At 57.4% G+C, this 53,066-nt stretch carries 67 protein-coding genes and 2 pseudogenes (1 of these 69 running past the window's edge); 19 read left to right on the top strand and 50 right to left on the bottom strand.

The genetic code is table 11. The features are described from left to right. From IAI51_RS00345 to IAI51_RS00275, 15 genes are all read right to left on the bottom strand, one after another. Nucleotides 1-305: the 5' portion of a phage tail protein I gene (locus tag IAI51_RS00345; protein WP_187676674.1), read on the bottom strand. Its footprint begins 304 nt before the window's first position; only the first 305 of its 609 coding nucleotides appear in the window; it begins with the start codon at nucleotides 303-305; its stop codon lies off the left edge, out of view. A 1-nt stretch (nucleotide 306) separates the two neighbouring features. Continuing rightward, nucleotides 307-1,194 carry a baseplate J/gp47 family protein gene (locus tag IAI51_RS00340; protein ID WP_187676673.1) on the bottom strand — a complete coding sequence of 296 codons (888 nt, stop codon included), beginning with the start codon at nucleotides 1,192-1,194 and terminating at the stop codon, nucleotides 307-309. Continuing rightward, complete coding sequence (locus IAI51_RS00335; protein ID WP_187676672.1) at nucleotides 1,191-1,517, bottom strand: GPW/gp25 family protein; 327 nt, start codon at nucleotides 1,515-1,517, stop codon at nucleotides 1,191-1,193. Before IAI51_RS00335 ends, IAI51_RS00340 begins: the two co-directional genes overlap by 4 nt. Before the next feature lie 5 nt (nucleotides 1,518-1,522). After that, entirely contained in the window at nucleotides 1,523-1,774 is a 252-nt protein-coding gene (locus IAI51_RS00330; RefSeq protein WP_187676671.1) for a hypothetical protein, read from the bottom strand. A 55-nt stretch (nucleotides 1,775-1,829) separates the two neighbouring features. Then, on the bottom strand, nucleotides 1,830-2,414 hold the full coding sequence (locus IAI51_RS00325) for a phage baseplate assembly protein V (RefSeq protein WP_187676670.1): 585 nt from the start codon (nucleotides 2,412-2,414) through the stop codon (nucleotides 1,830-1,832). After that, the gene (locus IAI51_RS00320) at nucleotides 2,411-2,923 is read right to left on the bottom strand and encodes a hypothetical protein (RefSeq protein WP_187676669.1); all 513 of its coding nucleotides are present in this window, start codon (nucleotides 2,921-2,923) and stop codon (nucleotides 2,411-2,413) included. Before IAI51_RS00320 ends, IAI51_RS00325 begins: the two co-directional genes overlap by 4 nt. Beyond that, nucleotides 2,916-3,581, bottom strand: a complete 666-nt coding sequence (locus tag IAI51_RS00315; protein WP_187676668.1) for a hypothetical protein — start codon at nucleotides 3,579-3,581, stop codon at nucleotides 2,916-2,918. The genes IAI51_RS00320 and IAI51_RS00315 overlap by 8 nt, the downstream gene beginning before the upstream one ends. Then, entirely contained in the window at nucleotides 3,578-3,898 is a 321-nt protein-coding gene (locus IAI51_RS00310; protein ID WP_102902293.1) for a hypothetical protein, read from the bottom strand. Before IAI51_RS00310 ends, IAI51_RS00315 begins: the two co-directional genes overlap by 4 nt. Before the next feature lie 2 nt (nucleotides 3,899-3,900). Beyond that, complete coding sequence (locus IAI51_RS00305; RefSeq protein ID WP_187676667.1) at nucleotides 3,901-4,896, bottom strand: major capsid protein; 996 nt, start codon at nucleotides 4,894-4,896, stop codon at nucleotides 3,901-3,903. Between the two features lie 62 nt (nucleotides 4,897-4,958). Further along, nucleotides 4,959-5,303 (bottom strand): head decoration protein, encoded by a 345-nt coding sequence (locus IAI51_RS00300; protein WP_187676666.1) that lies wholly within the window; start codon nucleotides 5,301-5,303, stop codon nucleotides 4,959-4,961. Next, entirely contained in the window at nucleotides 5,300-6,454 is a 1,155-nt protein-coding gene (locus IAI51_RS00295; RefSeq protein ID WP_187676665.1) for a head maturation protease, ClpP-related, read from the bottom strand. Before IAI51_RS00295 ends, IAI51_RS00300 begins: the two co-directional genes overlap by 4 nt. Continuing rightward, nucleotides 6,451-7,932, bottom strand: a complete 1,482-nt coding sequence (locus tag IAI51_RS00290; protein WP_187676664.1) for a phage portal protein — start codon at nucleotides 7,930-7,932, stop codon at nucleotides 6,451-6,453. The genes IAI51_RS00295 and IAI51_RS00290 overlap by 4 nt, the downstream gene beginning before the upstream one ends. After that, nucleotides 7,932-8,138 carry a phage head-tail joining protein gene (locus IAI51_RS00285; protein WP_034155909.1) on the bottom strand — a complete coding sequence of 69 codons (207 nt, stop codon included), beginning with the start codon at nucleotides 8,136-8,138 and terminating at the stop codon, nucleotides 7,932-7,934. The genes IAI51_RS00290 and IAI51_RS00285 overlap by 1 nt, the downstream gene beginning before the upstream one ends. A 1-nt stretch (nucleotide 8,139) precedes the next feature. Then, complete coding sequence (locus IAI51_RS00280) at nucleotides 8,140-10,134, bottom strand: phage terminase large subunit family protein (protein WP_187676663.1); 1,995 nt, start codon at nucleotides 10,132-10,134, stop codon at nucleotides 8,140-8,142. A gap of 4 nt (nucleotides 10,135-10,138) precedes the next feature. Continuing rightward, a complete protein-coding gene (locus tag IAI51_RS00275) occupies nucleotides 10,139-10,708 on the bottom strand; it encodes a terminase small subunit (protein WP_187676662.1) in 570 nt (189 codons plus the stop codon). Between the two features lie 456 nt (nucleotides 10,709-11,164). Between IAI51_RS00275 and IAI51_RS00270 the strand changes: the two genes are divergently transcribed. Continuing rightward, complete coding sequence (locus IAI51_RS00270) at nucleotides 11,165-11,392, top strand: hypothetical protein (protein ID WP_187676661.1); 228 nt, start codon at nucleotides 11,165-11,167, stop codon at nucleotides 11,390-11,392. On the opposite strand, the gene IAI51_RS00265 is transcribed toward IAI51_RS00270, so the two are convergent. From IAI51_RS00265 to IAI51_RS00180, 17 genes are all read right to left on the bottom strand, one after another. Next, on the bottom strand, nucleotides 11,361-11,741 hold the full coding sequence (locus tag IAI51_RS00265; RefSeq protein WP_187676660.1) for a hypothetical protein: 381 nt from the start codon (nucleotides 11,739-11,741) through the stop codon (nucleotides 11,361-11,363). The genes IAI51_RS00270 and IAI51_RS00265 overlap by 32 nt on opposite strands. 9 nt (nucleotides 11,742-11,750) lie before the next feature. Continuing rightward, nucleotides 11,751-12,149, bottom strand: a complete 399-nt coding sequence (locus IAI51_RS00260; RefSeq protein WP_187676659.1) for a hypothetical protein — start codon at nucleotides 12,147-12,149, stop codon at nucleotides 11,751-11,753. 169 nt (nucleotides 12,150-12,318) lie between these two features. After that, nucleotides 12,319-12,783, bottom strand: a complete 465-nt coding sequence (gene gvpU / locus IAI51_RS00255; protein WP_187676658.1) for a gas vesicle accessory protein GvpU — start codon at nucleotides 12,781-12,783, stop codon at nucleotides 12,319-12,321. Nucleotides 12,784-12,872: 89 nt separating this feature from the next. Continuing rightward, nucleotides 12,873-13,238, bottom strand: coding sequence for a hypothetical protein (locus IAI51_RS00250; RefSeq protein ID WP_187676657.1), 366 nt, complete (start codon nucleotides 13,236-13,238; stop codon nucleotides 12,873-12,875). 279 nt (nucleotides 13,239-13,517) lie between these two features. Continuing rightward, nucleotides 13,518-13,985, bottom strand: a complete 468-nt coding sequence (locus tag IAI51_RS00245; RefSeq protein ID WP_187676656.1) for a hypothetical protein — start codon at nucleotides 13,983-13,985, stop codon at nucleotides 13,518-13,520. Between the two features lie 159 nt (nucleotides 13,986-14,144). Then, a complete protein-coding gene (locus tag IAI51_RS00240) occupies nucleotides 14,145-14,531 on the bottom strand; it encodes an antiterminator Q family protein (RefSeq protein WP_187676655.1) in 387 nt (128 codons plus the stop codon). Then, complete coding sequence (locus IAI51_RS00235) at nucleotides 14,528-14,812, bottom strand: hypothetical protein (protein WP_187676654.1); 285 nt, start codon at nucleotides 14,810-14,812, stop codon at nucleotides 14,528-14,530. The genes IAI51_RS00240 and IAI51_RS00235 overlap by 4 nt, the downstream gene beginning before the upstream one ends. Beyond that, nucleotides 14,809-16,182 (bottom strand): replicative DNA helicase, encoded by a 1,374-nt coding sequence (locus tag IAI51_RS00230; protein WP_187676653.1) that lies wholly within the window; start codon nucleotides 16,180-16,182, stop codon nucleotides 14,809-14,811. The genes IAI51_RS00235 and IAI51_RS00230 overlap by 4 nt, the downstream gene beginning before the upstream one ends. Continuing rightward, nucleotides 16,179-16,979, bottom strand: coding sequence for an ATP-binding protein (locus IAI51_RS00225; protein ID WP_187676652.1), 801 nt, complete (start codon nucleotides 16,977-16,979; stop codon nucleotides 16,179-16,181). The genes IAI51_RS00230 and IAI51_RS00225 overlap by 4 nt, the downstream gene beginning before the upstream one ends. After that, nucleotides 16,960-17,751: a hypothetical protein gene (locus IAI51_RS27845; protein WP_262410274.1), complete on the bottom strand. Its 792-nt coding sequence runs from the start codon at nucleotides 17,749-17,751 to the stop codon at nucleotides 16,960-16,962. Before IAI51_RS27845 ends, IAI51_RS00225 begins: the two co-directional genes overlap by 20 nt. Then, on the bottom strand, nucleotides 17,748-18,113 hold the full coding sequence (locus IAI51_RS00210; protein WP_187676651.1) for an HNH endonuclease: 366 nt from the start codon (nucleotides 18,111-18,113) through the stop codon (nucleotides 17,748-17,750). Before IAI51_RS00210 ends, IAI51_RS27845 begins: the two co-directional genes overlap by 4 nt. Before the next feature lie 2 nt (nucleotides 18,114-18,115). Then, nucleotides 18,116-18,340 (bottom strand): hypothetical protein, encoded by a 225-nt coding sequence (locus tag IAI51_RS00205; protein ID WP_187676650.1) that lies wholly within the window; start codon nucleotides 18,338-18,340, stop codon nucleotides 18,116-18,118. Continuing rightward, nucleotides 18,337-18,627: a hypothetical protein gene (locus IAI51_RS00200; protein WP_187676649.1), complete on the bottom strand. Its 291-nt coding sequence runs from the start codon at nucleotides 18,625-18,627 to the stop codon at nucleotides 18,337-18,339. The genes IAI51_RS00205 and IAI51_RS00200 overlap by 4 nt, the downstream gene beginning before the upstream one ends. Then, nucleotides 18,624-18,956 carry a hypothetical protein gene (locus IAI51_RS00195; RefSeq protein WP_187676648.1) on the bottom strand — a complete coding sequence of 111 codons (333 nt, stop codon included), beginning with the start codon at nucleotides 18,954-18,956 and terminating at the stop codon, nucleotides 18,624-18,626. Before IAI51_RS00195 ends, IAI51_RS00200 begins: the two co-directional genes overlap by 4 nt. After that, nucleotides 18,953-19,696 carry a Rha family transcriptional regulator gene (locus IAI51_RS00190; protein WP_187676647.1) on the bottom strand — a complete coding sequence of 248 codons (744 nt, stop codon included), beginning with the start codon at nucleotides 19,694-19,696 and terminating at the stop codon, nucleotides 18,953-18,955. Before IAI51_RS00190 ends, IAI51_RS00195 begins: the two co-directional genes overlap by 4 nt. Further along, entirely contained in the window at nucleotides 19,693-19,983 is a 291-nt protein-coding gene (locus IAI51_RS00185) for a hypothetical protein (RefSeq protein ID WP_187676646.1), read from the bottom strand. Before IAI51_RS00185 ends, IAI51_RS00190 begins: the two co-directional genes overlap by 4 nt. Continuing rightward, a complete protein-coding gene (locus IAI51_RS00180) occupies nucleotides 19,980-20,318 on the bottom strand; it encodes a hypothetical protein (RefSeq protein WP_187676645.1) in 339 nt (112 codons plus the stop codon). The genes IAI51_RS00185 and IAI51_RS00180 overlap by 4 nt, the downstream gene beginning before the upstream one ends. On the opposite strand from IAI51_RS00180, the gene IAI51_RS00175 reads away from it, so the two are divergent. Continuing rightward, nucleotides 20,318-20,566, top strand: a complete 249-nt coding sequence (locus tag IAI51_RS00175) for a hypothetical protein (RefSeq protein WP_187676644.1) — start codon at nucleotides 20,318-20,320, stop codon at nucleotides 20,564-20,566. The two genes, IAI51_RS00180 and IAI51_RS00175, sit on opposite strands and share 1 nt — an antisense overlap. Nucleotides 20,567-21,236: 670 nt before the next feature. Here the strand turns inward: IAI51_RS00175 and IAI51_RS28050 are convergent. Beyond that, nucleotides 21,237-21,530, bottom strand: coding sequence for a transcriptional regulator (locus IAI51_RS28050; RefSeq protein WP_187676643.1), 294 nt, complete (start codon nucleotides 21,528-21,530; stop codon nucleotides 21,237-21,239). Nucleotides 21,531-21,616: 86 nt separating this feature from the next. Between IAI51_RS28050 and IAI51_RS00165 the strand changes: the two genes are divergently transcribed. The 7 genes from IAI51_RS00165 to IAI51_RS00135 all read left to right on the top strand — a co-directional run bounded on the left by IAI51_RS00165 (nucleotide 21,617) and on the right by IAI51_RS00135 (nucleotide 27,029). Next, complete coding sequence (locus tag IAI51_RS00165) at nucleotides 21,617-22,396, top strand: XRE family transcriptional regulator (protein WP_187676642.1); 780 nt, start codon at nucleotides 21,617-21,619, stop codon at nucleotides 22,394-22,396. A gap of 134 nt (nucleotides 22,397-22,530) precedes the next feature. Then, on the top strand, nucleotides 22,531-22,851 hold the full coding sequence (locus IAI51_RS00160; RefSeq protein ID WP_262410273.1) for a response regulator transcription factor: 321 nt from the start codon (nucleotides 22,531-22,533) through the stop codon (nucleotides 22,849-22,851). 127 nt (nucleotides 22,852-22,978) lie between these two features. Further along, nucleotides 22,979-23,164, top strand: a complete 186-nt coding sequence (gene csrA, locus IAI51_RS00155) for a carbon storage regulator CsrA (protein WP_187676641.1) — start codon at nucleotides 22,979-22,981, stop codon at nucleotides 23,162-23,164. Between the two features lie 262 nt (nucleotides 23,165-23,426). Then, a complete protein-coding gene (locus IAI51_RS00150; protein WP_187676640.1) occupies nucleotides 23,427-23,624 on the top strand; it encodes a hypothetical protein in 198 nt (65 codons plus the stop codon). Next, nucleotides 23,617-23,967: a hypothetical protein gene (locus IAI51_RS00145; RefSeq protein ID WP_187676639.1), complete on the top strand. Its 351-nt coding sequence runs from the start codon at nucleotides 23,617-23,619 to the stop codon at nucleotides 23,965-23,967. The genes IAI51_RS00150 and IAI51_RS00145 overlap by 8 nt, the downstream gene beginning before the upstream one ends. Before the next feature lie 186 nt (nucleotides 23,968-24,153). Beyond that, nucleotides 24,154-25,332 carry an Arm DNA-binding domain-containing protein gene (locus tag IAI51_RS00140; RefSeq protein WP_187676638.1) on the top strand — a complete coding sequence of 393 codons (1,179 nt, stop codon included), beginning with the start codon at nucleotides 24,154-24,156 and terminating at the stop codon, nucleotides 25,330-25,332. 20 nt (nucleotides 25,333-25,352) lie between these two features. After that, complete coding sequence (locus tag IAI51_RS00135) at nucleotides 25,353-27,029, top strand: DUF262 domain-containing protein (RefSeq protein ID WP_187676637.1); 1,677 nt, start codon at nucleotides 25,353-25,355, stop codon at nucleotides 27,027-27,029. A 388-nt stretch (nucleotides 27,030-27,417) separates the two neighbouring features. Here IAI51_RS00135 and IAI51_RS00130 read toward each other — a convergent pair whose 3' ends face one another. The 4 genes from IAI51_RS00130 to IAI51_RS00115 all read right to left on the bottom strand — a co-directional run bounded on the left by IAI51_RS00130 (nucleotide 27,418) and on the right by IAI51_RS00115 (nucleotide 32,439). Further along, nucleotides 27,418-29,043, bottom strand: a complete 1,626-nt coding sequence (locus IAI51_RS00130; RefSeq protein ID WP_187676636.1) for a diguanylate cyclase domain-containing protein — start codon at nucleotides 29,041-29,043, stop codon at nucleotides 27,418-27,420. After that, complete coding sequence (locus IAI51_RS00125) at nucleotides 29,040-30,545, bottom strand: ATPase domain-containing protein (RefSeq protein ID WP_187676635.1); 1,506 nt, start codon at nucleotides 30,543-30,545, stop codon at nucleotides 29,040-29,042. The genes IAI51_RS00130 and IAI51_RS00125 overlap by 4 nt, the downstream gene beginning before the upstream one ends. After that, nucleotides 30,542-30,964 (bottom strand): hypothetical protein, encoded by a 423-nt coding sequence (locus IAI51_RS00120; RefSeq protein WP_222943980.1) that lies wholly within the window; start codon nucleotides 30,962-30,964, stop codon nucleotides 30,542-30,544. Before IAI51_RS00120 ends, IAI51_RS00125 begins: the two co-directional genes overlap by 4 nt. Nucleotides 30,965-31,398: 434 nt before the next feature. Beyond that, nucleotides 31,399-32,439 carry a DMT family transporter gene (locus IAI51_RS00115; RefSeq protein WP_187676875.1) on the bottom strand — a complete coding sequence of 347 codons (1,041 nt, stop codon included), beginning with the start codon at nucleotides 32,437-32,439 and terminating at the stop codon, nucleotides 31,399-31,401. 241 nt (nucleotides 32,440-32,680) lie between these two features. Between IAI51_RS00115 and IAI51_RS00110 the strand changes: the two genes are divergently transcribed. The 4 genes and pseudogenes from IAI51_RS00110 (at nucleotide 32,681) to IAI51_RS00095 (ending at nucleotide 36,518) form a co-directional block, all read left to right on the top strand. Further along, nucleotides 32,681-33,607: a hypothetical protein gene (locus tag IAI51_RS00110; RefSeq protein WP_187676634.1), complete on the top strand. Its 927-nt coding sequence runs from the start codon at nucleotides 32,681-32,683 to the stop codon at nucleotides 33,605-33,607. 197 nt (nucleotides 33,608-33,804) lie between these two features. Next, nucleotides 33,805-34,176 (top strand): DUF6124 family protein, encoded by a 372-nt coding sequence (locus IAI51_RS00105; protein WP_187676633.1) that lies wholly within the window; start codon nucleotides 33,805-33,807, stop codon nucleotides 34,174-34,176. Between the two features lie 246 nt (nucleotides 34,177-34,422). After that, a complete protein-coding gene (rimJ, locus tag IAI51_RS00100) occupies nucleotides 34,423-35,010 on the top strand; it encodes a ribosomal protein S5-alanine N-acetyltransferase (RefSeq protein ID WP_187676632.1) in 588 nt (195 codons plus the stop codon). A 30-nt stretch (nucleotides 35,011-35,040) separates the two neighbouring features. After that, nucleotides 35,041-36,518 (top strand): annotated as a pseudogene (locus tag IAI51_RS00095) (ArnT family glycosyltransferase). Here the strand turns inward: IAI51_RS00095 and IAI51_RS00090 are convergent. Next, a complete protein-coding gene (locus IAI51_RS00090) occupies nucleotides 36,500-37,339 on the bottom strand; it encodes a phosphatase PAP2 family protein (RefSeq protein WP_187676631.1) in 840 nt (279 codons plus the stop codon). The pseudogene IAI51_RS00095 and the gene IAI51_RS00090 sit on opposite strands and share 19 nt — an antisense overlap. Beyond that, on the bottom strand, nucleotides 37,336-38,007 hold the full coding sequence (locus tag IAI51_RS00085) for a histidine phosphatase family protein (protein WP_187676630.1): 672 nt from the start codon (nucleotides 38,005-38,007) through the stop codon (nucleotides 37,336-37,338). The genes IAI51_RS00090 and IAI51_RS00085 overlap by 4 nt, the downstream gene beginning before the upstream one ends. A gap of 244 nt (nucleotides 38,008-38,251) precedes the next feature. On the opposite strand from IAI51_RS00085, the pseudogene IAI51_RS28090 reads away from it, so the two are divergent. Both IAI51_RS28090 and IAI51_RS28085 read left to right on the top strand, forming a co-directional pair. Continuing rightward, nucleotides 38,252-39,313, top strand: a pseudogene (locus tag IAI51_RS28090) (methyl-accepting chemotaxis protein); the annotation flags it as partial. After that, nucleotides 39,308-40,171 (top strand): methyl-accepting chemotaxis protein, encoded by an 864-nt coding sequence (locus tag IAI51_RS28085; protein ID WP_401270513.1) that lies wholly within the window; start codon nucleotides 39,308-39,310, stop codon nucleotides 40,169-40,171. The pseudogene IAI51_RS28090 and the gene IAI51_RS28085, both read left to right, overlap by 6 nt. Before the next feature lie 86 nt (nucleotides 40,172-40,257). Here the strand turns inward: IAI51_RS28085 and IAI51_RS00075 are convergent, their stop codons facing one another. The 3 genes from IAI51_RS00075 to IAI51_RS00065 all read right to left on the bottom strand — a co-directional run bounded on the left by IAI51_RS00075 (nucleotide 40,258) and on the right by IAI51_RS00065 (nucleotide 41,501). Next, nucleotides 40,258-40,539, bottom strand: a complete 282-nt coding sequence (locus IAI51_RS00075; protein ID WP_187676628.1) for an RNA recognition motif domain-containing protein — start codon at nucleotides 40,537-40,539, stop codon at nucleotides 40,258-40,260. A gap of 300 nt (nucleotides 40,540-40,839) precedes the next feature. Continuing rightward, nucleotides 40,840-41,259: a type II toxin-antitoxin system VapC family toxin gene (locus tag IAI51_RS00070; RefSeq protein ID WP_187676627.1), complete on the bottom strand. Its 420-nt coding sequence runs from the start codon at nucleotides 41,257-41,259 to the stop codon at nucleotides 40,840-40,842. Then, on the bottom strand, nucleotides 41,256-41,501 hold the full coding sequence (locus IAI51_RS00065; protein WP_187676626.1) for a FitA-like ribbon-helix-helix domain-containing protein: 246 nt from the start codon (nucleotides 41,499-41,501) through the stop codon (nucleotides 41,256-41,258). Before IAI51_RS00065 ends, IAI51_RS00070 begins: the two co-directional genes overlap by 4 nt. Before the next feature lie 193 nt (nucleotides 41,502-41,694). Between IAI51_RS00065 and IAI51_RS00060 the strand changes: the two genes are divergently transcribed. Continuing rightward, nucleotides 41,695-42,711, top strand: a complete 1,017-nt coding sequence (locus tag IAI51_RS00060) for an AraC family transcriptional regulator (RefSeq protein WP_187676625.1) — start codon at nucleotides 41,695-41,697, stop codon at nucleotides 42,709-42,711. 432 nt (nucleotides 42,712-43,143) lie between these two features. Beyond that, on the top strand, nucleotides 43,144-43,509 hold the full coding sequence (locus tag IAI51_RS00055; protein WP_187676624.1) for a DUF6124 family protein: 366 nt from the start codon (nucleotides 43,144-43,146) through the stop codon (nucleotides 43,507-43,509). A gap of 227 nt (nucleotides 43,510-43,736) precedes the next feature. Here the strand turns inward: IAI51_RS00055 and IAI51_RS00050 are convergent, their stop codons facing one another. The 4 genes from IAI51_RS00050 to IAI51_RS00035 all read right to left on the bottom strand — a co-directional run bounded on the left by IAI51_RS00050 (nucleotide 43,737) and on the right by IAI51_RS00035 (nucleotide 47,908). Then, on the bottom strand, nucleotides 43,737-44,105 hold the full coding sequence (locus IAI51_RS00050; RefSeq protein ID WP_187676623.1) for a glyoxalase superfamily protein: 369 nt from the start codon (nucleotides 44,103-44,105) through the stop codon (nucleotides 43,737-43,739). 118 nt (nucleotides 44,106-44,223) lie between these two features. Then, a complete protein-coding gene (locus tag IAI51_RS00045; protein ID WP_187676622.1) occupies nucleotides 44,224-45,681 on the bottom strand; it encodes an N-acyl-D-amino-acid deacylase family protein in 1,458 nt (485 codons plus the stop codon). 1 nt (nucleotide 45,682) lies between these two features. Next, complete coding sequence (locus tag IAI51_RS00040; protein ID WP_187676621.1) at nucleotides 45,683-46,543, bottom strand: MurR/RpiR family transcriptional regulator; 861 nt, start codon at nucleotides 46,541-46,543, stop codon at nucleotides 45,683-45,685. A 15-nt stretch (nucleotides 46,544-46,558) separates the two neighbouring features. Beyond that, nucleotides 46,559-47,908, bottom strand: coding sequence for a GntP family permease (locus tag IAI51_RS00035; protein WP_187676620.1), 1,350 nt, complete (start codon nucleotides 47,906-47,908; stop codon nucleotides 46,559-46,561). A gap of 476 nt (nucleotides 47,909-48,384) precedes the next feature. Here IAI51_RS00035 and IAI51_RS00030 point away from each other — a divergent pair, with 476 nt between their 5' ends. Beyond that, the gene (locus IAI51_RS00030) at nucleotides 48,385-48,546 is read left to right on the top strand and encodes a hypothetical protein (protein WP_187676619.1); all 162 of its coding nucleotides are present in this window, start codon (nucleotides 48,385-48,387) and stop codon (nucleotides 48,544-48,546) included. 386 nt (nucleotides 48,547-48,932) lie between these two features. Here the strand turns inward: IAI51_RS00030 and IAI51_RS00025 are convergent, their stop codons facing one another. From IAI51_RS00025 to IAI51_RS00015, 3 genes are all read right to left on the bottom strand, one after another. After that, entirely contained in the window at nucleotides 48,933-49,826 is an 894-nt protein-coding gene (locus IAI51_RS00025) for an NAD-dependent epimerase/dehydratase family protein (RefSeq protein ID WP_187676618.1), read from the bottom strand. A gap of 103 nt (nucleotides 49,827-49,929) precedes the next feature. Next, entirely contained in the window at nucleotides 49,930-50,841 is a 912-nt protein-coding gene (locus tag IAI51_RS00020) for a LysR substrate-binding domain-containing protein (RefSeq protein WP_187676617.1), read from the bottom strand. A gap of 60 nt (nucleotides 50,842-50,901) precedes the next feature. After that, the gene (locus tag IAI51_RS00015) at nucleotides 50,902-51,492 is read right to left on the bottom strand and encodes an NAD(P)H-dependent oxidoreductase (protein ID WP_187676616.1); all 591 of its coding nucleotides are present in this window, start codon (nucleotides 51,490-51,492) and stop codon (nucleotides 50,902-50,904) included. Nucleotides 51,493-51,674: 182 nt separating this feature from the next. Between IAI51_RS00015 and IAI51_RS00010 the strand changes: the two genes are divergently transcribed. Continuing rightward, nucleotides 51,675-51,989 carry a putative quinol monooxygenase gene (locus tag IAI51_RS00010; protein WP_187676615.1) on the top strand — a complete coding sequence of 105 codons (315 nt, stop codon included), beginning with the start codon at nucleotides 51,675-51,677 and terminating at the stop codon, nucleotides 51,987-51,989. Here IAI51_RS00010 and IAI51_RS00005 read toward each other — a convergent pair. Further along, entirely contained in the window at nucleotides 51,979-52,743 is a 765-nt protein-coding gene (locus tag IAI51_RS00005) for a sulfite exporter TauE/SafE family protein (protein ID WP_187676614.1), read from the bottom strand. The two genes, IAI51_RS00010 and IAI51_RS00005, sit on opposite strands and share 11 nt — an antisense overlap. Nucleotides 52,744-53,066: the final 323 nt, after the last annotated feature.

The following is a 53,066-nucleotide window of genomic DNA, read 5'->3' as shown; positions in this document are numbered from 1 at the left end:
GTCTGGAACCACTCGACAATCTCAATGAGATAGCCCAGCGGCTCGACCACCCGGCGCAGCGCGCCGATCGTGCCCTTGTGCTTGTGGATGTAGAAAGACGCTTTGATGGCTGCGCGCTTGGTCGCTTCAGACCACCGATAATCCCAGCGATCGACCGACCACGCCCACGCCAGATGCGGCAGCAGATGCACCGGGCAGGTATCGGCGTTGTAAAGGTCGCGCAGCGGGACAATTGTTTTTTCGAAGAACGCGGCCTCCATGGCCCGCTCCAGTTGCGTGCTATTGATCGGCAGTAGGCTCTTCATGTCAGCCCGCCATCGTCACGGTGTAATCCATGCAGTACGCCGCCTGCTCCTTGGTCGGGGCCAAGTCGACCCAGCCGGGCAGCTCCACCCGGGAAACGCCGGCAACGTGCAATTGAGCATCAATCGCCGAACGGGCCACCTCAACCCCCAGCCGCTTGCGTGGATTGATCCACGCCGCCAATCGACTTTTCGCTTCGGCCAAACTGGCATCGTTTTCCGGCCCGGCACCGCTCATGTGCAGGATGGCGTCAATCCGGTAATCAATGATCTCGGCACTCTGTACCGTGACGCGATCACCGACCGGCCGCACATCGTCGTCATTCAGCTCAGTGCGAACAACGGCCAACAGCTCAGGACTGGCCTCGCCGCGCCCATCCCCCTCGGAACTCAGCACCGTTACCGTAACGTAACAAGGCGCTGGGCTTTCAGCGGAGGCGTCAGCGACCAGTCCCGAGGCGCTGCGCGCATGCAGGATGTAACTGTTACGTGGCCCGGCCGTGGTCAGCCCTTCATAGGCCAGCTGGATGCGCTCTCGAAACGGGTCGTCTTCTTCCTTGACCTCAGGCACCGGGGGCACCGCTTGCAGATCCGCAGCCTGAATCACCAGGCGTTTCAGATTGACGTTGGCCCCGAGGTGATCGAGGTCGCCGCCCCTCGCGTACGCCAATAAAAGAGCCTTGCCGGCATCGTTGACCCGGGCGCGGTTGCCGACCTTGTTGTAAGCCCCAACTTCCAGAGTTTTTACCACTGGATCGCTTTCCAGCGCGGCCGTCCAGTTACCACCCATGTACCCGCGAAACACGCCTAACGAGTCCTGATAAACCTCTTCAAAATCCAGAGGCTCCAACACGGTCGGCGCTGGCAACGACGACAAATCCACGATATTCATGCGGCCACCTCCAACGTGACGCTGTCGCCCAGGTACTTCCCGACGATTTGCAGATTGATTTGCCCACCAATGACGGAAATGACACGCACCTGATCGAGCTTCAAACGCGGCTCCCAGCGTCCAAGAGCGCGAGCGACCTCAGCCTGTACGGCGCTTTTCCAGCCTTCGTTAACAGGCAAATCGACAAATCTGCGCAGCTTGCTGCCGTACTCCATGCGGTGGCGGCGACTGCCCAGCGGCGTGCCCAAGATGTCGCCGATGGATTGGCGCAAATGCGCGATGCCCGAAATGGGTTGGCCGGTGTGGCGATCCATTCCGATCATCTATGTCACTCCAGCGGTTCAAGTTCGGGGTGCGTCTTCAGGAAACTGACAGCCTGCTCATCGGATGCCGACACCTCGACCTCGTGCTTGGCCACCGCCAGCGTGCGATCCGTTCCGGGGATGCACAGGGTGCGCGAGGTGTAGAGCTTGTCGCGAAACTTCAACAGCAGATCAGGCGTTCGCTGTTGGGCTGTAATGGGCTGACGATTCGGCGACGGCAATTGCTCGTCGACAGGCTGGTCATTGATCTTGGCCATTGGTTTTCTCCGGACACAAAAAAGCCCGCACGCGGCGGGCCGGATGAATGATGGGTTAGTGCTTGTGATGGTTGTCGCTGTTGCCGGCGGCCATGATGTTGCCAGCGCCGTCGATGTTGCCCGTTACGGATAACGGGCCGTCGATATTGACAGGTCCTTTGATATTCACGGTCGCTTCAAGATCAATCGTTCCCGACTTCACCGTTACCGCGTTATCCGTAACGACGACGTCCGTGCCGCCGACCTTGATCGCCACCGTGCCACTCGGCAAGGTGATGGTGTAAGACTTCGCCTGCCAGTCGTAGATCAGCGAGCCGCCATCATCGAAACGCCAGACCTCGACGTGGTCGCGGTTGTCCGGCGGCGGCCCAGCATTCCCGTACAGGCCCGGGACAAACGTGCCTTGTGACACGTCACCGCTGGGACTGATCAAACTGCCCTGCTCGCCCATGGACGGCGCCCGCCAGTGCCTGGCCTTGCCGGCGGCGATGCTGTGCCAGCGCACCCAGGCGCTGGTCCATTCACTGCCATCCGACACCCGACACACCGGCGGAGATGCGGACAGATCCACCGCGACCACGTAGCAGGCCTTTACCGCCCCCGCGATCATGCGGTCATGCTGGGCGCTTGCGTAACTCACGGCAGATCCTCCGGCCTGAATTGCCCGTCACCCGGATCGACTTCAAACACCAACGTCCCCGGCGGTTCGTCAGGCCACGGCCATTCCTCAAGGCCGAGATAAACTTGCTGAGTCCACTCCACCAGCCACACCGTGTATCCATCCAGGTGCTGCTGGGTCCAGTCCTGCAGCGATTGCACAAACTCGGCGGGTTCAACTGCCAACCCCCACGTCTGCGAACGCAGCAGCACCGCCAACTGGGTCGCCAATTGCACGGCCTGTTGATGATGGTGCGGCTTGATCGGGTCAACAATGATCCGAGCCTCGAACTTGCAGACCAGCGAGGTTTCGCCGGTGCCGATATCGGTACCCGGCTCGATCTCGGCCACCTCCAGAAACACCGCTGGCAGCAACACGCGATCCTTAATGTTTGGCCAAGCGGTGACGGCCTGCACGCCCGGCAAGTGGGTATGCAGATGCTGCTCTACCGCCTGATAAAGCTGGTCCATGCTGAACGGTTCGTCAGACATTGCCGATCCTCTTAAGGTATTTCTGCAGCTCAAAGTTGAGTTCCTGCTTGAGAATCTCCAGCAGACGCTCATCGGCCTTTTTGACCCAACTGTCGAAATGCGGCCGGGCCTGCTCCAGCGACACTTTGGCTTTGGCCAGCGGGAAACGACTGCCGTGTTCGGCGACCCAGCCCGAACTCGGCCCGCGACCAGGTGACACCGTGCTGTCCGGGTAATCGTCCCCGTTGAAATGCTTGCTGGCTGTGCGGATCCAGATGTCGGGTTTGTTGCCGTAGACCTTCTTGAGGAAAGCCCCTTGGTAACGCCGCCCCGCCACCGACACACCGCTGCCGGTTTGCCGCGCCCGGCCGATCCGGCTGGATTCGATGGCGTTCAACCCGAACCACAGTTTGCCGCTCGCGGCACCGCCGGAAACCGGATAGCTGCGCAACCGCTGACGCACCGCTGCAACAGCAATGCGCTCTGACCGACTGACGGCTCGGGCAATGTGCGTGCGCAACCAGCCCAACGTCTTGTTGATCGCGCGCCGATGCGCCGCAGCAGCCGCTTTCGGCACCACCTTGGCAAAGTCTTGGAACGCCTGAAAATCTGCGGCCGAGGACTGGATAGAAATCATCCCGCCACCGGCCGAGGGTTTGAAATAGCTGCCGACACTCATGGCCGCAACCTCAGAATCAGGGCGACCAGTCCGTCGCCGCTCGGTTCGAGCTGGATCAAGTCGTAGTCACCGCCGCCATCCAGAGCAGGCAGGTCAACGCTGACCAGCATGCCCTGTTCCAGACCTTGCGAATCGCTGACGCGAATCTCGAAGCGCGGCTCGCGCAACCCGGTGTTGAGCTTGCCGAACTTGGGTTGCAGCCAGGGCGCGGCAAACATGCCGAACACTGGCTCTTCGCGACCCTCGATCCGCGCCGTATCGCCCAGCGTTTCGAACACCACCGCGTCGACGTCGGCGATCAGATCGCGAAAGCCCACGGTCAGAGTTCCAGCAGGATCTGAGCGCGCGGTCGAGTGCACAGGTGCAACGGGTTGGACTGAGCCTCCCCGGCCATACCTTTGTTGAAGGGCAGCGGCTCGATCATGCTGTAGTACGGGATGCCCTGGGTGTTGACCGTTTCCATGTAGTCGGCCGGCGCAAACACGGAGATGTACAGATCGGGCACGCCTTCGGGAACCAGCAGCGCCTTGTCGTCATGGACGAAGGAAACGCCGGCGACCTTGCCACGGTAACGCTCCCAGATGATGCCGCCGAACTCGAAACTTTCCCGGGCGTCACCACGCAGCGCTGCCGCTTGCTGACTGTTGAGGTAGGTCTCTTTGACCGACTTGTGAACAATCAGCTTGTTCCAGAAGTTCTTGCCGCAGAAGGCGCGAGAACCGGTGCTGGTCACACTGCCGAGCGCGTCTTCCTGCATGTCCAGCGCTTCACCGCACTTAACCCGCAGCTCGGTACCGGCCTCAGTCAGCCCCATGGACAACTTCTGACGCTCCACACCGAAGGCCGCATAGATGTCCAACAGCGGGGTTTGGCCATCGGCATCAAGGATCAGGCCATTGAGGGCACCCATGCGCTGGAACTCATGCGTGGCGTCCAATTGACGACGCGCCTTTGCCAGGCGTGCATTGACCACGTCCTGTACCGCCTGCAGCTCGGTTCGAGTGCCGAAGGCGCGGATGCCTTGGATCTCATCCGCCTTGATGGTGAAACGCTCAGGCAGGTGCACGGTGTTGAACGGGATCAGGTTGCGCTTGCTCGCCGCAACCACCAGGCCAGAACCACCGCGCTCGCCGGCCGGCACCAGTGCCAGGGTGTCACCGTCCTTTTCAATCTGCACGGTCAGGGTGGTAATGCCTTCCTCGCGGAACAGGCCCAGGGCGCTGATGCGGCCCGGCAGGTAGGGTTGATCATTGAGTGCAGCGGTCAGCGAGGTAACGGTAAACGCTTCGTCTTCAAAAATGGCGATATCGGCCATGGGTACTCTCCAGAAACGAAAAATCCCGCACGCGGCGGGATGCATACAAAAAAAGGATCGACTTAGCGGACGATCACGAAATGCGCGGCGAGTGCTTTCTCGGCGGCCAGATCGAGGCCGGTCAAATGCGCTTCACTGACCTCGGCCAACCGCACCACGGCGCGACCGCGACGCACCACATCGGATTCGCCCAGCGGGCCGTAGAGAATGGCGACAGCGTTTTCGGTGCCGTCCTCAGCAGTCGGTTCGTAGGGTGCGAATTCGCCGGAGGCGGTCACCAGTCCGAGGATTTGTCCCGGCCACAACGCTGGACCGGCCGCGACGTTGATCGCTTCACGCGAAATATTGCCGGCGCCTTCGGACAGCAGGAATTCACCCGCGTGCATCGGTTCCTGTTTGATGGTCATGCTCTTGCTCCTTTCGCGCTTTGCGCGGTTCCAGTTTGGGCCACTTGGCGAGCAGCCCAAATCGAGTTGGGGTCAGGTTGTTTGGCCAGCACCTTGGGCGCCAGGTCGTCCGCCAGCGGCAGACTGTTGTCGATTTCGAAGCCCTTACCGCTGGTGACAATCTTGTCGAACAGACGCGCCCGCACCGACGCCTCGTCCAGACCTGCCGCGACATACTCGGCGCTGAATTCCGGCAACCGCGCGGCCACGCAGAGGTCGTTTATCGCCTTGGCGCGTGCCAGACCGGCTAAAACGACCTCTTCGCTTTCAAGCTGGGTGGACTTGAGCAGCGGCTCGATCAGGTTGCTGATGCCCGCCGCCGTGCATCGCTGAGTGACCATCAATGCCAACTTGGCCGAGTCGACTACAGGTGGCACCAGCGGCGGATCGACAGGATCAAGATCCGGATCCGCTTCAGGTGGCTCGTCGAGCTGGGCCAGCAAATCAGCCGGTGCGTGCTGGAATCGTTGCAGCACCGCGCCTTGACCGAGGCACGCTTTGACTTTGATGCCGTCGCCGACTTCGTCAGCCAGACCGAGGGCCAATGCTTCATTGGCAGTCAGCCAGGTTTCTGCATTAACCATTCGCCGCAGTTCTGCGTCGTCGATGTTGGGCGCCTTGGCCTTATAGGCCGCAATGATCGCCTCCAAGGTTTGATCCAGCACATCAGCGACCCGGCGAAAGTCCTCAGCGTCCCCGCCTGTATAGGTGTAGGGGTTATGAATCATCAACATGGCGTTCGCCGCGATGACTACGCGGTGTGCACCGCACACGGCAACGCTGGCCGCACTCGCTGCCAGTGCATCAATGCGACCAGTGCAGCGCTCGCCCAGCCGCGACAGCGCGTTGTGCATGGCCAGACCATCGAACAAATCGCCGCCGATGCTGTTGAACGCGGCCACCACTGGTGAAACGCCGTCATCCATGGCGCGCAGATCCTGCACGAACTGATTAGCAGTGATGCCCCACGCGCCGATCTCGCCATAGACGAAAACTTCGATCACTCGATCGGCCGCTTCGCCGCTGGCATTAACGGCATACCAGGTCTTGTCCTTGACCTCGACGCGTTTGCCGGCGCGGTTGTAAATACGCGGTTTCGCGCTCTTGCTCATGGTTGCTCCTTGTCGTCGGTGTCTTCGACGGCATCCAGGGTGTTGTAGTTGAGGCCCAGCTCTGTGGCCCGCTTCAGATCGGCGGCGTTTTCCAGATCGACCGTTTCGGCGTCGTAGCCGGTACGCAGGACCATCTCGCTGCGCGACGAAAACCCGGCTCTAACCTCCATCGCTCGCGCCTGCACGTCCTGCACCGGCTGGATGTAAGCCCAGCCTTGTGGCACCCAGCGGGTGCGCAGGTATTGGCGGCGCTTCTGTGCGTAATCGTCCAGCACCAAGACACCCGACAGCACCGCCATGTCCATCCACGCAGCCCGTACCGGGCGGCAGAGTTGATGCACGTACACGCTGAACTGCAGTTGTTCCAAGCGACGCCGAAACTCGTTGAGTACCACCCGCAGCGCTCGATCGTTGATGCCGCGCATGTCGCCGGTGAGGATTTCGTAAGGCGTGCCCGATCCCGCTGCTGCAGCCATCAACTGTTGACGCATGAAGTCCGGGTAGTTGTTGCCCGCGTCCGGCGGTTTGGAAAATTCCACCTCTTCGCCCGGACCGAGTTCCTGCATGGTGCCGGGTTCGAGCGCGACCATCGGCGTAAAACCATCGCGATCCGTAACCAGCGGCGCACCGGTAACCGGGTCGCGCGGCATGGGTCCCGATTCCGGCGGGGGGCGAGTGATGAAGCCGGCAAACAGGTTGGCCACCTCCTGACGGAACAGCACCGCGTCGTCGTAGTTGTCCAAACTGCGTAGCCGTTTCAGAACCGGCGACAAGCGCGGCACACCGCGCAACTGGCCAGGTTCGACCGGTTCGAAGATGTGCAGCACCTGCGTGGCCGGGACGCGCACTAGCTGGTTGTAGCCGGCGTTCAACGAGGCCGCATCACGCGGGTGCGACAGGTACATCCAATACGCTACCCGCTTGCCGCCGGGCGTGAACTCGATGCCGGCTCGGATGATGTTGCCGTTCTTGGTGCTCTCGAATTTGTCGTGCGGCACGAACTCCGGCGCCAGGATCTGCAACTGCAGCGGAACCGCCAAACCTTCGTCCCGACTGCGAGGACGCAACCGGACGAAGCACTCGCCCGATGTTTCCACCGTGCGCGCCACTAGCGCCTGCTGGCCGTAAAAGTCGGTGCGGTCATCCGCATCAGACTCATCAACCCAATCGCTCCACAGCTCCTGCAGCAGCTTGCGCAGGGCATCATCATCGGTCGCTGGCCGAGGGGTGATGCCGGTGCCGATCAGGTTGCTGACGCGCTTGTCGATGACGTTGAAGGCATACGGGTCATTGCGAACCGCTGCCCGGGAGCGCGACCGCAAATTGCGCAGTGCCGGGGTGTTGATGCTGTTGATCCCGTTGTCGGGAGCGTCCCAGTTAGCGGATCGGCGCCCTTCACCAGCGCCTTCGTAACTGGCCTTGATGTTGGACGGCAGCACAAAGCCGTTACGGGTCAACGTCGGAAAATGTCGGGCCATTAAAGTCCCCTGCCCCCGTGATAAAGGCGAACCACGCGCGAACGTGGCCCGGCGGCGCTGGCCAGCGACGAGCGTATTTCTTCGCGCGCCTTGAGCAGCTCATCGACCGTGCGGTATTCCACGGTACGGTCGGTGTAGCGCACAGTTTTCTCACCGCGAGCAATGGCCGCCTCAACCGCGTCGAGGTGCTTTTTCGTAAATGACATATCAGCGTCTCTTCAGGTAGCCACTGGTGGAACTGCGGCGTTGTGGGGGAGCGGCTGCCGGACGTGATTTCACGGCTGGTTGCGGCGCCTGCGGTGCTGCCGGTGTTACGACTGGCCGGCTGAGCCGTTCGCTCTGAACGGGTTGGCTGCTATCGCCCGAAACCGACTCGTTGACCGCCTGCCGAATCCGCGCCCAATCGTGATCTTGGTAGCGGTTGATGCCGAGGTAATGGGCCATGGCCAGGTTGTAAACCAACAGATCGAGCGCTTCGTTACGCTCGGATTTGCCCTTGGTCCATTCGATGCGTTTATGCCCCCTGACGTAACGGGTGACTTTGCGCTCAGCCACGCACTGGGAGAAAAAGTCATCCGGCAGGTCGTTGGCAAAGTGCAGCGCTCCCGGGCCGGTGTCGAATACATAGCGGTTATAGATCCAGTCCTTCGCCGTGTCGGTACCGACAATCCAAAGCTCGGCACCATGCCGTTCAGTCAGGCCCTTCCATGTCACGTCGACCATCGAAGGTCGCTGCGCGATCACCGGCCGGCCCCGCTTGCTCGCCCCCTTGATGGCGAACACGCTGCGCCAGCGGCGCATACGACAGAACTGATAGACCTCATCCGTATGGTTACCACCGGAGTCGACCGCAGTCGCCATGATCATCAGCTCAGCACCACAAGGGTGTCTGTAACGGGCCTTGAGTAACTCGTCCAGCGCCGCCCAGGTGCGCTCATCGGCGGGGTCGCCGGAGATCACTTGAAAGTCGACCACCCAGCGCTCCATGCCAGCGCCCCAACCCATCACCATCAGTTCCAGGCGGTTGGCTTGGGTGTCAACAGAAGCAGTCAGCATCAACACGCCGTCGGGCATTGAGCCAAGCCCGTAGTTTTCCAGCCGCGCCCGATCCCTCAGCACATCGGCCGAGGTTTGCTCCTGAGCGCTATCCCAGACCTTGGCCAGCCGAGTGTTATAAAACACCTGCATCGGCTCCAGATCGCCTTTGGCCTGAGCCTTTTTAGCCTTCTCGAATTGCTTGGCCAACGAGGCCCAACCGGTCCAGCCGGGCGGCGAGTACAGCGCATTCAAGTTAAAACCAATGGTTTCGCCATCGCCTTGGGTGTGCGCTCGCCACTCCCCTTTCGCCAGCATCTCGCCCTTATAGCGCTCTTCGATCAGCACGTCGCAGTCGGGGCCGGCGCACTGGTAATGCACAACCTGAAAATCCGCCGAGTAATGCAAACGCTCCCATTCGAGAACCTGCATGTGGTCACAGGTTGGGCACGGCACGTAGTAGTAACGCTGATCGCTGACCTCAAACAGATCAGCGATCCGTGACGCCCCCCTGACCGTCGGCGAACTGGAAAAATAGAATTTGGCGTTACGGCCGAAAGTACTGCCGCGAGTCTCGGCCAGTTCGACCGGGTCGCCCTCTTCGCCCACGTCCACACTCCAGCGATCAACCTCGTCGCCATAGATGTAGCGCGCGGAAAGCTCCGCCAGGTTAGCCGCCGAACCGGCCGTGGTGATGTACAGCGAACCACCCTCGAACTCCTTCGTGTCCATGGTGTTGCGCGCATCCCGCGAGCGGTTGGACGCCACGCGCTCACGCAGCACCGGCGTGGCCTTGATGGTTTTACCAATCCGCGACGATACCCGTTTGGCCAACCCCAGACTGGGCAACAACGTGAGGATGTTGGACGGGGCCATATGGATCAGGCCGCCGATCCAGTTCAAGGCGATCTGCGTTTTCATCAACTGCGAAGCCACCATAGTCACCACGCGTTTGCACGGGTGGGCTGGTGACAGACAGCGCATCGGCTCACGCGCATAAGGGGTACGCGAAGTGTGGTATTGACCAGGCTCGGCCGCACCCGTGTCGCGCGGGATGCGCATGTACTCGTCGGCCCACTGATCAATCCAGACATCTGGCTCTGGTCGCTGCCCACGGAAATACGCTTCGCGGTACACCGTCGCACCGTTCGACATTTCTAAGGACATAGGGTTAGCTCGGGGTAATGGCTTGTTGTAGATCTGCTGCTGACAGCCGCTCAGCATCTTCCAGTGTTTGTCGCAAAGCCGACGTCAGACGCTTTTCGATTTGCCATGGATCAGACAGCGAGGCCAGTTCCGGCGATAGCTGTGGCGCCATTCCCAGCAAAAGATCACGCAGTAAGCGACCGGCGTTATAGGCCGCATCTTCGACCGCTTTACGCTCTACCAAGGTGCCTCGGGCTTTAAGGAAGTTGTCTTTTTCCTGAAGCGACAGGTAGTGCTCACGAAGAGCGCGTGACTTTTGAAAGTCGGGTACCTGGCCAGAGGGGTCATCTACAAAGTCTGCAATGACTATTTCCAGCGGTGGCTGATCACCCCGCTTCGGGCGATTGCGCTCATGTCGAGCGGCGACGGCGGCCTTGCTCGGGTCGCTCGTCATGGCCAGAAGCTTCTCGCTGGCATCCACATCAATCTGCCCGGCAGCATTCAGAACCAGTCGTTCATTCTTGACCAGCTTGCCAACGTACTGCCGAGACCACCCCTTCAGCTCGCAGTACTCCTTGCGAGTTACAAAAGCCATGCGGCCTCCATCGTCGTGGCTTGTTAAGCCTGTCAACTAACCCGGCTTAGTTGACAAGCCCTCTGACCATTGCGCCGGGGCTGCTGTTTAAGAAAATGAACAGGCATGAAAAGGCCTACAGTCCAATAGAACCGGGGGGACTTCACTAAAAACCACTTTTTGGATCATGCGAATTCTGTCGCTGAAAACCCGGCATTCCTTGTCAACCTGTCAACCGCTGTCAACTAACTTTCCAGCCCTGTGGCTAACGCTTTCCCGCGGGTTTCCGACCCCGTACCCTTCGAAAAACCCCAGGGTCCCCGGCGTTTTTCGCGCACGAAAACCGTGCGCGCGCCCTGAAGCCGTATCACCTTGGGCTCGCTGTCCGGAGATCCGGGTGGATCAGGCACTCAGTAGCGGGCGCCGCCTCTAGTGGTTAAGATCGATTTGAGTTAACCAAAACCAAAAAGGACGTTTATGAAAAATTTGAACACAGAAGCTTTTGCCACCCAGCTCGCACTTATCTCGCTAATCAGGGCTCTCAATGAAAACGGCCAACAGAACGTAGTTCGTCACGCGCACACTTTCCTCGAGATGGAACTCAAACACTTTCCTGAAGGTTTTAGAGATGACCTCGAAGAGGTCAAGAAGGCGACAGCCAATATTTTTGCCGTCAACTCCCCATCCTTAGCGCCGCAACAATAAACTGCTCACTACGCAACTGATTGTCAGTAGATGGCTCGCACTTGTGTATCGCGCCAACCATGAAATGAGTTTTCTGCTCAAGGCATCGCTGTTGCGCCTTGAGCAGATCCGTCTCTGCCTCTTTGATTTCATCGTCCCCATGAGCCTCAATCGGTTTATCGCACGGCCGAAAATCTCTTGGTGGTTGAAGGCCATGAACAATAGCCATTGCATATACAGCCGCTTTTGAAATGGAAACGTGCGGATAACTTTCTAGCATCTGCCCGTCATCAACACGTTTGAAACTGACGCAGTCGTCATAAACGACCACCTGCCAAGATGAGATGGCTTGTTTGTCTCCAGTGTTCATACTCAGCTCCTACCCCTTTAGATCTTTGCGTAGATCGGCTACGTCCTGGATAAGTTGACCCAGGTCTTTATCTCGCCGCGCCTCAGCCCACTTGAACCAAGCGCGGACCAGCACCCATGCCGGCAAACCACACACAAAGATCAAACCGCCGATAGCAATGAGTCCCACATCGTCGTTTGCCCAGTCGCCAATACCCAACCAGCGCACGACGAAGGCACCGCCACAAATGCTGGAGACTGTGGTGCTGATCATCGCTACGCAGAACTCACGCACCGTCTTCGGGAGTGTCATCGCCATTACGACAACTGCGGCAAGCCCGGCAATGAAGCCAAAGGCGCCCAGCTTGTACAGTGCAATACCACCAGCGGCGGTGAGTGGACCGGGTTCGGACATATTGGTGACTCTCATAGGCCACTCCCGGCCGAGGCCTGGTGGTGTCGGGAATAGATCCGGCTCCAGCAGCACTCCCAGCTCGGAGCGATGGGTGTGGTAGAACCGAAAACGAAAAAGCCCCGGCGAATGCCGAGGCTTGATATGGGTGCACCCGACCAGCAGCGGTCAGATGCTTATTACATGATCAAACGTTGTTCAGCTCACCGAGTATGAACCCATCTATCGCTGACACTTTCCCGCGCCACAGTGTGCCTTGGCTTGGAAGGATCTGATTTCCTCCAGTGTGCACGCGCGCATTATCGAGGTGAACATACTGGTTGGGAAGATTCTCCACTTCCGGATCAGCCTTACCAAAGCCAATGATTCGCTTATAGAGTGCTTCCTGACCTTCCGGATCGGTGTCTGCAAAGGGCGTGGAAATATCTGTCGCTAACCGTTCGAAGTAAGCCTCATGCGGAATTAACGTCCCGGTGACCATGTTTCCGCCGACGGTGAGCGTTACTCCGATTCTTATGTTCGTATCGTTTATGAAACCGCTGAGCCACTGCAGCAACCAGTCGACTTGCCTGCCGTCCCACTCGCTTTTGACTGTCGGGGCACTTCCAAAGTATTCCTCATGAGAAGGATTTTTTACCGTTTCGTCGCTCATGGATGGCTCCTAGCCACTAAATGAAACTCACATATACATCGAATCCTTTCGACAAAAAAGCCCGACTCAATGGCCGGGCTTCCTCGCATTCAAGATACCTGGCGACTGTTGTGCCAGTAGAGATACGCCAGGCCAACCGGTGCAATGAAGATTGCAAACGACCAGCACATCGCCATCGTGAACCCTTTCACCATCAGCATAAGGATGGCGTTGACGAAGAATACGTTCCCGCCCATCACGTAGCTTACGACGCTCTCATATACGAACCGAGAGTATGGGTAGAGCAGCGTGCTGATGACCGACATCACAATCAGCCCAGGCTTACCCATCAGGCCGGTTGGGCTATTGGCCGCGACCGACAAAATCAGAATCGTAAACAACGACCCAAAAATAAGCTGCCGGATGTAGTAGCTGGGGGTCAGCCCGCCAAAAGTCTTCGACAAAAACGACTGCATAAGATCCCTCTAAAACGCTGATTTGAGTGGTGGCCATCGTAACAGCATCATCCCCCAGAATCAGACCTGGCGATCTGAGAATGGGGCATCCATAGCGCCACGAATTGAAACTCTCAAAAACGTGGCGCGCATCAATCAGGATTACTTATCAAGCTTCCGAACGGAGACACCAGGCACATAGTCGTGGCTTTGCATCGAATGCTCCAGAAACGAAAAAGCCCCGGCGAATGCCGAGGCTTGAGTATTCATAAGCAGCTCCCAAGAGCTGCAGAATCGAATTTAGTGAATAGCTTTGCGCGCCTTTTCCATGGCGCTTTGATACATGGCATCAAACAAAGGAGTCATGTCTTCGAGAGAAATCTTGAGCTCTTCGAAGTCGTTGAGCCAAATCGTGTATCCCTTGTCGATTTGCTCGAGCTGCAAATGAAAAGATATTGAGCCATCCGTCCGCGGTTTTGGCTCAGGATCGTAGGTGAACCATATGACGAACTGAATGCGGTCCGCGGATGATCGTTGGAACTCCTTTTTTGGAATTCCGGTGAAGTTTCCGTTCTTATCAATATCTCCAATTGCGACGTGTGGCGCCTCCCTGCCATTGATCATTACCGGGTTTCCGCTCGGCACGCCTAGATATTCCTCAAACTTCCTGCGCACCTGCTGTGCGACATCGCGCAAATGTTCGAGCTTCTCAGCATCAGCCTCGAGAGCTTGCTTGTATGTATTCGCCACTTCCAAAAACTTTGACATTCCAGACACTCCATTAGTCGGAGTAGCAGAGTGCCATAACGAAAAATCCAATCCAACAAAAAGCCCGACGCAATGGCCGGGCTCTGTCTGATGTGTCGCGCTTGAAAAGCTGAACACGGTGCCATGAAAACAGGTGTTTATCTGTACGGAAAGCTTTTTCTACGCAGCTTCAGTAGTTCGATCAATCGCCCCGTCGATCCAAGCCACTCCCGCCTTGATCAGCTCCCATGCCTTTCGCTCAGATATCCCATGCTCCCGCGCAACGCGGTTTGCTGGCCACTTTGCACCGAAGTAATACCAGACAAAGTCACCCATCTGCTGCTCCCGCTTAATCAATCGAGCGAGCGCGGCATCCACGACCAGCGCAACGTCATCGGTGATTACGTATGACTGCGTGCTGGGCTCAGGATTGAACTGGTTCATCATCGCAGCCACCGGGGAGACGTACCGAGGAACACCCATTCCTGCCATTCGCCACGATCCCCACTGCTCGAGCAGGTACTCGGTGTCGCCCAGCGGTTTGTCAACGTATGTTCTTTTCTTCATGCCGCTTTCCTCGGGTTAGGCTCATCCATGCCGAACAGCTCCCGCAGCAGCTTGTCAGCGATCTTGTTTTTTGCGTTGCCTTCAGCGATCCAGAGTCGGGCGAATGCCTCGAATCCGAGATTGGCGCGCGAGGTGTGCCAGTCGGCGATGATGTCCATGAACGCCGCCGAGCCGATCCGGCCATTTGTCTTTTCCAGCAGCAGACGGTTGCCCTGCTTCAGGAACTTGCACTCGACCGCAGTCAAGCTTTTGCGCGGCAGTGCCGCAGTTACGTTACTCATCGGGATGCTCCCCTGTACTGACTGGCGAAGGAGCGGCCGATCTCCACTTCTTCGTTGGATGGCTCGCGGTTGCCGGCGAAGTTGACGAATCGGGCGTACTGCCCCTGCTGCTGAACGAGACAAGAGCCAACAGGCGCGTGCCTGCACTTGGGCATGATCAACTCGGTGACGCCGTTCTGGCCCGCCTCGTCGTCCATGTCGCGATGAACGAGGATGATGCAGTGAGCGTCCGCTTCGATCTGGCCGGAGTCGCGCAGGTCGGAGGCGATCGGCTTCTTGCCTGGACGCTTGGTCGAGTCGCGATTGAGTTGCGCCAGCAGGATCACCGGCACCTCCAGCTCCTTGGCGATGTTCACGATGCCGGTCGAGATCTTGCCAAGCTCAGAGGTGCGGTTGAACGCTTTGCCGTCCGAGCCGATCAGGCCGATGTAATCGATCACCACCACGTCGAGGCCATGAGTGCGCTGTACTTGGCGGGCGATGCTGCGGATGCGTGCCACCGTCAGACCAGACTTGTCGCAAACGAACAGCGGCATATCGAGGATCTTGCTCACAGCCGAGGTCAGCCGCGGCCAGTCATCGTCCTGCAGCTGTCCGTCATCGAGTTTTCGCAGGTCGATACCGCCGATGGACGCCAGCGAACGATTGCCCAGCTCCTCCTCCGGCATTTCCAACGAGAACACCATGCCGACTCCGGCACCGCTGCACGCGATGTGCTGGGCGATCTGCAGACCGAGCGTGGTTTTACCGCTCCCCGGCAGGCCGGCCACGATGGTGACGGTCTTTTTCCGCAGGCCACGGATCATCTTGTCCAGATCTACCAGCCCGGTCGACAGACCAGATTGCAGCGTGCCGTTGAACTTGGAGTCAATGATGTCTATGTTGCGCGTTACCACCTCGTCCATGCGCTTGTAGTCCGGTTCTCCGGTTTGCAAGTCGCGCAGATCCGCCATTGCCAGCTGAGCGCTGGCGATGATCTCGGCGACCGGCCGATTCTCGGTGGCCAGCTCGCGCACCGTGTCAGCAGCGTCCACCAGACGGCGCAGCACTGCGCGCTCTGTCACCACCTTGGCGTAGGCCTTCCAATTGGCAGTGCTGGGCGTATTGCGCGCCAGCTCGCCGGCGTAGGCCATCGTTCGCGTGCCGCTTGGCAGGTACTCGGCGAAGTCATGCAGCGTTACCGGGTCAACCGGGCTGCCGGCCGCGTGACAGCCGATCATCGTTTGGAACAGTGCAGCATTCTCTGGATCGTGGAAGTCCGCCGCAGAGACCTGACTGGTGATGGCGTCGAACAGCTCGCCATCCAGCAACATTGCCCCAAGCAATGCATGTTCAGCCTCATCGCTGAACAGTTCACGATATTCACTCATGCGGTGGCCCTCATCGACGACCAGCTGAAGCCGACGGCTTGACCACCGTTCTGGCGCAGCCGATCGAGCGCGCGATCGCCGATGAACTGGCCCAGAGTGCTAGCCGGCAGGTTCGACACCACCACGGTGGGGCGCACCAGTTGATACCGGCGATCAATGACTTCGTGCAGCAGGCCAAGCTCGTATTCGCTGCCCTTCTGCGCGCCTATCTCGTCGATCACCAGCAGGTCCAGCCCGGCCAGTTCGTTGATCACGTCGCGCTCGGTGTGTTCGGCGCCGCGCACCATTGCGCCCTTGGCGATACGGATTATTTCAGCGGCCGAGACGATGAGCGCCAAGGCGCCGAACTTCCGGATCACCTGCTGCACGATGCCGCTGGCCAGGTGAGTTTTCCCGGTACCGACATTGCCGGTCAGCAACAGTCCGCGGCCGGCGCGGTAGTTCTCCTCGAACTGATCTGCGTAGGCATGGCACACGATCAGCGCTGAGGCCATATCGGCAGTGCTGGTCCGGTAGTTGTCGAGCGTGCATTCAGCAAAGCGCGGTGTGATGCCCGATCCGATCAGCAGCTCGTTCAACGCCGTAGCCTTGCGGCGAGCCAGTGCCTGCGTGTGAGCCTCGCTGCGGGTGTCGGCTGTGTTCATCGCCTCCCACTGGCACCGACGGCAAGCGCGCACCAGGTACGAGCCGTCGAACTGCTCGACCTCAGCACCGTCGACCGTGCCATGCACCGGGCACTGCGCCTCGAAGAAACGAACATCCGGCACGCGGCTGAACTTAGAAATTGGTTTGGCCATGTGGCACCTCCGGATAAGCGTTTGCTTCGTGTTGCGGCAGGTTGGTGAACGTCGAAGGCTTCCCGTTCTTCGCACCAGCGCCTGGCAATACCGAGTCGGGGTAGATGTCAGACCAGCTGCTGGTGGTGGACTTATCCAGCACTGCGTCCGGCTCTGGATGGTTGGCCAACTTCTTGGCGATCAGCTCACAAGCGCGGAGTGTCAGAGGCGCCCGTTTGGCCTTCCGCATTTCGCAGAAGTCTGCCCACGCTTTTTCGGAAGCGTTGGAGGGTCTGGCTGTCAGAGGATCAAACTTGTGAGCCTTCGATTTCCCCTCTCCAACACCTGAAGGGTTTTCAGTGGTTGCTGGTTTTTTCAGTCCTTGCTTATCTTCAATACTTACTAGTGTCGGATTTGCCGTATGCGGTCGAGCCGTATGCGGTTCAGCCGGATGCGGTAAATCCGGAAGCGGTAAATCCGGAAGCGGTGTTTCAGAGACCACGTAACTCACTTCGCCAAGCACACCAGCCTCACTGCGAGGCTGGTCGCGGCGCACGTAGCCGGCATTGATGAGCTCGTCCAAAAGCCCGTAGATCCCGTCTCGCCCGGTCGGCTTTGCAGACTCTGCTGTCTCACCGCGCAGGTGCGCAGGGGAGACTTTCCAGTGGTCAGGTTTACCCAGCAGAAACACCAGCATCCCGCGAGCCCCCCAACTCAGGCGCCGGTCCTCACTGATGTGCTTGCTCAGCAGGTAGAAATTCCCCTCGGGCCGAGGGGCGCGAATGATGCTCATGCCATCACCTCGAAGTAGAATTTCGTCTCTCTGTCGAAGCCGAGCAGCGGGAAAGCTCCCGCCTCCTTCAGCCAAAGAAGCTGGGACTGACCGAACACGGACGTGCCCGTCACCGCCTTCGCTGATAGGTACATGCGGTAGTGTTCCAGGTCCTTTGGACCCTTTGCCAAGTTGCAGGGGTGGCAAGCCGGCATCAAATTACAGATACGGTTGCTCCCTCCGTTACGACGAGCCCTAACGTGGTCGATCGCAAAGTTTTCGAGAGACAGAGTGGTGCCACAATAGGCGCAGCGGCCGTCGGTCTTCGCCAGGACCTGCTCACGTTTTCCCACCCTGGTCTTAACCATCAAATTCATGCTCATGGTCAGATCTCCAGCTCGGCGCAGACGCGGCGTATAAAAGCGTCGTACCCTTCGGCCATCACCAGTCCCTGATCTTCAAGCGCTTGGCGATAGGCCTTGGCGCTTGAGTACATGACCCAGCGATCGCGATCTGGCAGTCCTTTGAATTGGCTGTAGCTCGGCCACGGGCCGGCGATCACGGACACCGGACCTTTCTCCGCGTTTGTAGTTTGCGATTGGTTGATCATTGCAGCGTCTCCCCCTCCATCAGGTAAACGCCAGCCGCCTGCGCTTCTCCGGAGCTACTGCTCAGTCTCAACACCAGAACGCGAAGCGCCATGTTCGCGTTGGCTATGGAAGCCGACAGGTTCCAAGCCGTGTCCGGCTCCAGAAGCAGGTCCCGTGAGTGAGTCAACTCGTCATAGGCTTCGTCGGTGAGGTTGTAGCCCATCGCCGCCAACGTAAGGTTGTCGAACTGCTCGAAGTACTGCTGATCATGGGCAACCTGACGTTCGATTTTGATTTGAGCGCTCATGCCTCACCCCCGTCGTTTTGAATACCGTGCTCCGCGCGCAAGCGCCGCGTTTGCTCGGTCTGAATTTCACGTGGCTCGACGCCGATGATTTCTCGAGCCAGCACCCTCGCGCATATCTGCGCCTCAAGAGCACTCCCGAAAGCCTCTTGCTGGTTGAAATGCCAATGCTCGCGTGAGCCTGGATCGTCTGGACTGCCGATGATCTCGACCGTGGTGTCGAGCAGCTCCCAGATGCGATAGGCAAGCTGCTCGTTGGTGAGAAGGCTCATTGTTTCGTCGTTGATGTGCACGGTCGCTTGAGGCTGTGGAAATTTGAGTACGTTGCTCACTGGGGCGCCTTCTGGACCAGGCGGAACCGGCCCTCAAAATATGGGTGGGTCGCTTGGGTGGCAGTGGCCATCGTTGATTCGGAAACAAAGCGATGGAATGCCGCCGTGACGTGGCTCTTGGACCAGACCAGGTACTGCGAGCCAAGCGCTTCCTCATGGCCGTTACGGACCATGCCGGCGGGGTTCGGCTGGTTTGGCCATACCTTCAGCACGTAGTCGACGACGGCGCCGGAAAGGCCGTGGCGCGCCAGCATCGTTTCCTTGATCCTTGTCAGCGACTGGCAGTTCTGCGGACAGTGATCCCACACCGTCGTCTGGCTCAGGTCCTCAACGCGGCGCTCGATCCGCTCCAGCGCCACTTGCTGCTCCCGCTGCTGCCGCTCCACCGCCACCAAGTGGTTTGCATTGGCGGCGGTGATCTCGGCCTGGGTCATGGGCTGGTTGCGCTGCTGGACCATCTCCCAAAATTCGCGCACCAGCTTTTTCTTGAAAGCCCGAACGATGTCCGTGTTGCGCATGTAGGTCAGCAGCAGAGTGGACTGGGGTTCGTTGAGGAAGGCGTACTCGGTTGGGCGCCCTCCTGTACTTTCGGATTTGAAATCCAGAAGTCCGAACTCCTCCAGGTCTGACTGATAGGTCCGCACCAGCTTGATGACGCTTGCGTGATCGCTAAGCGTTCCCTTGGCAATCGCAAGTGTCGTGGTGACGGCATCGCCGTCTTTGATGATGACGATGGTCATTGAACACCCCCGCGTTCCGGCGCGGATTGCGAGGTTTGTGGCGCCGGTTCTGACTCCCCCAACTGCTTAAACTGGTCGATGGCGCTGTACACACCGCCGAAGCCGGTATCGCTGAAGTACTTCGCAAGTTCAGCCAGAGCGCCGGCGGATTTTCCCCCGTTGTGCAGATGATCAAGGTGGATGGCGCTGTTCAGCGCGCATTGCCATTCGAGCAGATCCTTCGCCGCGAGCAATTGAAACTCAGCCTCTTGAGCCGCTTCTTGCATTGTTGGAAGTGGGCTGTTCATTTGGCGACTCCCTGGTGCGGGATGTTCGCCAGCTTGTACGCGGCTGCAGCGCCAGCGTCGGCCATTGACATCGACAACAGTGCAAGTGAGTTAACGAGCCAGCCAGCGCTCATAGCGAGTTCGTCGGTGAGCTCGTTGTGGTTCGCGGCGTGAGCGATGAGTTCGCCAATAGCGGCGACACCGTGCAGCGTGCTGATCTGAAAGTTGTCGTTTGCGTTTTCGATCAATTGCAGTTTTTCAACCTGGTCGAGCGTCAGTTTCGCCCCCTTTAATGAGCAGGCTGGAAATCCACTCTCAACGTCGACAATCAGCTGGTTCCACATGGGAGATTTCATTGAGCGCCCTCCTCTGCTGCTTTCAGTCCGCGCCCTGCGGAACGGACGAGCGCTGCAACAACATCGCCAATGAAGCCAAGGGTGCGAACTTCAGCGAGATACGCGACCTCACCGTCATTGATGCAATCGCCGAGGCGTCCGCAAAGCTGACTTACCCCGTCAGCGAGATCGGCAGCAATCGACAGGGCATCGACCAGATCTGCGCCCTCATTGACACTGAGAAGGTCGGTGTAACCCGGTCCGAATGAGCAAGGACGCAACTTGGGTAGTTGCGCCGTCGGGGGCGTGGTGCTACTTTCTGATCTCATTTTGGTTTTCCTGAAGCAAAGTGATACCGAGACACCCGTTGGCGCGGGTGCCGACTTGAAGGCTCGACTTAGGTCGGGCTTTTTTGTGCCTGGCGTTTAGGTTTCCTTCATCATCCACGACACAAAATTAATGCAACCCCCTCCCCTGAGAGGGCCGTTACCTACCCGGGACGGGCTGGCGGAATGGTTGTTCGAGCGCGCATATCACATCTCCAAAAATTGCAACTCACACCTATCAGTGCGAAGGCCGAGGGGCGCTATAACGATTAAATTTTTCCGAAAACGCCTGCCTGTCGCCTTTCTGTATTAAGTCGTCGCATTTTCAGGAGTTCCGCGCATGCGCGGAATTTTCAAAGGCCTCACACCTAATGGTGAGTAGCGAGTGATCCTTTCCATTGGGCAGGCAAAAGCCAGCCATTGGAAGTCGCTGAACAGGCCCTGCCGAGGGCCTATTGCTTAAGGTTGCTAAATAGTGGATTTGGAATCCACCGAACTAATCGCACTTAATCGCCACCGCATGGGATGCATCCTTTGCGTTAGGAACAGGATCGGCCTGCCCAAGCATCCGGGTAAGTCCTCCAAATAGGCTGTTCATCCTCACAGTGCCTATCTAACAAGCACTGGATATGCATACAGAGCCATCGGGCCCAGATGCGGGAATTGAGAAAACAGGGGAAGATTCACCTACCTTGTGGCGAGCTTCGAGCTGAGCAATCAGATCGCACAGTGAAGAAGCCTTAATTGCGCCATGAGTGAGGGTTTCAGCAAGGAGCGCCTTTTCAGGGCTAACTTTTTGTGACCCGGACAACCAATAAGAAACCGTGGCTTGAGACACACCTAAAGCCTCGCCTGTCTTCGACTGGCTACCAAAATGATTTATTAGTTCACTGATTTTTTTAGCCACGACGCAGGCCTCTGATAAGTCTTTTTATAGACTGCACAGAAGAACGCTTCTTTGCAAGAGAATAAGTATTTTTATAGGATCGGCAGATGAACCTATCCGACAGAATCAGAACAGCGCGAAAAAATGCCGGACTCACTCAGGCAGAGCTTGCCGAGGTTGTGGGGATCGCCCAGACCGCTATCAGCCAACTTGAGTCGGGGAAAACCCTTAGGTCCTCCTACCTTATCCAAATTGCTAGAGCTTGCTCGGTCAACAGCTCCTGGCTTGCTACTGGGGAAGGCGAAATGCACTCTCCGGAAGACATGAGAAATCTGGGGCGAGCTTTAATTGGCGAGATTTTTTATGACGAGCACGAAGACGACACCAGACTGAACCAAGCCCTACGAGACAGAATTGAATTTCTGAGAGCAGCGAGCAAGATAGCTCCCTCAGATTCCGACTTCGCAACAGATATTCCTTATCTCATTGAGCTCGACGACCCAAGCGATTCCACAAGAACCGTAATAGAAGTCAGCGCTGTCTCGTCGTTAATGCTCAATAACGAAGCACTGAGCAACCAACGCGTTCTTCCCGAAAAGGCTGTAGCAATTGCAATTTCCGGAAATTCGATGAGCCCCGTCTTGAATGATGGGGGATCTGTCGTAGCGAATATGGATGAAAAGCTAGTGGTTGATGGAAAAATCTACGCGATCAATCACGGTGGGCAACTCAGGGTAAAAACCTTATATAGATTGCCCGGCGGCGGACTAAGGATTAGGAGTTTCAACACGTCCGAGCATCCTGACGAGACCTATTCAGCGGCTGAAGTGGAACAGCTCAAGCTCGAGATAATCGGCCGAGTATTCTGGGGCGCCTCATTTTTCTAGGCCATACCCCGCCCTAAAGAGCCGGCGATTTGCCGGTTTTTTTTCGCGCAGGAAAATTTTGCTTATAAAATACAAGCAATCTGCTTGCTTAGATTTATAAATACACTTATATTTCATCCCATCGAACCGCCTTGATGGAGATTGATATGAAAAGGGTAATAACTTTTGGAGCTCTCCAGGGTTTCACTGGAATCCTTGCCGAGCAGGAACTACGCGCAGCTCTTGCGATTTGCGCCGGTTTGGCAAACAAAGAGATCGCCCGCGCGGTTGGCTGCGCTCCTAGTACCGTCAAAAAATCTATAGAGCGCGTGTTTTACAAACTGCATGTCAGTAGTCGATCCGCATTGGTAACCGAGGCATTTAAAAGAGGCGTAATAGTATTCGCAGCTGCTATTCCGCCAGCTCCCGATCACCAGAGCAACCAAGATTCAGAGAAAGGCGTTTTTATCGCGTGATCAGCGGCGTGCGCCTGTGTGCGGACGCAGTCCGGTGATCAGCGAAGCCTGACACATTCCAAGACGATTTTTTGCGAAAGCCAACAACGCGGCCGGGATTCGCTCGGCCTGAAAAAGGAGCAATGCAATGCTGATTCTCACCCGGAAACCTGGTGAAACCATCCGCATCAATGACGACATCAGCATCACAGTGCTTGGCGTCAGCGGTCAGCAAGTGCGCTTGGGTGTCACGGCACCAGCGAACGTTGAAGTACATCGCGAGGAAGTCTACCAGCGCATTCAGGCGGGTCTGCCGAAGGGTGGTCAACGATGATTCGCACTCTTCTAATCTCGCTACTGCTGACGGCGGGTCAGGCAAGCGCCAGCGAACAGGTCATCAGTGTGCAGCACGACAGCCAGCGCGGCGTTACTTGCTGGATCTTGAGCAACAACGGCATCAGCTGCCTGCCGGATAGCTCGCTCCCACAGCAGGCCACCCCATCATGCGAGGCGGGCCGGGCCTCGCAGGCTAGTTTGCCTCAAGAAAACGCGTTGTTCGTGGCCACCCCGCTCCCACAGGTTGAGAGGTTCCAGCTATGACGATCGTGACTCAAGGAACGCATCTGCACCTGCAAAGCGACCTGGAAAAACTCGGCGAGCGACTGATTCGCTTCGGCCAAGCACTCAAAAGCCCTGACACCACTGTCGGGCAGTTGACCGCGCTGGCCAGCTCTTGCGGCATCAAGCTGAAATTGCGAGCGGTTGCTGAGTCGGAGGCTCGCAGTGATGGCTAAAACAATCCTGCGCGTGCGCCAGGGCGCGATCGCCTACTACTTGAACGAGTCATCGGTAGGAGCCAAGAACAGCGGGCGTCGGTTCATCCTGAGCCGCACCACCGACCACGGAAAAACGAAAGACGGTTGGATCAAGGTCAACTCGACAGAGCACAAGGTACTGATCGATGCAACGGGCGATGCCGAGCGGTTCGCCGCCTGCGGCAACTTGTATGCAAGCAAACCGCGTCGCCCACACGTTGACCGTCACCACATTCGTGGAATGGCCGGAAAGTGGGAAGGCGTGGCATTTCCAGCTCGCGTGACGCATGGCCGTGACGCGACACAAAACGCGAACGATTAAAACGTGTCGCGACACGAAGTACGGTGAAGTCATGCGCTATGTGACTGTCAGGAAATTTGCCAGCGAGTCTGGCTACACAGAAGACGCGATCCGCTCAAAGATCCGTGATGGGATCTGGCGGCTCGGTGAGATATGGATCAAAGCGCCGGATGGCCGGACGCTTCTCGACAAAGAAGGATATGAGTCATGGGTAGAGGCGGGCGGGGAGTTCGGGCGGTCTCCGATACGAGTATCGAAATCACGTTCATGTATCGGGGCGCCCGGTGCCGCGAACGGATCACGCTCAAGCCCACCGCCACTAATCTGAAGAAAGCGGAGCAGCATAAGGCTGCGATCGAGCACGCGATATCGATCGGCACCTTCGACTATTCGGTGACGTTTCCAGGATCTGCCCGGGCGGCGAAGTTCGCGCCCGAGGCGTCCCGCGAAACCATGAACGGCTTTCTGACCAGGTGGCTCGAGGCGAAGAAGAAGCATGTCGCGAGCAGTACGTTTGATGGCTATCGAAAGCTGGTCACGCTGCGCCTGATCCCGGCCCTTGGCGACACTATGCTCGTGGACCTGAAGCGCAAGGCGGTGCGAGATTGGCTCGACACCCTAGAAGTAAGCAACAAAACACTCAGCAATATCCAGAGCTGTCTCCGCTCCGCACTCAACGATGCGGCTGAGGAGGAACTGATCGAGCAGAACCCGCTGGCGGGTTGGACTTATACGCGTAAGGCAGCGCCTCCGAAGGAGGACGATATCGACCCGTTCAGTCCCGAGGAGCAGCAGGCGGTGCTGGGCGCGCTCACCGGCCAGGCTCGTAACATGATGCAGTTCGCCCTATGGACTGGTCTGCGCACCAGCGAGCTTGTTGCGCTGGACTGGGGCGACATCGATTGGTTGCGGGAAGAGGTCATGGTGAGTCGCGCAATGACCCAGGCAGGAAAAGGAAAGGCCGAGACAACCAAGACCGCAGCAGGTAGGCGCAGCGTCAAACTGCTTCGCCCTGCGATGGAGGCGTTGAAAGCGCAGAAGGCGCACACGTTCCTCGCAGATGCCGAGGTGTTTCAGAACCCGCGCATGCTTGAACGCTGGGCGGGTGACGGCCCGATCCGCAAGACGATGTGGGTGCCCGCGATGAAGAAAGCCGGTGTGCGCTACCGTCGGCCTTATCAAACCCGGCACACCTACGCCTCGATGATGCTGTCTGCCGGCGAGCATCCCATGTGGGTGGCAAAACAGATGGGGCATACGGATTGGACAATGATTGCGCGCGTCTATGGTAGGTGGATGCCTGACGCAGATATGATGTCGGGAGCCAAGGCTGAGCAGGCATTTAGCCCTATGGTAAGGCCCCTCAGTGAAATGGGCAAAACTTAATGGTCAGGGAGCGAGCTAGAATGTCGCAAGTTCAAGAAATAAGCATTCAACTAGACGGCATTACAAATGTTTTGAAATCTAAACGATTCAAAGTTCCAGCCTACCAGCGCTCCTATGCTTGGGAAATTGAACACGTGGACGCCTTGCTATCGGATATCAGCGAAGCGATAAAGTCCAAAGAAAAAGAATATTTTTTAGGCTCTATAGTTGTTACTGGCCCCATTGGTAGAAGATATGACGTTGTTGACGGCCAGCAGCGATTAACGACAGTAAGCCTGCTTGTATCGGCAATAAGAGATAGATTCAGAAGCGATGAAGACTTTGAGGCCGAGACATCTATAAGAAACGACTTCCTCGCTAGCGTCGACAGAAAAACAAAAGAGCGAGAACCTCGATTAATATTAAACGAGGTAGACAATGAAATCTATCAGGAGCTCATTGATGACCGAAGAGCTATAGATCATAAACGCTATCCTAGGCAGTCTCACAGACGATTAACTCTAGCATCAGATTATTTGGCTGGATATATTGACCGAATATGCCAAGAGGCGCACGACTCTGAAGAAACGCTTCACGAATGGCTGGATTATCTGGAAACAAATTTAAAAGTTATCCTCGTCACCGCGCCAGATGACAGCAACGCCTTCGTAATATTCGAAACACTAAATGATCGAGGTCTGGAGCTTGCAATCTCTGACCTCCTTAAAAACTACTTATTTCATAAGTCGGGAGATAAGCTTGAAGAGGCGAAAGATAGATGGCTGACGATGGTCGCCACACTTGAAAGCGCTTCAGATGATCCCCTAGTCGTCTCTTATCTTCGCCACTTCACAATGTCGAAATACGGACTGGTTCGAGAAAAAGATCTGTTTGGGCTTATAAAGCGAAAAATCACTAGCAAAAGACTAGCTCTACAATTCTCGACAGAGCTCAGCAATACTGCAAAAACATACGCAGCGCTGATAAATAGCGATCACGAAATCTGGCGAAAGTTTGACCAGACTACTCGAGAATCCGTCGTTGCGTTCAACCTCCTTGGCATGGTTCAAGTTCGCCCCCTGCTTCTTACTATACTTGAGAAATTTGAACCCAAAAAAGTGAGCATCGCTTTTAAACGACTAGTAGCTGTGTCTGTACGCTTGCAAATTGTAGGTGGTGCAGGTGGCGGCACACTGGAACGAATTTACAGCGAGGCAGCAAAAGGCGTATCAGAAGGAAAAATTTCGTCGATTGAAGAAATCCTTACCGGTATTTCTGTACTGCCTTCTGATTCCGTGTTTGAGCAGGCCTTTTCGATTGCGGCGATTTCTAAGCCTGCTCTTGCTCGCTACTATTTGAGGAGCCTTGAACAAGGAGCGCCGGATGCTACAGGCGAACTGATTCCTAATGACAACACTCAAAAAGTAAACCTAGAACACGTTCTTCCATTGTCCCCCTCGAAACCCTGGGTAGATGAGTGGATTCCAGAAGAGCTTCGAGCATACCAGCGCCGCCTGGGTAACCTTGCGATCATGTCGGCCAAGTCTAATAGCACTTTCGGAAACGATTCCTTTTCGGAAAAAAAGAAGGTCTTCAACGAATCTCCTTTTTGGTTCACTAAAGCAATTGAAAACTACGAAAAGTGGGACAAGGATGCGATTGAAGATCGCCAACAGCAAATGGCGAAGGCTGCCGTAATAGTCTGGTCACTAAAATAATGACAGCAAAATGGCAGCTTGGCAGCTGAAAAGCTTATAGATCAAGGCTTAGACGGGGGTTCAAATCCCCCCGGCTCCACCAACTCTCAACGACAAGGCCCGCCCAGTGCGGGCTTTGTCGCATCTGGGGCCTTGGAATGTTGCTGGGTGTTGTTGTGGATTGATGCCGATTCACGCCAGCTTCAGCGACTTTTCAGCAACATCCTCTCAGGCGTTCCCGCCTACTGCACACTCCCTTCGAAAGATACACACGTCACATACTCCTGAAGTGTTCGCAGGGCTTTTTGGTCTGCGGTAAATCCTGCACGGGCAGCGAGAACAGTTGATCCAGCAATCAGGATCAAGCCGCGATCACCCAGCATGACGTGCTGCCACCATTACAAAACAGTTATTGGGATTGCGGGTGCAACGGCAGCGTGACGACAAACTTGCTGCCGAGCCCTAAACCACCGCTGGAAACGCTTACCGAGCCTCGGTGTCCCTCGACCAATTCGCGAACGACTGACAGCCCAACCCCCAGTCCTGCACCGTTGTACCCAATGGCGTGGGCATCCTGAACGAAGGGATCAAAAATAAAATCCAGAACCTCAGCGCTAATACCTATACCGGTATCGGAAAAGGTCAAGGTGATGTCATCGCTACTGGTACCGATAGCTAGCTCGATCGAACCATTATTGGGTGTGTACTTGGAGGCATTGCCAAGCAGGTTGCATAAAATTTGCGTCAATCTGAGGTGATCACCATTGATCATCAGCGAGCGACCTGGCTGGCGCACTACAAATTGCTGAAAGCGTAGGTCGATCGCAGGACGACAGACAATGACGGCCTCATCAATGATCGTTGCTATGTCTACAGGCTGGAAGTTCAGTCTGAGCTTGCCTGTCTGGACCATGGATATGTCCATCAGGTCGTCGACCAGCCGCGCAATATGGCTTGTCTGACGTTCAATAATCGCCTGTATGCTCGCCAACCGTTCATGGGAGGAGTGCATCAGCATCCCCGCCACCTGGGTTAGCGGTGTCAGAGGATTGCGCAACTCGTGCGCAACCATTGCCAGAATTTTTTTCTGCTTATCAAGGGCGTCCTCCGCAGCGGCCTGGAGTTGTTGCGCGTTGAGTGCCGTTAATACCAACTGCTCGTTTGCCTCTCGCAAATGAGCACGCCGTCTTTCGTGTTCTCCATGGGCTATGTATTGGTGAGCGCCCGATTTTTTTTGTGCCTGGATAATTGGGAGGTGGGTAGGCAACGGTACTGGAAGCAAGACGGTGCTGTGAAAGGCTACCCCTAGACTATGCCGTTTTGCCCGGTACATCGCCGCATCAGCGCAATCGATCAATGTGTGTGGGTCATCGCCATCTTTCGGGTAATAACTCACCCCGATACTCGCTGCCAGTTGCAGAACCTGATTCCCGATAGGGTGTGGCACTCCAAGCGCCTTGATAATTTTATCGCAGATACCCAATACATCGGCATGGCTGATAGTGCCTTCCAGCAAGATAATGAACTCGTCCCCGCCGTATCGTCCAACCGTATCATTCTTGCGTACTGCGCCACTCAGTCGCAGTGCGGTTTCCTTGAGCACTTCATCGCCGACACTGTGCCCCAAGGTGTCGTTGATCAATTTGAAGTGATTTAAATCCAAAAAGAGTACCGCCAGACCCTCTCCCTCTGGCGTCGTATCTTTGATCGCCTGGGCTAACCGTCCGAGTAACAATCTGCGATTGGGAAGCCCCGTCAAAACATCGAGCTGCGCGGCGTGAGAAACCTCACGCAACGCAGTGGCTGCCTGTTCAACGCCAATTTGGGCTTGGAGAAGCGCGAGTACCAGTTGTTCATTGGCCTCGATTAACTGCCCGGACTGCTGGTTTTCCAGCACTTGGAACTGAGTGTTCGCAACTTTCTGCTCAAGATCATCAAGCTTTATGCGAGCCTCCTGAGTTTTCTGCACAACCTGAGTCAGCTCGATACTCGCAGCAGCGAGCGCTTTTTTGTCGTTCTCCGTTTTGCGGTTCACGAAAGCGTTCCGAGTTCATCCGCCTCAGACCGCGGCATCGACGTTTGATTGTTCTTCTGAGTCGGGCGGCCCCCTAAGAGACCTTCTCGCTCAACAAGCATTTTGCCAATACGAATGCCTTGATCGTCGATTTGGTATAGACGTAACTCATCGGAGTGCTCGCTTGCGCGAACCTTCACCACTGCCATGACTCGCAACAACCGACTTTCAATTTCGATATAGCGCTGAACAATAATCGCGTCGGTCAAAAACGCCGTGCCGTAAGGGCTGAAGCGGAGGTCAGTGTAGCGATCCTCCAGCTCCGAGGTCATCAGCACCGTTACACCAACGCTCGCCAATGAGCTGACCAGGCACGACAACGACTCGCGAAAATCTTCCCGGAAGGTCGGTGCCAAGGCCAATTCGAAACCTGACAAAGAGTCTATGACCACGCGACTGGCTCCAAGACGCTCGATCTCGGCAAGCAGCATATGGATGACCTCTTCGATTGATAAATCAGGGGAACGGCTATCCACCAAACCCACTTGGCCGGTGCTGATCAGGTTTGAAAGTATTGCGTTTTGAGCGTAATTCGGGCGCTGCTCGAACACAGCAATCACGCCGGTTTCTCCGGCCCTGGCCCCCTCTGCAAGGAAGGTTGTCGCAAGAATACTTTTACCAGAGCCGGAAGGGCCCGCAACTAGCAGTGAATACCCTCGTGGTAAACCGCCGCCTAGCATTTCATCCAGGTGCGGAACCCCCATCAGCAGACGAAAACCAAGTGCTGTTGAGTTTTCGGCAGGAGTGCTTGCCTTAATATGGGTAACAGCTGGAGCGAATACCTTGATGCCGGCATTGCTGATGCGAAAAGAGTGCAGGCCCGGTAACGTAGGTTGCCCCCGCATCTTCATGATTTCCATTTTGCGTACTATAGAGTTGCGGAGAACGCTTTGGCGCAACCAAATGAGCCCATCGGCTACGGTGAAAACGGGGTTGCTTTCCGTTTCGTTAAAATATTCGCCAATCAAAAATGTGGTGGCCTGCCACGTCGTCATCATCATTCCCAACTGCTGGACGAACTGCTGAAGTTTATTGTTCGGGTTGCTCTGGGTACTGCTCGCCAGCACCACTGAACGGAAAGAGTCGACGAAAACTAGTGATGGGGCATGAGTTTCAACCTCGGCCACAATCCGTCGCAAAACTTCATCCAGGTCGCCAGTAAGCGTATCGTCAATCAAGTTGATGTACCGGATCGAACGCGTCACTGCTTCGTTGTCGAAGAACTCAAACTGCTGCTGATATCGCAACATCTTTAATGGCGGCTCACCCAGCACAGTGAAATACAGAGCTGGCCGTTCCGGTGTAGCGAGGGCGAACATCATTTGATGCGCCAGCGTTGTCTTTCCGCAGCCCGGTGTACCGGCGATCAGATTGAACGAGAACTCCGGCAATCCTCCGCCTAGCACCTCATCCAGTCCTGGCACACCTGTGCGCAAGCGATTGATTGTCACTTTGGTATTCATGACGAGGTATCCTGGGCGGGAGTGTCGCTAAGAGAGTTTTCCCAAACAGCCTGCAACAGACGTTCGGATAGAGAAGAGCCTATGAACGAGATAAGTAGCTCATTCAAAGTCTTCAGCAAGTCGTCACCATATGTTGTGGCTGTGTCGCTGGTTTGCTGCGCGAGCAGGAGTCTCAATCCAGAAAAGTCTTTCTCGAGGCTGTCGTTGAGGATGGAGAGACAAGTATGACGTGAGGCGCAAATAAAGACGCTTCGCCTATAAAGCGCAAACACGCCTTCCTGCCCAATAATCGGCGCGAGAATAGTATGAATATCCCCGAATGTTGCCACTACCGCATTAGCAATTTGTCCGGCGCTCGGAGTGTTCCCGGCACGTTTAGCCGTCGATGCCGAAATCCTGCAGCTATCATCCCTTTCCATGGGTAAGTATCACTTCATGATGCTATTTCTAGATAGTACACCCTGCCCCCCTGATCAACGGGTCTATTTTCAGCAAGGGATCTTTCGTGCGACGACCGGTGTTGTAGAGATCACGAATAAATAAAAGTTAACGCTTCCATTCTCCGGCTTTTAACTCTGACGTGTTGGATAGGTGGACACCGTTACCCTTAGCTTAGGTATCCGTTCAGTGTGTTGTCCAAACGCATACTTTAAGGTTCTGGTTTGCGCTCGATGACAGGTTCTCGAAATACCGAGCACGCCTCCGATTCTGGCTATACGCCACCACTCGACACTCCGCTTTCAGCGGTTATCCTCCCTTTTCGAAAATGCTCTACGCCAGCAGCGAGTTGGTCTCAGGATGAAAAGGATTTTGCGTCCCAAAAACTCCAGACTCCCCGACCCGCTTCAATTCATTAATGCCGATGCCGATGATGAACATCGGGAAAATGCGCATGGCTGTGGCTTATCGGAGTATGCCCATGCGGATGACTGTGCGGCTCGGTGCCGTCCCACGCAAAGTCATGTTCATGCTGGTGATGTTCGTCGTGGGTATGGCGATGGTCGTGCTCTAGCGGTTCATGTTGATGCTCGTGTGTATGGTTTTCCATCAGGTGAACCCAGACACCGAAGGCCATCAGCGCTGCCGCGAGAGCGAACATCAGCGATACCGACTCGCCCAGCACCATGATCGAAATAACCGCGCCGAGAAACGGCGCCGTGGAAAAGTACGCGCCTGTACGAGCGCTGCCCAGTCCGCGAAGGGCGAGAACGAACAGCACCAGGCTGACACCGTAGCCGAGAAATCCCACCAGCATGATTGAGACCAATGAGCCCGCAGCAGGCAGTTGCATGCCGATGACCAATGCCAGAGAGCAATTGACCACACCGGCCGCCAGACCTTTGCTGCCGGCGATAAACAGCGCGTCCGAGGCCGAGACTTTGCGGGTCAGATTGTTATCGATCGCCCAACACAAACAAGCGAAAGCCACCGCCAGCGGCCCCGTCCAGTCATGGGCCGTCGCCGTCTCTTGTGGCCATGCCAGCACGACACCGCCCAGGACAATCGCGATCATGCCGATCACGATCCGGCGATCAGCATTTTCCTTGAACACCACCCACGCCAGCACCGCCGTCAGCACCGACTCAAGATTGAGCATCAGCGAGGCTGTGGCCCCGGTCGTTCGAGTCAGACCGAACATCAGGGCGGTCGGCGCCAGTACACCGCCAAAGACAATGGCCCCGATCAGCCAGGGCCACTCCTCTGCCGTTAGCCCTGAACGCTGCCACGCTCGATCGCGAACAACACGAACAGCGCCAAGCCCCAGACCACTTCCCAGATAGAGCAGCCCGGCCAACAGGACGGGGTTTGTATCCACCCCCAAAAGCTTGGCGAGTGGCGTGCTGGCGCCGAACAATGCCGCAGCCGCCAACGCGTAGAGAACATTCAAATTCATAATGGAGCCGCCCTGTCTGGCCCAATGCACATGCCCGAACATCATAGCTTTGCTTGCGTAAGAATTATGTGAACAGCCGATGCGCCCGTGACTGTCGCCTCATCGCCGGGCCAATCGGATGTGTGACTCACGTCAAACACGCCCTGAAATCCACCGAGATTTAAGCAACGGTGCGGTTGGACGGGGGCGCGCCTGTGGAACTATCCTTCGAGGCACCCAGGCCATTACCCCAAGGACACTCATGAATATCTGGCTCGGCGCCGCACTGGCGGCCCTCGTTTCACTGTCTGCCAACGCAGCCAACAGCGAGAACCCTCCAAGGATCCAGCCAGTCGTCTACAAAAGCGGCTATGGCAGCGTGCAATTCAAACAGTCGATCAAGGGCTATAAAACGGCCGAGTACACGCTCAACGCCAAGGCTGGGCAGATCCTGACGGTAGGTTTTAAAACCTCCAACAATTCCGCCAACTTCAACGTCACCGCCAAAGGCGCTGATTACGCCCTGTTCAACAGCTCGATCATGGGCCATCACTTCACTGGCTCGCTGCCCGCCGATAGCGAATACACGGTTCAGGTCTATCTCATGCGCAATGCGGCACGGCGCGATGAAGTGGCCAATTACGAAATTTCCCTGGTTCTCGCCAATGGCGACGCTGTGGATAACAGCCAATCCTTCGACAAGAACCTGACGTTGCAGGGCATCGACTTTCATGTGAAAGCGGATGAGGTCGACGGCAAACCCGCCTTGCGCATCGAGCCTAAAGGGCTGGAAATCGATAACTCGACGATCACCCGCCCGCTCAACGGCAACATCGTGCGCGCCGAAGTCGCCGATCTGAATAACGACGGCTCCCCCGAGATCTACGTATTCACACGCCCTCCCGGGCGCAGCATGCCGGGCGAATTGATCGCCTACTCGGCCAACAACAAAAAATCCCTCAGCGAAATCTACCTGCCACCGGTCAGCGACAACCCGAAAACAGCCGAGGGCTATCAGGGCGAGGATTCATTCTCGGTGGTGGAAAATAAGCTGGTGCAGCGCTTTCCGGTGTACGACAGCGCGGATGCCAACGCAGGGCGAACAGGGAAGATGAGACAGATTCAATACAAGTTGATACAGGGTGAAGCGGGATGGATCTTGCGCGAAGATAAAGTCTCGGAGTACTGAAAAACCTCCCGGACGTGGTTAGCCAGCGACTTTCGCTTCCTACATTCCACGTCCTAGGAAATTTCCCTCAACACGCGTCGACTTTCATGAACTGGTGAACCGATTTTCAGGGCGCTACCCTCCACGACTCGCTGCCCTCCAGCGGACGGTTTGACAGACCGCCCCCGCAGAGATTGTTCACTCCACGGAGCCACGTCATGAAAAAAATCACCCGACTTACGCTTGTTGGACCGGTACCTGCCGATGCGCAAATTTCCGGACCGCAACAACAACCCGGCACCACCGGTTCGAACCCACGCAAACGCCGCCGCACCGTTCCCCTCAAGCAGATGCTCAGCGTGCGCGACGATGTCGACACATTGACCCTGCTCACGCATGCCAGTGATCTGCTCGAGTCCCTTGTGGACATCAGTGCAAACTTTGCCGACGAATTCGATGGTTCCAAGCGCCATGTCGCTGTGGTCATGAAGCAATTGAGTGCGCTGGCCGAAATCGTGATCTGCCGGGCACGGGATCAGGTTGCTCAACAGGGATCGCCTGACTCGCCCACCCCTGAAGTTCGCCACTGACCCACGAAGTCTGTACAGGCCGGCAGTGGCATCGAAGCGGTCCATCGAGATGAATTTTTCTTCACTGCCGCTGTTCAGCCGAAGCTGTACAGTCCACTCGCTCATTCAAGAAACTACGGTTCGCCCGCGGCTCTCCCGCGGGCTTTTTTTTGCCTGGCATTCAACGTCCCCCCGCTCTCCATCACTTGCCGAACCCTGGGTATTGCGCGAACCTGCCAGCAATCTTCTCGCCCACCGGAGCGCCCGATGCCGCTGCTGACTTTGCCCTGCCAACGCCTGACGCTGGCAATTCTTGCTCCGGAGCAAGCAGAGCTGGAAAGTGATTTCTACCAACGCAACCAACGTCACCTCGCACCGTGGTCGCCAATCCGCACCACCGACTACTTTTCCACGGCACAGATTCGCCGCCGCCTCGACATCCAGGCCAGCGCCTTTGAAGCCGGGCTGGCCATGCATTTCGCCCTGCTGACGCCGGACGGCCAGCAGATGATCGGCGCGTGCAATTTCAGCGGCATCATTCGCGGGGCGTTTCAGGCGTGTTATGTGGGCTATCACATCGATGAAGGGCATCAGGGCCAAGGCTTGATGCAGGAAGGCCTGGAGGCTGGCATCGGCTACATGTTCGATACCCAGAACCTGCACCGGATCATGGCCAATTACGTTCCCGGCAACGAGCGCAGCGCACGATTGCTGGAGCGGCTGGGCTTCGAACGGGAAGGCTATGCCAAGGCGTATCTGAACATTGCCGGGCGCTGGCAGGATCATGTGCTGACGGCGCTGGTCAATCCGGCATTCGAAGCGCCAGATCAGCGTTGGTCGCGCCGTCTGGGGTGATGTTCACAATTTGTTCAGCAATGGCGGTTTATGCTCAGGCCTCCCGCCCCTTCCGGTTGCCTGAAACCCATGTCGCGTGCCGCCACTTCGCTGTTTCTGCTTGCTGCCCTGCTGTTTTTCTTCGCGCTGGGCAACCATCAATTGCAAGGCTCCACCGAAGCCCGCGTCGCCGGGATCGCCATGGAGATGCATCTGGACAATGACTGGGTGACGCCCCGTCTGTTCGGTGAGCCATTTCTAGAGAAACCGCCGCTGAGTTTGTGGCTGGATGCCGGCGCGATGCGCGTGTTCGGCGTTTCGCCGTGGGCGGTGCGGCTGGCGTCGGCGGTGGCCGGGTTGCTCAGCGTAATGTTGCTGTACGGCATGCTGCGCCGCTTTGAACGGCCGAAAGCCATCGCGTGGACGGCCGGGATTCTGCTGGCGACGATGGCCAGTTACTGGAGCAACGTGCGTGGGGTTGGCGAGGACGCGCTGCTGGCGCTCGGCGTGACGGCAGCGCTGCTGGCGTTTTTCCAGGCGCAACGCGCATCAACTGCGGACAATTCGCTGCTGTTTGTCGTCGGGATTGCCATCGCCACCTTGAGCAAAGGTGTGCTGGGACTGGCCATGCCGGGGGTGGTGATTTTTGCTTATCTGCTGGCCGATAACCTGATCGACAGACGTCTGAAGATCGGCGACTGGCTGCGCCCGGGATTGCTCACCTTGGCAGGGCTGATTCCACTGCTGATCTGGCTCGTCGTTCTTTATCAACACGGCGGTGCGCAAGCGGTAAAAGAAGTGTTGCTGACCAACAGCGTCGGTCGCTTCAGCGGATCGTTCGTCGAGGCCGGGCACTATGAGCCGTTCTATTACTACCTGGCCAAACTGCCCGAAGCGTTCCTGCCGTGGAACGTTCTGGTGTACCTGGGGCTGTGGCATTTCCTTAACAGTTGAAGACCAATCGTTACCTGCTGTTTTTCAGCCTGTGGATAATTGCGCAATTCATCATGCTCACCCTGGCCTCAAGCAAGCGCACGGTGTACCTGATGTCGATGACACCAGCGGCGGCGGTGATTGCTGCGGAGTATGCGGGCGTGTTGTTCGAGCGATTGAAAGAGTACGAAAGCACCAAACGATTTATCGGAAGAATCGCGCGTCATCGTCAGGCACTGGGCGCCGGTGTACTGACCCTTGTGATCGCCAGTTATCTCGCCGCCGCGCAGTGGGCGCTGCCCCATGCCGATAAAAAACTGTCGTTCCTGCCGCTAACCGAACACATTCAGACGCTGCAAGCCGAAGGGCATCAGGTCGCTTTGTTTCAAGCCAATGAACGGGTCGGCGGCGCCAGCGTTTTCTACACCCAACAGGTGCTAAGGGGCTTGGACACCGACGCGCAACTGAGGGAATTCCTCGCGGCCGCGCCTGCGAACGTGGTGGTGATGGCCGGTGACAGCATTCCCGCCGCACCGCTCAAAGTGCTCAAGACCCTGATGGTCGGGCGCCAGGCGTATTACTTCGTCAGCGACTGAAGCCCATCAGATAGCGGCTTGGCGGCGTAATCAGGCGGCTGAGGCTTGTGCAACACCGGTACCTGCAACCGTGCCCGCCCATAAAACGCCAGCGCCGTCAGCAAACATGCCAGCCACACAAAGATTCCGGCCCAGAACGTGTGGGACATGTAGTGCCACCCCTGCAGAACCCGCGTCGTGCCGTAGACGAAACCGAGCAACAACGAGCCCCACAACAATGCACTGGAAAAACGCCACTGGTAACGGCGCCCCACGAAATACAACGCCAGCATGGTGAAACCGCCGGAAGCATGTCCGCCCGGCCAGCAGCGGGCACTACCGGCTTCGTGGAACAACTGGAAATTGCTGTACCACTCGATGTGGGCCATTTTGCCGCCATACAACGTTGTCTCGATCGGGCAGTAAACGCTGGTGTGGGATTTGAGGAAATGGATCACCCCGGTACACACCGCGAAAGCAACGACAACAAACAGAAAATCCCTACGATGATCAGCGGTAAATCGCAGCACTGGCGCGACTTTACTGCGCTCCAGAAACTCGCCGAGTCGCGGACGTTTCTGTGGATTGACCAACGGCCAGACCACCGACAGCATCGCGCCGATGAGGGCAATTTCGGCAGTCCAGTTCGGAATGATCCGCGCCCACTTGTGGGTGAGCTTTTCAAAGAAGTGAATCTTGTCGAGCGGGAAGCTCTGGGTCAGCGGATCGAATAGCAGATTGCTGAAGGCGATATCGATCTTGGTCATGTCGAACATCAGGAACACCAGCGCCGCGCAGACCAGCGGGATACCGAAGTTGTAAGCGTAAAAACGTGATTTCATCGGGTGGTCACCGTGCGCCAGTCGGAGGCTTCAATAAAGCCGAGCATTTTGGGAGCCGCCGGGCTGGCAGCGGAAACAAACAGTGAAGCGCCGTAACCCAGATTGGACGTCGGTACTTTCAGGTCTTTTTCCAGTTGTGCCATGCATTCACTGTGGGTCACCAGAATCAGGTTGCGACCGGGGATCTTGTGGGCGAGTGCGTCCTGCAATATGCGACCCTTGCAGTTGATCAGCCAGTCTTCGCCGCTGGCGGCTCGGTTGAACATGTAACCGGCGGTTTGCACGGTGCGCATTACCGGGCTGTTATAGATGTCAGCGTTGTTCAGGCCCAAATGCTCGAACTGCGCGCCAACGGCTACCGCGACACTGCGCGAGCGGTCGGTGATGCCGTCATGGCCGCTCAGGCACGCAGCCTTGGAGTGATCGCAACGCTCGACATGGCGCACCAGCACGATCATGTCACCCTTGGCCCACCCTGCCGCCAACGCCTGCGCACCGGCGACATTGCCGTGGGCCAGATCCGGTACCGCCGCCGGAGCCAGCAGCCATAAGGTCAGCGGCAGCACCAGTATCGATGCTGCGAGCACCACCCAGGTGTTGCGAAAGCGCGCAAAACAACTCAGGTCAACCGAGCGCTTGACGCCGAACAGACTCAGTCTCAATTCCACAGAAAAGCCGCCATCACTTGTCATTCGATGCGGCGAAGCTACAGATGTCCGCGTAGGCAGCCGGTGAAACCCTTGTGAAAAAAATCTTGGGATGAGCTTGTTACAAATTCTGTCGGACAAAATCCTTTCAGCTCTCGGGTTTGCGGCCGATACAAACCTGCTAACACCCTTGCTGGCTCAAAAAAACAACAATCTTCCAGCCTGACCGACGATCAAGAAGCACAACGTTCCTGGAGGAATTGTGATGAATAGCTGGTTCGGCAACATCAGCGTGAACATGAAATTGGGGCTGGGCTTCGGCCTTGTCCTGGCACTGACCTGCGTCCTGGCCCTGACCGGCTGGACGAGCCTGGGCGGCCTGATTGACCGCAGCAACTGGATGAGCGACATCACCCAGTTGAACTCTGGCCTGACCAAACTGCGCGTGGTGCGCCTGCAATACATGCTGACCAACGGCGACGAAACCGCCGCGCAGAATGTGCAGACCACCCTTGAAAGCTTCGCCGCACAGCAGCAGGCGCTGATCAGCAAATTCAAGAGCCCGGAAAACGTCAAACTGCTCAAGGCGCAGGCCGCGACCATCGCCGAGTACCAGACGTCCCTGAACAAAATGCGCAACGCCTACCGCACCGGTAACAGCGCCCGCGACGTCATGGGCACCAACGCCGACACCGCTTACAACCTGATCGAGTCGATCAGCAAGCGCGTCCAGCAGATGGACTTGAGCGAGCAGCGTTTCGAACAGTTCCAAGCCATCACCGCCGCCAAGGAAGCGTTCATCCTCGCGCGCTACGAAGTGCGCGGCTACACCGCCACCACCAATGCCGAAACCGAGCAGAAAGCCATCGGCCAGATCGACGTGGCAATCGCCAGCCTCAAGCAACTGAACGTGCGCTTCGCCGATACCCAGCAAGACGCTCTGCGTCAGTTGGAAACGGCATTGACCAACTATCGCAGCGCGTTAATGGCGTACAAAAACGCCAACAGCGAAGCCGTGCAGGCACGTAAGGAAATGACCGATCAGGGCACCACCATCGTGAGCCTGAGCGAGCAGCTGTATCAGATCCAGCTTGACCGTCGTGACATCGAAAGCGCCCAGGCGCGCACCTTCCAGTTGATCAGCACCCTGCTAGCCCTGCTGGTTGGCGTGATTGCCGCCGTGATCATCACCCGTCAGATCACCCGTCCGCTGCAAGAAACCCTGGCCGTGGTCGAGCGCATCGCCAGCGGCGACCTGACCCAGAATGTCACCGTCACCCGCCGCGACGAACTCGGCGTGCTGCAACAAGGCATCGCGCGCATGGGCGTGACCCTGCGCGACTTGATCAGCGGTATCCGCGACGGCGTCACCCAGATCGCCAGCGCGGCTGAAGAACTGTCGGCCGTGACCGAACAGACCAGTGCCGGCGTGAACAGCCAGAAGGTCGAGACCGATCAGGTCGCCACCGCCATGCACGAGATGACCGCCACCGTGCAGGAAGTCGCGCGCAACGCCGAAGAAGCCTCGCAAGCCGCAGCGGCCGCTGACGGCGAAGCCCGTGAAGGCGACAAGGTTGTGAATGAAGCCATTGCCCAGATCGAGCGTCTGGCCAGCGAAGTGGCGCGTTCCACCGAAGCCATGAGCGTGCTGCAACAGGAAAGCGACAAGATCGGCAGCGTCATGGACGTGATCAAGGCTGTTGCTGAACAGACCAACCTGCTCGCGCTCAACGCGGCCATTGAAGCGGCGCGTGCCGGTGAAGCCGGTCGTGGTTTTGCCGTGGTCGCCGACGAAGTCCGTGGCCTGGCCCAGCGTACCCAGAAATCCACCGAAGAAATCGAAGGCCTGGTCGCCGGTTTGCAAAACGGCACCCAGCAAGTGTCTGCCGTGATGAACAACAGCCGCGCCCTGACCGACAGCAGCGTCGCCCTGACCCGCAAGGCCGGCGTCTCCCTGGAAAACATCACCCGCACGGTGTCGAACATCCAGTCGATGAACCAGCAGATCGCCGCCGCTGCCGAACAGCAAAGCGCCGTGGCCGAAGAGATCAGCCGCAGCATCATCAACGTGCGCGACGTGTCTGAACAGACCGCCGCCGCCAGCGATGAAACCGCAGCGTCCAGTGTTGAACTGGCGCGGTTGGGTGGTCAGTTGCAGCAGATGGTGAGCCACTTCCGCGTCTGATTCCGTCACTTGGTAAACATCAACTACAAAGCCTTTGAGAACAAAGGCTTTGTAGTTAATAAGCTCCAGCGTTTGAAAACGCATCCCTATTCAGTGGCGTAGGTAACCTTTATGGTTCTACCTTCAAACTCCGTTTCATTTAGATTATCAACAGCACTTTTCGCATCTAATGGATCATCATAAGTAACAAAGCCAAATCCTTTAGACCGCCCCGTTTCCCTATCGAAAATTATAATTGCATCTACAACTAACCCATACACTTCGAACTTAGCTTTTAGTGAGTCACTTGTAATCATATGCGAAAGCCCGCCTACAAAAATCTTCGTTCTCAGGTCTTCTCGGTTTTCGGTTCTCGGTTTCACAGCCATAACCTGCAACTCTTGAAATATAGGTAGATGTCCTGCAATCCAAACCTAACTACTTCAAAAGAATTTGAGACCTGTAAAAAATACTAGTTTTTTAGAACATTTCGAACTAGGCACCAGTCCCGCCAGATATAAATTATTTTTTGTTTCAGCCAGTGGAAATCGGCCGCACTCGGTAAGGCATTAATCAGGCTGCGCCAAGCAATTGGCATGGCTGAGAAATAAATCAAAACAGTTTCGGTTTCGCGCTCATAAATCCGCTCAGCCACCCATTCTGCAAAATGTCGCAGGTGCAAGAGTGCTTCAGGCTAGCCAAGGATTGATTACCTCAATTGTGGAAAACTCAAAATCCTTCACGTTGCGAGTGGCAATGGAGGCGCCGTGAGTTCGGCAAATTGCAGCTATTTGCGCATCAGCCATCGACACCGCGCGGCCCTTAGCTTCGCAATCAGCAACCAGTGTCGCGTATTCGACGGCGGCGTGAGCATCGAACGGCAAAATGCGCCCGGCGAAGTCCTCTTCGAACATGGCCATGGCATGCGCCTCAAGTTTTTGTTTGCGCTTGCCAGAAGGCAGGCGTGCGATGCCGTGGAGGATTTCTGCCACGGTGACGGCGCTGATTGCCAGATCCATCGCTGGCTGCGCATCTACCCAATCAAGCACCCGAGCTGCAGGCTCGGCTCGCATAAACTCTGAAAGAACATTGGTATCGAGCACTATCATTCAGAAAAATCCACCCCGGTGGCTTTCTCTGAACGCTTTGGTAACACCAGTTCCACTGCGTCCACATCGCTGAATCTGTTGCGTATCCGGCTGCCAAGTCCACCGGCGCGATCAACCGTCGCCAAGGCTCTGCCGAGAATCAGGCGAGCCTCTTCTTCCATGGAGTGCCCGTTATGAGCAGCGGTGATGCGCAACTGTTCCTTGAGCTTCTCGTCGAGGTTTCGAATCGTGATGCTGGCCATAACGCCCCCTGCAATCAATGAAATCATTGATTGCAGGCTAGCACATCCCATCACGCTCAAATCCGGCAATCTTCCCGGCGGCGCATAGCAGCCTCACCGCATTCCACGCTGGGAATTTACTTCAGCCATGGTTTGCAACTACCTTTCAAGGCACTCATCCGCTCACGCGCGCCTTGATCCAGGAATGACGATCATGCAATCGCTCGGCTTCACCTCTGTTCCGCCGCTGCTCAAATACCTGCGCCACGCCGAGCATATGGGCATGGCCATTGAGCCGGCGTTAGCGGCGGCCGGGTTGCAGGCGCAGCAGTTGAGCGACAATACCCTGCGCTTGCCGGGTGAGGCCCATGAAAAGTTGCTCGATTATTTCTGCGAACACTCGGGTGATGCGTTGTTCGGGCTTAACGCGGCGAAATTTGTGTTGCCCAATTCCTGGAGCGTGTTGGGTTACATCACCATGAACTGCGCGACGCTGGGCGATGCCATGAGCCGGATCATGCCGTTCGAGAAACTGGTGGGTGACATGGGCGTGAGTCGCGCCGAAGTGCAGGACGGGCATGTGCATCTGATCTGGAGCTGCCGCTATCAGCGCCCGCGGATTCGCCGGCATCTGGTGGAAAACGTGCTCGGTTCGTGGCTGCACTATGCGCGCTGGATTGCTGATACGCAGGTGTCGCCTGCCGCTGTCTGGCTGGAACATTCGCGCCCGGCCGAGACGACGTTGGCGCAGTACGAAGCGTTTTTCGGTTGTCCGGTTTTGTTCGATCAGCCTTATTCGGCATTGATTGTGCCGTTGGCGTATCTGCAACTGCCGTTGCGCCAGGCTGATGCGCAATTGCTGCGCACGCTGGAGGAGCATGCCATGGGGTTGATGGCGACGCTGGAGGACGCGTCGCTTGCGCAGCGAGTGAAAAACATCCTGCGTCAGTTGCTCAAGGAGGGTTTGCCGCGCAAAGAGCAAGTGGCCGAGCAGCTCAAAGTGTCAGTCCGTACGTTGCAGCGTCAGTTGCAGCAGGCGGGGACGTCGTATCAGCAAATTCTCGATGATCTGCGTCAGGAACTGGCTGAGCATTACTTGCTCAACAGCAATCTGCCCATCCAGGACATTGCGCAGTATCTGGGGTTTACCGAACCGAGGTCGTTTCATCGCACGTTCAAGAGTCGGCGCGGGATGCCGCCCGGGGAGTTTCGGCAGACGCATCGGGGGTGACTGTGCGGGCCTCATCGCTGGCAAGTCGCCGCCCGTATTCCGACAGGCAAATCCTCAATCTCTGTAGCGCAATAAACCCATTCCACCCTAGCCGTTTAAAGACACCCAGTGTTACGCCCGAAAGCCTACAAATCCTTGCGCCGCTGCCTACGCCTACGCCTACGCCAGAATCCGCCGGCTTGTGCGCCCCGGAGCCCATCGGTAACTTGAGTCCGTCACTGATTTCCAGTGAACGGGTTTAGTAGCCCGAGGTAATTCGCTTGGTCGTACATTCATCACAGGTGCTTGCGTACCTGAGTTTTATGGTGGCTGTACGTAGGGCGCTTCGGCGCGCCGGCTTAAGCTGAGTTCCCCGGTCTACTAACCTGCGTACAGCTGCCACCCCTTCGTTTAGTAGCAAAGGGTTGGGGCTCAATGAAGGGAACACAGCTTATGTTCAAACCAACGCCTAACCCGCCGGTCACCGACCCGGGCTCTCCTTACGAATCGCCCGATTCAAAGAAATTCCACGACGCCGCCGAACGTGCCCTCGACCACTATCTCGGCCCACCGACCGCCGCCATCATGGCTGCGCCCTACAAACCCAACGCCCTGTACATGGCACACCCCGAGGCCAACACCGAATCCCTGATCGCGGACGCCAGTGAAACCCTCGGCTCGGCCATCGTGTTGCTGCACAACCATGTCGCGATGGTTGAAGGCACGCACCGCAAGACCCTGCAAGGCATCGCTCAGGTGGTGATGCTGGCCGAGTTGGCGGTCAATCGAGTGCTGGATAAGTTAGTGCCGACCGAGTAACGGAAAAACCCGCTGTCAGGCAGAACGGGTTTGGCAGCGGCCCTCACCCCAGCCCTCTCCCGGAGGGAGAGGGGGCCGACCGAGGTGTCTTGCGCTGTACATCGACCTGAACGCCCCAGTCGATTATGGATTCGGTCAATCACTTTCAGGTCGGCGTACTTCTCAAGCATCCCCCAATCAGTCCCCTCTCCCTCCGGGAGAGGGCTAGGGTGAGGGGTATTTCCAGCTCAGACGCTGATCGCATTGGTAAACACCAACCGATTGCCAAACGGATCAGCAATGGTCATGTCCTGGCTGCCCCAAGGCATAGCCTGAATCTGCGGGTGCGAGAACTTGTAGTCCTTGGCCACCAATTGCTGCTGAAACGCCTCCAGCTCATCGGTCTCAATCCGCAATGCCGACCCCGGCGTCGCATCACCATGGTGCTCGGAAAGATGCAACACACACTCACCCCGCGACACCTGCAGATACAACGGGTAGTTCGCTTCGAAACGATGCTGCCAGTCGATCTTGAACCCGAGGAAGTCGACGTAGAATTCTACGGCTTTGGCTTCATCGAAAATCCGCAGGATCGGGGTGGTTTTGCCGAAGCTCATGGGGTGCTCCCTGACTGGTTGGCCCAAGAGTTTAGCTGGGCTTGATGTCAGCAATTCGGCTTGTTGATGGCTTTCTTTAATCGCAATGTGCCACCACTGTGACGCACTGCGCGAAACTTCAACAAAAGCCGTCACGCAAATCGCCCTGCCGCGCAAGAAAACGCCCTTCCCTTCGGCCATTTGCCTTCCCGTCGCGATAACTCAAAACGCCGTTGACCCAAACGCCGTCGATGCCCTGTGCCGCGCGTTGCGGGTCATTGAAATCCGCCACATCACGCACGGTCGCCGGATCAAACAACACCAGATCCGCCCAATGTCCTTCACGAATCTCACCCCTTTCCTTCAGCCCGAATCGCGCGGCCGACAAACCGGTCATCTTGTGCACGGCGGTGTGCAGCGGAAACAGCCCGACGTCGCGGCTGAAATGTCCGAGCACCCGTGGGAAAGCGCCCCACAAACGTGGATGCGGGAACGGGTCTTCCGGTAGTCCGTCAGAGCCGACCATCGACAACGGATGCGCGAGGATTCTTCGTACATCGGCCTCGTCCATGCCGTAATACACCGCACCCGCCGGGTGCAGGCGTTTGGCGGCGTCGAGCAGCGGCAGGTTCCATTCGGCGGCGATATCGATCAGGTCGCGGCCGCTGACTTCCGGATGCGGCGTCGACCAAGTGATGGTGATGCGGTGGGCGTCGGTGACTTGCTTCAGATCCAGCGTCGAAGAACTCGCCGCGTAGGGATAGCAATCGCAGCCCACCGGGTGAGTTTTCGCCGCGTCTTCCAGCGATGCAAGCAACTGCGGACTGCGCCCCCAGTTACCGACACCGGCACACTTGAGGTGGGAAATAATCACCGGTGACTGTGCGTGTTTTCCGATGCGAAACGCCTCGTCCATTGCCTCCAGCACTGGTGCAAATTCGCTGCGTAGATGAGTGGTGTAAACGGCGCCGAATGCCGTGAGCTCTTCGGTCAGTTGCATGACTTCATCGGTGGAAGCGTTGTAGGCGCTGGCGTAGGCCAGGCCTGTGGATAAACCCAACGCGCCGGCCTCAAGGCTTTCGCGTAACTGCTCGCGCATCGCGGTGATTTCTTCCGCCGTTGCGGTGCGGAACAAATCGTCGAGGTGATTGCTGCGCAGTGCCGTGTGCCCAATCAACGCGGCCACGTTCAACGTGGTATTGGCCGCTTCGACCGCCGCGCGGTAATCGCTGAAGCGTGGATAAACGAACGCTGCGGCAGTGCCGAGCAGGTTCATCGGGTCCGGCGGATTGCCTTTCAAACTGACCGGTGAGGCGCTGATTCCGCAGTTGCCGACAATCACCGTGGTCACGCCTTGGCTGAGCTTGGGCAGCATCTCGGGTTGGCGGATGACCACGGTGTCGTCATGGGTGTGTACGTCGATAAAACCCGGCGCCAGCACGCGGCCGGCGGCGTCGATTTGTTCGCTGGCGGTGGCGTCGTGCAAGTCGCCGATTCGCTCGATGCGACCATTGAGAATCGCCACGTCGGCGCGGTAACCGGGCGTGTTGCTGCCGTCGATGATCAGGGCGTTGCGAATCAGCGTGTCGTATTGCATGTCAGTCTCCCAGTGGCAGGTGATCGTCGCCGCCACGGTATTCGTCGAGGGCGAGTTTGATCCGCCGCAGACGCTCTTGATTGTCTTCAGGATTGACCAGCGCCAACTCGGTGGCGAGCACGTCGATGGCGAGCAACATGCCGTAGCGCGCCGCCGTCGGTTTGTAGATGAACGAGGTTTCTGCGCCTTGCAGCGGCAGGACGATGTCGGCCAGTTCGGCCAGTGGCGAGTCGGCGCGGGTGATGGCGAGGATGCGGGCGCCGTAGTTGCGCGCCAGCTCGACGGTCTCCAGCAGTTCGGGGGTGATCCCGGTCAGCGAGCAGACGATGACGACTTGCTCGGCATTCAGGCTGGCGGCGGTGACGCGCATCATCACCGCGTCGTGACACACCGCAATCGGGTAGCCGAGGCGCACCAGCCGCACCTGCAATTCATCACTGCACAGGGTCGAGCAACCGCCCATGCCAAACGCGTGAATCATCCGCGCCTGACCGAGCAATTTCACCGCGTCGGCGAAGCGTGACTCGTCGAATCCAGCGAGATGCTGACGCAGTGTGGTTTCGATGTCGCCGACAATCTGCCCATAAAACGCCGACTGCTCAGGCGTGCCCGCCGGGTCTAGAAAGCGACTGCCGACGCCGCTGGCCTGGGCCAGTTGCAGGCGCAGATCGCGCAGGTCACGACAGCCGACGGTGCGGGCAAATCGCGACAGTGTGGCGGTGCTGACTTCGGCCCGTTGCGCCAGATCTTCGAGGCTGGCGGAGGCGGCAAAGCCAACGTCGTCGAGCATCAGCCGGGCGATGCGGCCTTCGCCGGCGCTGAAGGAATCCTGGCGGGCGCGGATCTGGTAGAGGATGTCCATGGCGGCGGGCTCCGGTTACAGCAGGTAGGAAAGGCCGACGGTCAGACCGAAAGCGACCAGCGAGATCAACGTCTCGAGCACGGTCCAGGTCTTGAACGTCTGCGCGACCGTCATGTTGAAGTATTCCTTGATCAACCAGAAGCCGCCGTCGTTGACGTGGGAAAAGATAACCGACCCGGCGCCGGTCGCCAGCACCAACAATTCAGGATGTGGATAACCCAGACCGATGGCGACGGGCGCGACCACGCCAGACGCGGTGGTCATCGCCACCGTGGCCGAACCGGTGGCCACGCGCATCAGCGCCGCAAACAGCCAGCCCATGATCAGCGGCGACAGGTGGAATTCGTGGGCGAGGCCGACAATCTGATCGGTCACGCCTGCGTCCACCAGAATTCGGTTCAAGCCGCCGCCGGCGCCGACCAGCAAGGTGATGCTGGCGGTCGGTGCCAGGCATTCATTGGTGAACTTGAGGATCGATTCGCGGTTGAAACCCTGGGCAATCCCCAGCGTCCAGAAGCTCAGTAACGTTGCCAGTAACAGCGCAATCACCGAGTTGCCGATGAACAACAGGAATTGATTGAAACCGCTGCCCGGCGTGGAAATCAGGTTGGCCCAACCGCCAATCAGCATCAACACCACGGGCAACAGAATGGTCGCCATGGTGATGCCGAAACCCGGCAGTTTGTAGCGCGGTTCGCGGTCGAGGAATTGTTTTTCCAGCGGGTTATCCGCCGGCAACTGAATACGCGGGACGATGAATTTGGCGTACAGGGGACCGGCGATAATCGCCGTCGGAATGCCGATGGCAATCGCATACAGCAGCGTCTGCCCGACCGACGCCTGATAGGCCTGCACCGCGAGCATCGCCGCCGGGTGCGGTGGCACCAGCGCATGCACCACCGACAAGCCTGCAACCATCGGCAGGCCGACCATCAGAATCGACACGCCGACCCGCCGCGCCACGGTGAAGGCAATCGGCACCAGCAACACGAAACCGACTTCGAAGAACAGCGGCAGCCCCACCAGAAACGCGATGCAGACCATCGCCCAGTGCGCGTTTTTCTCGCCGAATTTGTCGATCAACGTGCGCGCCATCTGCTCGGCACCGCCGGACTCGGCCATCATCTTGCCGAGCATCGTGCCCAGCGCGACCACCAGCGCAATGTGCCCCAGCGTCTTGCCCACCCCGGCCTCATACGCGCCCACCACACCGGATGGCGGCATGCCCGCCACCAGCGCCAGACCGATGGAAATCAGGGTGATAACAATGAACGGATTGAGCCGGTAACGGGCGATCAGCACGATCAGAGCGATGATGGCGACGGCGGCATAGACCAGCAGCCAATAGCCGAAGGAAGGCGTCATGCGGTACTCCTCGAAAGGGTCACGTTCGAATGGGTTGTGAAACTCATAAATCATTTCGAGATCGAGTTTTCAAACCACATGAAAGTAATTTTCGTGGAGAGGTAAGAGGTGTCGCTAATAGATATGCCGTGTCGCGATTAATGAAAATCGAGGGGCGGGATTTACATCACTTTCAGGTAGACGAGAAACCAAGGTGGGAGCGAGCCTGCTCGCGAAGATGGTCTCACATCAACATTTCTGTCGACTGAAGCACCGCTTTCGCGAGCAGGCTCGCTCCCACAATTGTTCGCATTCCTTCAACCAGAATGCAGACACCTGTGGGAGCTGGCTTGCCAGCGATGGCGGCGGCACGTTCAACATAGATGCTGACTGGTCGACCGCTGTCGCTGGCAAGGCAGCTCCCACAGGTTTAAGGGGTATTCGGAAAATTGAGGCAAGCGCTATACTCGCCTGACGTTCTCTATCGAGCCTGCGACATGACAACTGCGCGCCGCACCAGAAAAAAAATCACTGCCGAAACGCTGATCCGTGCAATCGCGAGCTCAACAGCCATCGAGACAGGTGAGAGTGTCGAGGCGATTGAACACAAGCTCAAAGTCAAATCCAGCAAGTTCCTGCACCTATCCCTGGCCAAGTAACGTCAAGTCCACAACGCCTGTCTTACCCAATACTCCATAGGTTCGTAGTTGCAGTTCAGACCTTGGTGGATCGCAGAAAAATAAGCCTCTTTATTTCGTTCCCAACTGCTGTAGTCCAGCGGTACGTAACCTGCCTGCACGGCCTTGTAATTCCCAGCTTATTGCTCAGCACTTGCTCAGCACTTGCTCATTAGAGCCTGGCTGAAAGCTGCTCTGTGCCCCTTCTGCGTCGTAACGGTTAATCATCCTTGTACCTGCTGAACTGGCAATTTTCAGAGCACCATAGGTCTGGCGTCACGCAAGAGCAAAGCCTGAAATAAAAACGGCTGCCCGATGGCAGCCGTTCTAGAGGTTGATAGCAAAGCCCGGCGGGGCTTAAACGCCCATCACACCATTTCGTTACGAATCCATTCAACCACCGACGTACGCTTCGGCGCCCAGCCCAGCAATTCGCGGGCATGTTTGCCACGTACACGGCTGTTGGAGCCGAGGCCGTAGTTGGCCATTTCGTAGCCCCATTCGGCTTCGGCGTCTTTCAGTGGCCAGTCTTGTGGCTGGTCCAGATTCAGCGCTTGCGCCATGGCAGTGGTCATGTCGATGAACGACGCTTCGCCGCTTTCAACGAAGTAGAACGTGCCCGGGACGTTTTTGGTCAGCGCCAGCAGGTACAGCGCAACAACATCTTCGATGTGTACGTTGGACCAGATGTTCTGACCCGTGCCGACATGGCGCACCACGCCACTTTTGCGCGCCTGTTTGAGCAAGCGCGGCAACTGCACGCTGTCGCGGTTGACGCCCAGGCTGTGGCCGTAGATCAGGGTGTTGCAGATCACCGCCGAGTTCACCCCATCCTTCGCCGCCGCGAGAATCAGGTTGTCGATCGCCACGCGGGCGGCTTTGTCGACGGTCGGTTCCGGCAGGTTGTCTTCGTAGTAGATGACGTCGCTGGACTTACCGCCCGACGCATCGCCGACGATGCTCGAACCGCTGGTGTGCAGGAATACTTTGTTGGAACCGCGCACGGCGTCGAGCAAGGCTTCGACCGCGCCGCGATGGTCGCTGCTGGCGGCGTTGATCACCGCGTCGGCGGCGCGGGCCTGTTCGGCGAGCAGCGCTTTGTCGTCGAGGGTGCCGATCACCGGAGTGATGCCCAGAGCTTTCAGTTCATCAGCCTGCTCAGTGCTACGCACCAAGCCAGTGACGTTATGCCCGGCCTGAACCAGACCGGTGGCGATGGAGCCGCCGATAAAACCGGCAGCGCCGGTAACAAATACGTTCATGGAGAAACTCCCTGCGTGAATAAGTGATGGGACGAGTATCGACCGACGAGCCCTGTGGAAAAACCCGTCCTCGCCCAATTCACTCTTGCGCAGAGATCACGAATCAGCCCTTGAAATCGGCGCTGGCGTAGGCGGCGAGTTTGCTCTGGATGAAGTCGAGGAAGCACTGAATGCGCAGCGCCAGTTGCGAGTTACGGTAGTACACGGCATTGATCGGCTGGCGATAACCGCTGTTGAATTCCGCCAGCACCACTTTCAAACGCCCGGCGCGGATGTCCTCAATCGTCATGAAGTGCGACAGGCACGCGATGCCCTGCCCCTCCAACGCCAGGTGCCGCACGGTCTCGCCGCTGGAGGCGCTGATCGCCGGGGTGATCGGCCAACGGTCACCGTGCACGTAACGCAGCGGCCATTGGTTGAGGCCTTCGTTCTGGGTGAAGCCGAGCAAGGTGTGTTCGCTCAAGTCCGCCACTTGTTGCGGCGCGCCATGCTTTTCCAGATACGCGGGACTGGCGACGATCAGCAGCGGACTGCAACCGAGCGAACGCGCGTGCAGCGTCGAATCAGCAAGGGTGCCGATGCGGATGGCGACGTCAGTGCTTTGTTCCAGCAGATCAATGATCAGGTCATTGCTGTTGAGTTCGAGCTGGATGTCCGGGTAGAGCCGGCGGAATTCGTCGATATACGGCACGACCGCATGAAGCATGAACGGCGACGCGGCGTTGATCCGCAGGCGTCCGGACGGGGTTTGCTGGCGTGAGGACAGCCGTTCTTCGAGTTGATCCATCTGATCGAGAATCAGCTTGGCCTGCTCGAAGAAATATTTGCCCTCCTCGGTCAGATCCATACGCCGCGTGGTGCGGTTGATCAGCGTGGTGTCGAGCTTGGCCTCCAGCCGCGACAACGTCCGGCTGACCGCCGATGGCGTCTGCCCGACCTGCTCGGCGGCGGCGGAAATCGAACCGCATTCGATCACGCAGACAAAAATCTGCAACTCATCGGATCTGGCTTTCACGGGTGTCCTCTGATCGATTGGCCTGCTCCGCAGGCTCAGGCCTTCGATAGTAGCCGAGCATCAAGCGTTGAGGCCAAACACCTCGGTCAAATGCTGCTCATAACGCGCCACATCGTTTTCGATGTTCGGGCGTTTCATCACGTCTACGCAGAGGAACGTCGGCAAAGCAGTCATGCCTAAAAACTCGTTGGCCTTGTGAAACGGGAAGTACACGGCGTCGACGCCTTTGGCTTCGAAGAAATCGGTCGGGTCATCGAAGGCTTGCTGCGGCGCGTTCCAGGTCAGCGACAGCATGTATTGCTTGCCCTGAATCAGGCCGCCGCTGCCGTACTTCTGCGACGCATCGGAACGGGTGCGGCCATCGCTGGCGTAAAGGCTGCCGTGGCCTTCGGTGAAGACTTCGTCGAGGTACTTTTTCACCGTCCACGGCGCGCCCATCCACCAGCCCGGCATCTGATAAATGATCACGTCGGCCCAGAGGAATTTGGCCACTTCTTCGGCGACGTCATACCCCTCGTCGATGAAGGTGGTCTTGACGTCGAGACCGCCGCGATCCAGCACGCTCAGCGCGGCTTCGTGCAGGGTGGCGTTGTAGCGACCGTCGGAGTGGGCGAATTTTTTACCGCCATTGAGCAACAAAACTTTTTTCATGAGAAAGCCTCGGCGCAGCCATTGGGCTGGAGGGAGAAGGGAAAATCGAATGGCGGCAGATTAACGATCTGCCTCGCGCGGAATAAGCCAGGGTTGCGCAAAATACATTTGAGTAAAACGCACGAATCCATTGCTGATTGTTGCCGTAGCATTCGCAGCCATCAGAATTTGAGGAGTTTGTGATGACTGAACGTCTGGGTTTCATCCTGCACGCCAAGACCCGCCCGGAAAAAGCCGAGGCTTTCGAGGCGCTGTTCCGTGCCTACGTTGAGCCAAGCCGCGCCGAGCCGGGCTGCATCGAGTACCACATGCTGCGCGATAAAGAAGATCCGACGCTGTTCATCTTTTACGAGATCTGGGAATCCCAGGCGCATCTCGATGTGCATTCGACGCTGCCGCACATGAAGCAGTTTTACGATCAGCGCATGGACTATCTGGAGCGCGATTTCGATATTCGCCTGATCGACATGCTCAGCGAAGCCTCGGCTAACCGCTGATCAGCAAATGGGCGCCGAGCGTGCCCAGACCGATAAAGAACACGCGCTTGAACAGCACGGCGCTGATCCGCTGACGCAGCCATTGGCCGAGCAACATACCTAGCACCGCCGGGATAAACGCCAACAGCGACGCACTCAATTCGCCGCCGCCAAGGGCGCCGCGCCAGAGCAGTCCGGCGGCCAGTGCCAGGGTCGAAACGGTGAAGGACAAACCGAGCGCCTGCACCAGTTCATCGCGACTTAAATTGAGCGCCTGCATATACGGCACGGCCGGGATGACAAATACGCCGGTGGCCGACGTGATGACGCCAGTGATGACACCGCAGACCGGGCCGAGCCACGGTTCATGACGCGGCTTGATGTGCAGCGTTGGCAGGAATAATCCGCTCAACGCGTATAGCAACAGCGCCGCGCCGAGTCCGCGCCCGACCCAATGCCCACCCGCCATGCCGATCCACAACGTGCCGACGCCGGTACCGAGGAAGATCATCAACAGCATGGGCCACAAGCGTTCGATCAGCCCTTTCAAGTGACCGCCGAATGCCAGTTGCCAGAGATTGGTCAGTGTGGCCGGAATGATCAGCAACGCCGCAGCCTGTGACGGCGCCATAGCCAGACCAAGCAGGCCCATGGCGACGGTGGGCAGGCCGAGGCCGATCACGCCTTTGACCAGGCCGGCCAGGACGAAAGTGGCAATGACCAGCAGTGACAGGGCCAGACCGAGGTTTTGGTAGAAGTCTGCGAGTGTGTTCATGGCAATACTGTGCGCCGGTCCAGGTTGGCTGAAAATCTGCCATATACTGAGGCTGCCTCTCTCCATACAAGAGGCTGGCATTTTCTTTGAAGCTTCGGGCCTCATCGCTGGCAAGCCAGCTCCCACAGGTTTCAATGTTGAACACCGATTTTTTGTACAACAGAAAACCCTGTGGGAGCTGGCTTGCCAGCGATGGGCATTGGTATCTACACATCTCTAAAGTCTTCGGCTGGCCACCCAGCCGATGGCTTCTTTAGCGAAACCCGCCAGCTCCTGTGGCGTGTATTGCTCCAGCGTCTCGCACATCGCCAAAAGCATGTACA

The sequence above is a fragment of the Pseudomonas sp. N40(2020) genome (assembly GCF_014472415.1).
Taxonomy (GTDB): domain Bacteria; phylum Pseudomonadota; class Gammaproteobacteria; order Pseudomonadales; family Pseudomonadaceae; genus Aquipseudomonas.
This window is presented reverse-complemented; position numbering and strand designations above follow the sequence as displayed.

Bases quoted from the DNA above. Each gene is read 5' to 3' on its own strand.
- IAI51_RS00340 (WP_187676673.1), bottom strand. From the start codon at position 1,194: ATGAATATCGTGGATTTGTCGTCGTTGCCAGCGCCGACCGTGTTGGAG.
- IAI51_RS00335 (WP_187676672.1), bottom strand. From the start codon at position 1,517: ATGATCGGAATGGATCGCCACACCGGCCAACCCATTTCGGGCATCGCG.
- IAI51_RS00330 (WP_187676671.1), bottom strand. From the start codon at position 1,774: ATGGCCAAGATCAATGACCAGCCTGTCGACGAGCAATTGCCGTCGCCG.
- IAI51_RS00320 (WP_187676669.1), bottom strand. From the start codon at position 2,923: ATGTCTGACGAACCGTTCAGCATGGACCAGCTTTATCAGGCGGTAGAG.
- IAI51_RS00315 (WP_187676668.1), bottom strand. From the start codon at position 3,581: ATGAGTGTCGGCAGCTATTTCAAACCCTCGGCCGGTGGCGGGATGATT.
- IAI51_RS00305 (WP_187676667.1), bottom strand. From the start codon at position 4,896: ATGGCCGATATCGCCATTTTTGAAGACGAAGCGTTTACCGTTACCTCG.
- IAI51_RS00300 (WP_187676666.1), bottom strand. From the start codon at position 5,303: ATGACCATCAAACAGGAACCGATGCACGCGGGTGAATTCCTGCTGTCC.
- IAI51_RS00295 (WP_187676665.1), bottom strand. From the start codon at position 6,454: ATGAGCAAGAGCGCGAAACCGCGTATTTACAACCGCGCCGGCAAACGC.
- IAI51_RS00290 (WP_187676664.1), bottom strand. From the start codon at position 7,932: ATGGCCCGACATTTTCCGACGTTGACCCGTAACGGCTTTGTGCTGCCG.
- IAI51_RS00285 (WP_034155909.1), bottom strand. From the start codon at position 8,138: ATGTCATTTACGAAAAAGCACCTCGACGCGGTTGAGGCGGCCATTGCT.
- IAI51_RS00280 (WP_187676663.1), bottom strand. From the start codon at position 10,134: ATGTCCTTAGAAATGTCGAACGGTGCGACGGTGTACCGCGAAGCGTAT.
- IAI51_RS00275 (WP_187676662.1), bottom strand. From the start codon at position 10,708: ATGGCTTTTGTAACTCGCAAGGAGTACTGCGAGCTGAAGGGGTGGTCT.
- IAI51_RS00270 (WP_187676661.1), top strand. From the start codon at position 11,165: ATGAAAAATTTGAACACAGAAGCTTTTGCCACCCAGCTCGCACTTATC.
- IAI51_RS00265 (WP_187676660.1), bottom strand. From the start codon at position 11,741: ATGAACACTGGAGACAAACAAGCCATCTCATCTTGGCAGGTGGTCGTT.
- IAI51_RS00260 (WP_187676659.1), bottom strand. From the start codon at position 12,149: ATGAGAGTCACCAATATGTCCGAACCCGGTCCACTCACCGCCGCTGGT.
- gvpU (WP_187676658.1), bottom strand. From the start codon at position 12,783: ATGAGCGACGAAACGGTAAAAAATCCTTCTCATGAGGAATACTTTGGA.
- IAI51_RS00250 (WP_187676657.1), bottom strand. From the start codon at position 13,238: ATGCAGTCGTTTTTGTCGAAGACTTTTGGCGGGCTGACCCCCAGCTAC.
- IAI51_RS00245 (WP_187676656.1), bottom strand. From the start codon at position 13,985: ATGTCAAAGTTTTTGGAAGTGGCGAATACATACAAGCAAGCTCTCGAG.
- IAI51_RS00240 (WP_187676655.1), bottom strand. From the start codon at position 14,531: ATGAAGAAAAGAACATACGTTGACAAACCGCTGGGCGACACCGAGTAC.
- IAI51_RS00235 (WP_187676654.1), bottom strand. From the start codon at position 14,812: ATGAGTAACGTAACTGCGGCACTGCCGCGCAAAAGCTTGACTGCGGTC.
- IAI51_RS00230 (WP_187676653.1), bottom strand. From the start codon at position 16,182: ATGAGTGAATATCGTGAACTGTTCAGCGATGAGGCTGAACATGCATTG.
- IAI51_RS00225 (WP_187676652.1), bottom strand. From the start codon at position 16,979: ATGGCCAAACCAATTTCTAAGTTCAGCCGCGTGCCGGATGTTCGTTTC.
- IAI51_RS27845 (WP_262410274.1), bottom strand. From the start codon at position 17,751: ATGAGCATCATTCGCGCCCCTCGGCCCGAGGGGAATTTCTACCTGCTG.
- IAI51_RS00210 (WP_187676651.1), bottom strand. From the start codon at position 18,113: ATGAGCATGAATTTGATGGTTAAGACCAGGGTGGGAAAACGTGAGCAG.
- IAI51_RS00205 (WP_187676650.1), bottom strand. From the start codon at position 18,340: ATGATCAACCAATCGCAAACTACAAACGCGGAGAAAGGTCCGGTGTCC.
- IAI51_RS00200 (WP_187676649.1), bottom strand. From the start codon at position 18,627: ATGAGCGCTCAAATCAAAATCGAACGTCAGGTTGCCCATGATCAGCAG.
- IAI51_RS00190 (WP_187676647.1), bottom strand. From the start codon at position 19,696: ATGACCATCGTCATCATCAAAGACGGCGATGCCGTCACCACGACACTT.
- IAI51_RS00185 (WP_187676646.1), bottom strand. From the start codon at position 19,983: ATGAACAGCCCACTTCCAACAATGCAAGAAGCGGCTCAAGAGGCTGAG.
- IAI51_RS00180 (WP_187676645.1), bottom strand. From the start codon at position 20,318: ATGAAATCTCCCATGTGGAACCAGCTGATTGTCGACGTTGAGAGTGGA.
- IAI51_RS00165 (WP_187676642.1), top strand. From the start codon at position 21,617: ATGAACCTATCCGACAGAATCAGAACAGCGCGAAAAAATGCCGGACTC.
- IAI51_RS00160 (WP_262410273.1), top strand. From the start codon at position 22,531: ATGGAGATTGATATGAAAAGGGTAATAACTTTTGGAGCTCTCCAGGGT.
- csrA (WP_187676641.1), top strand. From the start codon at position 22,979: ATGCTGATTCTCACCCGGAAACCTGGTGAAACCATCCGCATCAATGAC.
- IAI51_RS00150 (WP_187676640.1), top strand. From the start codon at position 23,427: ATGACGATCGTGACTCAAGGAACGCATCTGCACCTGCAAAGCGACCTG.
- IAI51_RS00145 (WP_187676639.1), top strand. From the start codon at position 23,617: ATGGCTAAAACAATCCTGCGCGTGCGCCAGGGCGCGATCGCCTACTAC.
- IAI51_RS00140 (WP_187676638.1), top strand. From the start codon at position 24,154: ATGGGTAGAGGCGGGCGGGGAGTTCGGGCGGTCTCCGATACGAGTATC.
- IAI51_RS00135 (WP_187676637.1), top strand. From the start codon at position 25,353: ATGTCGCAAGTTCAAGAAATAAGCATTCAACTAGACGGCATTACAAAT.
- IAI51_RS00125 (WP_187676635.1), bottom strand. From the start codon at position 30,545: ATGAATACCAAAGTGACAATCAATCGCTTGCGCACAGGTGTGCCAGGA.
- IAI51_RS00120 (WP_222943980.1), bottom strand. From the start codon at position 30,964: ATGGAAAGGGATGATAGCTGCAGGATTTCGGCATCGACGGCTAAACGT.
- IAI51_RS00115 (WP_187676875.1), bottom strand. From the start codon at position 32,439: ATGAATTTGAATGTTCTCTACGCGTTGGCGGCTGCGGCATTGTTCGGC.
- IAI51_RS00110 (WP_187676634.1), top strand. From the start codon at position 32,681: ATGAATATCTGGCTCGGCGCCGCACTGGCGGCCCTCGTTTCACTGTCT.
- IAI51_RS00105 (WP_187676633.1), top strand. From the start codon at position 33,805: ATGAAAAAAATCACCCGACTTACGCTTGTTGGACCGGTACCTGCCGAT.
- rimJ (WP_187676632.1), top strand. From the start codon at position 34,423: ATGCCGCTGCTGACTTTGCCCTGCCAACGCCTGACGCTGGCAATTCTT.
- IAI51_RS00090 (WP_187676631.1), bottom strand. From the start codon at position 37,339: ATGAAATCACGTTTTTACGCTTACAACTTCGGTATCCCGCTGGTCTGC.
- IAI51_RS28085 (WP_401270513.1), top strand. From the start codon at position 39,308: ATGGGCGTGACCCTGCGCGACTTGATCAGCGGTATCCGCGACGGCGTC.
- IAI51_RS00075 (WP_187676628.1), bottom strand. From the start codon at position 40,539: ATGGCTGTGAAACCGAGAACCGAAAACCGAGAAGACCTGAGAACGAAG.
- IAI51_RS00070 (WP_187676627.1), bottom strand. From the start codon at position 41,259: ATGATAGTGCTCGATACCAATGTTCTTTCAGAGTTTATGCGAGCCGAG.
- IAI51_RS00065 (WP_187676626.1), bottom strand. From the start codon at position 41,501: ATGGCCAGCATCACGATTCGAAACCTCGACGAGAAGCTCAAGGAACAG.
- IAI51_RS00060 (WP_187676625.1), top strand. From the start codon at position 41,695: ATGCAATCGCTCGGCTTCACCTCTGTTCCGCCGCTGCTCAAATACCTG.
- IAI51_RS00055 (WP_187676624.1), top strand. From the start codon at position 43,144: ATGTTCAAACCAACGCCTAACCCGCCGGTCACCGACCCGGGCTCTCCT.
- IAI51_RS00050 (WP_187676623.1), bottom strand. From the start codon at position 44,105: ATGAGCTTCGGCAAAACCACCCCGATCCTGCGGATTTTCGATGAAGCC.
- IAI51_RS00045 (WP_187676622.1), bottom strand. From the start codon at position 45,681: ATGCAATACGACACGCTGATTCGCAACGCCCTGATCATCGACGGCAGC.
- IAI51_RS00040 (WP_187676621.1), bottom strand. From the start codon at position 46,543: ATGGACATCCTCTACCAGATCCGCGCCCGCCAGGATTCCTTCAGCGCC.
- IAI51_RS00035 (WP_187676620.1), bottom strand. From the start codon at position 47,908: ATGACGCCTTCCTTCGGCTATTGGCTGCTGGTCTATGCCGCCGTCGCC.
- IAI51_RS00030 (WP_187676619.1), top strand. From the start codon at position 48,385: ATGACAACTGCGCGCCGCACCAGAAAAAAAATCACTGCCGAAACGCTG.
- IAI51_RS00025 (WP_187676618.1), bottom strand. From the start codon at position 49,826: ATGAACGTATTTGTTACCGGCGCTGCCGGTTTTATCGGCGGCTCCATC.
- IAI51_RS00015 (WP_187676616.1), bottom strand. From the start codon at position 51,492: ATGAAAAAAGTTTTGTTGCTCAATGGCGGTAAAAAATTCGCCCACTCC.
- IAI51_RS00010 (WP_187676615.1), top strand. From the start codon at position 51,675: ATGACTGAACGTCTGGGTTTCATCCTGCACGCCAAGACCCGCCCGGAA.
- IAI51_RS00005 (WP_187676614.1), bottom strand. From the start codon at position 52,743: ATGAACACACTCGCAGACTTCTACCAAAACCTCGGTCTGGCCCTGTCA.